Source organism: Oceanimonas marisflavi, assembly GCF_003049725.1.
In the GTDB taxonomy this organism is placed as follows: domain Bacteria; phylum Pseudomonadota; class Gammaproteobacteria; order Enterobacterales; family Aeromonadaceae; genus Oceanimonas; species Oceanimonas marisflavi.
This window is the reverse complement of the sequence record NZ_QAGM01000019.1, coordinates 1-56713: the sequence shown is the minus strand read 5'-3', so window position 1 is coordinate 56713 and position 56713 is coordinate 1. Positions and strand designations below refer to the sequence as shown.

Below are 56713 nucleotides of genomic sequence, written 5' to 3'. Positions count from 1 at the left end.
TGTTTATGTCGCTGCCCTTGCTGCTGGGGCAGGGAGTCAGCTTCTATTCGGCGCTGCTGATTTCCATTGCACTCACGGCAGGCAGCTACTGGCTGATGGTGCTGGTGTTGCGCCATTTCGGCGTTGCACTGTGAGCGCCGGAGCCCCATTCTGCAACAGTCCCGCACACACGTTTTATCCTTTCAGGCACTATACTCATTCGATCACCCGGTACGAATTTCAGGTTACTCAATGGGAGGCGTGAAATGGTGAAGCATCTCCTGGTGTGCTCGTCCGTGCTCTGGCTGTTGGCCGGCACGGCTGCGATGGCAGAGAAGGTGACGGACGAGCCTGCACTTGCCTATACCTTCAAGGATCCGCGTCTTGAATGGGGACCATGTCCGTCGTTTTTGCCGGCAGGCTGTGAAGTTGCCGTTCTTCATGGCGACCCTGCAAAACCGAACGTGGATATCTTTTTCAAGGTGCCGGGAGGTTCCTATATTCCGAGCCATACCCATACATCAGCGGAGCGTATGGTGCTTGTGTCCGGGTCACTGGAGGTGACCTATGAGGGGCAGTCACCCGTCAGGCTGGAGCCCGGCAGCTATGCCTACGGGCCCGCCAGCAGGCCACATCAGGCGGTTTGTGCTGATGGCGATCCCTGTGTGCTTTTTATCGCCTTTGAAGCGCCAGTCGACGCCATTCCTCTGGAAGCCGCCGCAGAGTAGAGACTTAATCCGGCGCTGAACCGGACGGCCTGAGCGGGGCGCCGAATCCGAATGGCATGGACAGAAGTGCATGATGGCAGACGCAATGCACAATCTCACCGACTTTCAGATTAAAACGATCAGCGCCGGCGGTGAAAAGCGGGTGTTAAATGCCCGCAAGGATCCGCCGGATATCCGAGACCGCATCTACGAACCGGCCCTGCTGTCATTAAAGCCCGGGATCGACATGCGTGGCCGCGTGCCGAAGATCCTGGATCAGGGAACGGAGGGGGCCTGTACCGGTTTTGCTCTTGCCGCCGTCATCAATCTGCTGAATGTGGAAAAAGACAATGCGGCCTTTCGGGCCAGCGCCCGCATGCTGTATGAAATGGCCAGAATGCATGATGAGTGGCCCGGGGAAGATTATGATGGCTCGAGCTGTCGCGGGGCCATTCGTGGCTGGAAAAACATAGGGGTGTGCAGCGAGACCCTCTGGCCCTTTGAGACCGATAACCCCGGTGAGATAACCATAGCGCGGGCCACCGATGCCCGCTCCAATGCGCTGGGGGCCTATTACCGCTTGCGGGCGGAGCTGAACGATTATCATCAATTTTGCGCGGGAAACCCCGTCCTTTCAGGGCGGGGAGGGATAGTGCGGCGGCATCAGCCGCCCCTGTTCCCGTATCTCCTTTTAAACTGGCTATCTATACAGTGGTTTACTAAACTAAGCACATGACAAAACGTGCTTATAAATATCGGTTTTACCCGACACCTGAACAGACTGAGCTGTTGGCCCAGACCTTCGGCTGTGTACGTTTTGTTTATAACGCGATACTGCGCTGGCGTACTGATGCCTTTGAGCTGCGCCAGGAAAAAATCGGCTACGTTGGCGCTAACGCCCGGCTGACCGATCTCAAAAAAGATCCTGAGCTGGCGTTTCTGTCTGAGGTGTCGTGTGTGCCCTTGCAGCAATGCCTGCGCCACCAGCAAACCGCCTTCAAAAACTTTTTTGAAGGCCGTGCCAAGTATCCGGCATTCAAAAGCAAGCGGCACCGCCAGTCGGCTGAGTTCACCCGCTCGGCCTTCAAATACCGGAACGGCAAGCTGTATCTGGCTAAGAGTAAAGCCCCGCTGGGCATTCGCTGGAGCCGTGAACTGCCCGGCGAGCCCAGTACCATAACCGTTTCCAAAGACTCTGCAGGCCGTTACTTTGTGAGCTGCCTGTGTGAGTTCGCTCCCAGCAAACTGCCGGTTACCCCCAACATGACCGGCATTGACCTGGGCCTGACAGATCTGTTTATCACCGACAAGGGTGAACGGGTCGGTAATCCCCGCCATACCGCAAAATACGCCGCCAGACTGGCCAAGGCACAGCGCCGGCTGAGTAAGAAAAAGCTCGGCTCGGCCAATCGTACCAAGGCCCGACAGAAGGTGGCGAAACTTCACGCCAAAATCTCCGATTGCCGACAGGACAACTTGCACAAGCTGTCCCGCAGACTGATTAACGAGAACCAAGTAGTCTGCGTTGAATCCCTGAAAGTGAAAAACATGATCCGCAACCAGAAACTGAGCAAAGCCATTGCCGACGCCGGCTGGGGCGAGTTCGTGCGCCAGTTGGCGTACAAGGCAGAATGGGCCGGGCGCTCACTGGTCGCCATTGACCGGTGGTTCCCCAGCTCCAAACACTGTTCGGGTTGCGGGCACACCTTATCGTCGCTGCCGTTGTCGGTCAGAAAATGGGACTGCCCCGAATGTGGTGCACACCATGACCGCGACCACAACGCCGCGACCAACATTAAAGCCGCCGGACTGGCGGTGTTAGCCCTTGGAGAGAATGTCAGTGGCATGGGGTCAGTCTCCGTGTCCTGTTCTCGGTGAATTGGGAATCCCTTTCCTTCAGGGAGGGGAGCAGTCAAGTACGACACCGGGCTGGTGGAAGAGCTTAAAGATACGGTGGTGCGCGCCTTTTTCGGCAAGAAAACGGAAGGGTTTCTGGGCGAGCTGAAAGACAAGCTGGTCGAACTCAGTGACAGCCTGATCGAGGACGCAGTGCGTAAACCGGTCACACCCATCTGGGAAGAGATGAAGCGGGATGCCCGCTTGCCGTTTGCCCTGACCGATGACAAGGAGCCGGACGGCCTGGCGGTGATCCGCACCTTTGCCGAGGCGCTGCAGGGTACCGGCATACAAATACACCTGGCGGGGCACAGCACCGGCGCCGTGTTGCTGGGGCATTTGCTCGACGCGCTGGATGAACTGAACAATCCGGATTTGATCCACAGCTGCAGCCTGCTGGCGCCGGCCTGCACCCTGGACTTTTTTCAACGGCACTATGCAGACCGGCTGGGCAAGTTGCAGGCAGGCACGGGCAGGGTGACGCTGCCGGCACTGGATATCTACAACTTGTCGGAAAAACTGGAGCAGGACGACAACGTGGCCGGGGTTTACCGCAAATCCCTTCTTTATCTGGTGTCCCGCGCACTGGAGCGCCGCATCGACAAACCGATACTGGGCATGAAAACCTGGTCCAAAACCTTGCCTGCCATGTCCGGTTTGCACCTTCATTATTCCGAGGGCAACAAGGGGCAGATCACCCGCAGCACCAGCCACGGGGGCTTTGACAACGATTACCGGACCATGAACGCCATTCTGAAACGCATTCTCGGCAAGGAGCCGCCACATCCCTTTGTTGAAAAGGAAATGAAGGGGTACTGATGCCTTCGCATAAATCCACTCGAAAAATCAGGGAATTATCGTTAACATAGTCACAAAATCACTTTGAAGAAGAAGCAAATCATGTCTTTACCTCCATGTCCCAAGTGCAACTCCGAATATGTTTACCAGGATCAGGAGCAGCTGATCTGCCCCGAGTGTGGCCATGAGTGGAACCCGGCGGAAGTGGCCGCCGACGATGCACCCATCACCGCCAAGGATGCCAATGGCACCCTGTTGCAGGAAGGCGACCGCATTACCGTGGCCAAGGATCTCAAGGTAAAGGGCAGCTCCATGGTCATTAAAATCGGCACCAAGGCGCTGATCCGCCGCATTGTGGATGCCAAGGATCACGAGCTGGACTGCAAGGTAGACGGCGCCGGTGAAATGATGGTGACCGCCGCCTTTGTGAAAAAAGCCTGAAACCTGGCAGCCTGCTGCGACGAAGAGAACGAGGTATGAAACAGCATGCCTGATGGGTGAGATGAAGGAGGCCGTGAGGCCTCCTTCTGTTTGTATCAGGCCACTTTCTTCTCAAAATATTGGTCGGCACCCAGTTTTTTCATGGTTAAGAAAAGCATGAAAGTAAAGGGGAACCCAATCAGCCAGGAATAATCAAGGAACAAGAAGGAAACGATGGCACCACAGATTAGCGAGCCCATACCAACAGGGCTGAAGCCACTCTTGTAGTTGTAGTGATTTTCATCATAGAGTTTCTCAATGTTCAGCTTCCTTTTTCTTATGATGAAGTAGTCCGCTATCATGATAGCAGCGGCAGGCCCCAGGAAGCTTGAGTAGAAATTTTGAAACTTAAAGAAATAATCACTGCTGAACAGGAGCCAGGGTGCTGTGACGACGGAGAGTATCGAAACGTAAATGATTCCACCTCGCCAGGATGTTTTGAAAATATCCTGAAAAGCAAGAGCCGGCGGCAGTATGTTAAGAGTAAGGTTGGAGGTTATTTGTGCCAGAATGATAAACACAAGCAGTACTATCCCGAAAACAGGGTTAGGTGAAAGTTGAACCAGGCCGGCAATGGGATCGGTGCTGCCAGTGGCCAGGCCAATGAACATGCCTGACACTATCATGAATAACCAGGGGGGAAGGACCCCGGCAAAGTTGGCAATGGCACTTGTTTTTAAGATAGATTTTCCTTTTGGGTTGATTTGCCTTGTGAGGTCAGAACTGTTTAATATCACTGTAGTCCAGTTGGCAAAGGCAGCCATCATCCCTGCAATCCAGGCAAGTCCCCAGGAGCCGGGAATTTCAGATGCAGTGGAAAAATCAATATTGCCTTCAGAGAAAACTACATAGAAAAAATAAATGAGCATCGAGAAAATAATAAACGACATGGCGCCATTAAATTTCGATATGGTTTCTATGCCACGGTACGCGAGTATACTTTGCAGAGATAAAATCAGGAAAAAGTATACCCAGACATTAGAAAAGCCAAAAAGCGTATTAGTGACCTGCTCCAGCGCCAGTGCCCCAATCCAGGTGCCAATGCCATTCCATGCAATGGCAGGGATGCACCTTAAAATGGCAACAAACTTGGTGCCTTTGGTTCCAAAGCTGGTTCTTCCTTGAACAATGAAAGGAATGCCGTATTTCATGCCGGCATGTCCCTGGAATGTCATCAGCAAGGCTACGCCTATACTGGCAACAATACCCGCTGCCAATACCTGAATAAAGTTAAGGCTTCCGGTTGGGTAGAGAAGATATTGCCCAATAACCATAATTTGCACAATAATGCCCGAAGACCAAAATACCAGTGCATAGCTGCTTTGTGTCATTGGTCTTTTATCTTGTGCAACAGGCAGGATGCCATCAGGCGAATCCTGTCGCTTTGAAGTATCTCGATTCATTGAAAATTCCCTTTAATGTTTCTGAGTCGACTGTTTAGTTGGGTATATTTGCTAGATGGTTTTCAATGTAGGTTTACCTCCCATTTGTGATTTATAATTACAAATTATGAATCACAAATGTAAATGAGGTGTTAATTTTTGTCAACCGGACTGGCTGCAAAGTTAGCGGTAGTATTGGTGCTTGAGTTTGTTCGTAGTGCGGGCATCATCCTGATGCCGGTAGTATGTCCGCAAACACAAAGCCGTCCCGCTCCACTACCTCGCCGGGTGCAATGGTTACCGGCTGCCTGAACATGGGGCCGTCAAACACAAAGGTATGAAACTCGCCGTTTTCGCCGCAGGGATCGGTGCCCTCGGGCAGCTCGGCCAGCAATTCGGCGGTCAGCTCGCGGCCGGCGAATGCCTTTGGCACCTTTTTCGGATCCAGGCAGGTGATCACGGCACGCAGGCCGTTTTCAATCATCTTGTGGGGCAGGCTGTCAGTGGGGGTGTGCCAGATGGGAAATACCGCTTCAATACCGGTGCCAGCCAGCTGGTTTTCGCGGTACTGCTTTACGTCTTCCAGCAGCAGATCGCCAAAGCCAAAGGCGTCTATGCCGCGCTTTTTCGCTCCCTTGATAAATGCGCCCATGCGGGCCTGGTAGTCTTCGTTGGTGCAGGGCCAGGGCAGGGCGATGACCTCCAGGGGCAGACCAAGGGCGTCTGCCTGCTGGCGCAGCAGTTCGGTACGCACGCCGTGCATGGCCACCCGTTCAAAGGCTTCGTTGACCGTGGTAAACAGGCCCACCACCTTGTATTCCGGGTGTTGCTGCAGAGTGTGCAGGGCCCAGGCGCTGTCCTTGCCGCTGCTCCAGGACATTAACAGTTTGCGTTTGTGAGTCATGATGCCGCCCCTGAAAAAGCGGCCATGGTAACACGGTGAAATATTATGCCGGTCATCATTATGCCGGTGCGTTTGTGGCAGCGGGTGTATCTTTCAGGGTGGGGTGGTTTTACTGACCAAAGTGAAAGGAGCAAGCTATGTTCAGAGTAACGGTGACCGGTGAAAACCAGCTGGAGCTGGATCTCAGCGGCCGGCTCGACAGCGAGGCCATGAAAGCGGCACTGGATGAGCTGATTGAAAAAAGCCGGGGTATGGAGCACGGGCGCGTGTTGTATCGCATTGGCGATTTCGAGTGGCCCACGCTGGGTGCCATGGGGGTAGAGCTGGCGCGGTTGCCGGCGTTGTTCGGCATGGTGCGCCGGTTTGAAAAAATTGCGGTGGTGGCCGCCAGGGGCTGGATCCGCTCGGCCAGCAAGCTGGAAGGTGCGCTGATCCCGGGGCTGGAGATCCGTGCCTTTACGCCTGAGGAGGAAGACAGTGCCCGGCGCTGGCTATCACAGTAACGATCAACACTCGTGGTCAAGACAGGAGGAATATTCCCATGAATGAGAGAGAGCTGTATCAACAAAAGGCCAAGGCCAGGCTGGATGAGTGGAAAGCCGAGCTCGACAAGCTCAAGGCGCAGGCCGAGCAGGCGGATGCCGACACCCGCATTGAGCTTAACCGCCAGATCAAGACCATGAAGGCTCAGATTGAGCAGGGTGAAAACAAGCTTGATGAGTTATCCGAGGCCGGAGAGCAAAGCTGGGAGGAACTGAAGCAAGGGTTTGAGAATGCCTGGAACAGCCTGAGCGATGCCTTTGGCAAGGCGGCCGACAAGTTTAAGCAACAGCGTTAATCGCTGGCCGGTCTGCGAGACAGGCCCATTTCGTAAAGCCCGGCAAGCCGGGCTTTGTTTTTTGGCAAGCGACCTTGGCCTATAATGCCCGCATATTTTAACCCGCTGTATTCACAGCATATCTGGTGAAAAAGAATGAAATCATTGAAATACGGCGCGTGCCTGGCTCTGGCCCTGCTGCTCTCGGCCTGCGATCACGGCTTTGAAGGGGTGTACGAGACCCGGGCGGACTCCTCCAATCAGATGGTGTCTCAGCTGATGAGCGACTTTTCCGGTCTGATGGGCAGCGAGCAGATTGTGATTGGCCGCGATTATATGGAGCACAATGGTGAGCGAACCCGTTTTGACGACATTTTTGTTCGCGAGTCGGCAGGCAAGCGTTATCTGGTGTTTGTGCAGGGGGAACAGGAAGAAGTCTGGACCATTGTGGATGAGCACACCCTGATGAGAGGCAATGGCCTGGTTAATGTGCGGCTGGAGCGGGTGCGTGATGAATGAGCCTGTGGTCAGCCCCTGTATCGGTCTGTGCCGGCTGAATGAACAACGGCTGTGCATGGGCTGTTATCGCACCATTGACGAGATCACCGGCTGGCGCGAGCGCAGCGAGCAGGACAAGGCTGTTATTGTCCGGCGTGCAAAAGAGCGTCAGCAACAGGGCAAGAGCTAAAAAAACAGCCCCTTTTGGGGCTGTTTTTACAATGTGGCATGACAGCCGGATCAGAAGTTAAGACCCATACCAAAGGTGTAGGCCCAGGCGCCGTCATCGAAGTTGTCTTCGGCGCTGTCGCCGCTGTCAAACAGGAACTGATATTCGGCCCTGGCCTGAATAAAGGTGGTGGGCAGCAGGTAATATTTAAGGCCCGCTTCCAGGCCGGCAATGCCGGTGTCTTTGACTCCGTCACCATAAATGGCACCGAGTGAGGCGCCCACAAAGGGACGAGCCGCATTCTGGCCAAAGTGATAGTCAATGAAGCCCCGGGTACTGCCGTTCCAGAAATCATCGGTCAGATCCTCGCCTTCAATGTCGGCGAAGTTGATGCTCTGGCGAATACCGGCCAAGGTACGGTTGGAAAAATACCAGCCGTAGTCGCCGGAAATACCAAAGCTGCTGTTATCGAAATCCTTGCTGCTGCTACCGGTACCGGACAGTGAGAACTCCCGATCACCCTCGTTCGGACCCATTGTGCTGTGCCCCCCCATGTGCGCGTGTGCCATGGCATAGGCGGGGAGTAAGGTGGCGCCGAGAAGAATGGCTATCGGCGCTTTTTTTAGCATTTTCATGATAACACCTCGGATTAATCATTGAATTCAATCAAGCACTTGCAACTCTTCGAATAAAACTGCGCACCGGGTCTGTAATGGGCCCGGTGAACGAAGCGTGCCACTGTTTTGCTGTCAATCCATGTTTTGTTTTTAATCCTTACCAATTGCTGCAGTCAGCAGGCCTGCTGCAATCGAAGTATAGAAGCCGTCAGAAAAAACACCGGTTTTTCGGTAACCTACTGGTCAAAAATTGTCTCATGAATTTCATTTGGGTCCTTGTTCGGCTGGGCCGGAACAGGTCCTGCGCTGCTATAGTTTCAGCATTCGGCCGGCTGTTCGGCCAGCTTTCAGGAAAGGTGCCCAGATGAACGACGCCGACATCGCCCTGTTGTGGCAACAGTTTCAAAAAAGTCTGCAGGAAACCGGCAGTGCCCTGGGATTAAGTGGTTTTAACTGGCAGGAGTTGCTGGTGTATAGCCTGGGCCAGCTGCTGGTGACCCTGATGATAGTGTTGCTGTTCGGCCTGGTGTATTGGGTGGGATGCGCCCTGATACGACAGGTGCTGAACCGGCTGGGATACGGGCAGGGGCCTTACCGCACCGGGCGGGTCGTGCTGCGCTACCTGCTGGGACTGGCCACTCTGGTGGCGGTGCTGGCCCAGTACGGCGCCGAAGAAGGGGTGATCAAGGGCATGGCCCGGGCCGGGCTGATGGCGCTGGCGTTTTACCTGGTGTGGCAGTTGTTGTCCCGTGGCCTTATTCACCGGCTGTCACGCCATCATCTGGACTCTTCCCTGGTGCAGCTGTGCAAGAATACCCTGTCGGTGTCGCTGATGGCGCTGGGCGCCATTACCGTCATGGCCCAGTTCGGTTTTGATGTGCTCTCCATTATTGCCGGTCTGGGCATAGTGGGCATTGCCGTGGGCTTTGCCGCCCAGTCTACCCTGTCCAACTTTATTGCCGGCATTACCCTGCTGATTGAACGGCCCTTCCGCATTGGTGACTGGGTGTGCATTCACGGGGAAGAAGGCAGGGTGGTGCGTATTGCCTTTCGCACCACCTGGCTGCGCACCCGCGACAACGTGTTCACCATGATCCCCAACGACAGCGTGGCCACCTCCGACATTATCAATTACAGCGCCGAAGGACCTACCCGTATTCGTATTCCCGTGCATATTGCCTACAAGGACTCGGTAGAGCAGGCCAGGGCGGTGATCATGCCCATATTGAGTGCTCATCCCATGTCGATCAACAATGACAGGCTGCAACCCAGAGTGCAGCTGCGGGAAATGGCCGATTCCTCGGTGATCCTCAGCGCCCAGGTGTGGGTGAGTGCTCAGGATGTGGAGGTAAAGGGTCGTATTTCCTGCGAGTTGCTGGAAACCATCAAGCAGGGGCTGGATGAGGCTGGCATTGAAATTCCCTTTCCACACCTGCAACTGCACCTGGACGAAGCCAGAGGGCTGGAGCCGGTATTTGGCCGGGTGTCAGAGCAGGGGGCTGCGATCTCACAAGGAGATAATGAATGAAACATGCGTTGTTTGCCTGTTTTTTGTTGCTGGCCGGCTGTGCCGGCAAGCCGGAGGGGATCACCCCGGTATCGGGTTTTGAGCTCGACCGGTATCTGGGCACCTGGTATGAAATTGCCCGGCTCGACCACTCCTTTGAACGGGGACTGACGCGGGTAACCGCCGATTACAGCCTGCGTGATGATGGTGGTGTAAGGGTGATCAACCGGGGGTTCAATACCGCAAATGGTGAATGGAAAGAAGCCGAGGGCAAGGCCTATTTTGTGGAAAGCCCCGATCTGGCCCATCTGAAGGTGTCGTTTTTCGGGCCCTTTTACGGTGCCTATGTGGTGTTTGAACTGGATGAACACTACCAGTATGCCCTGGTATCGGGACCCAGCCGCCATTACCTCTGGCTGCTGGCGCGAAAACCGGTGCTCGATCCGGCGTTACAAAAACGGCTGATAGCCAAGGCCCGGGAGGCGGGCTTTGCTACTGATGAGCTGATTTTCGTCAAGCAGCAGTGATTGACCTTGATGGATTATGCCAACATACATATGTGACATATACCAAATCAGGGCCTGATACTGGCCAGTACCTCGACCCGCTCTTCCAGTGGCAGCGCCAGGATCAGCGCCTCGCCTGAAGCGGGAAAACGGCTGGTAAGGGCGGTAATGTTAACCTGGTGGCTGACCAGTATCACCGGCAAACCCGGCTCAAGACCGGCGATAAACCGGCGCAGCGCCCGTATTTGCTCGGCGCGCCGGCTTCGCCGGGAAAAAAACGAGTTCAGCTCGGGAGCGGAGTTCACCTCACCCACATTCAGCAGACGGGCGGTATCCAGGCTGCGGCAGAACTGGCTGCTGTATACCCGGGCGTCGGTAATGCCATGGCTGCGCAGGCGATCGCCCCAGGCCTCGGCCTGGGCCCGGCCAAGGGCGTCCAGGTTGCGCTGGGTATCACAGCGCTCCAGTATAAAGCCCGGCGGATCGCCAATGCCGGGGGCGTTGGTATGGCGCATCAGCAACATGGCGCGCCCTTCCTTCAGGGCCTGCCAGGCCTCGGCATCGGTAGCGGCATGAACCGCCGGTGACAACAGCAGAAAAAACAGCATCCATTGAATGATCAGCGTGGGCATGGGGTGTCCTATTGTTTTATGCCAACATACATTAATGCCTTCATAAAAAATTGCCGGCCACTTCAGTATATTCGGTGAATAAAGCTTCGTTTGTATCTGAAGTAAATTATTCAGCTGCACAAGGCCGGTTGCACAGGCCCTGCCGACTAAAGTGGCAGCTACAACAGGGCCGAAAACAGATCATTTGCTTGATGTAATACTGGCAGCCAGCTCGGCAGCCAGTGTGTCTGCCACCTGCTCCCAGCCACTGGCCAGAGCGCGCACCAGGGCAGGGTAGCCGTCTTCCTGAAGCGGCGCCGCTACCTCAAATCCCTGTTGCCTAAGCAACCGGCCCTGTTTATTCAGCAACTGCCAGCGACCGCGGATCAGGGCCATGCCATCGTATCGCCCCTGAAAACGATCCAGCTGCAGGCGGATCTCCCTGGCCGGCAGGTTTGCCAGGCCGGGCTGGCCACGGAAGATGACCTGACTGTTGGGCAGGGTATCGCTCAGCCTGTCCATCAGCAGCTCACGCAGTTGCCCGGACAGGGGCTCGGCCCAGAGATGGTTGCGGGCCTGGTGCACTTCAAGCTCGTTCAGCTGCATGACAATGCCATCACCTTCCAGAAAGGCAGCCATGCTGACGGGGGCAACCATCACCAGCAGCCGGGCGTCGTGCTGTTGTACCGCCGTGGTTTCCGGCAATAAATAGGATGCGCTGGTGCTGTCACCGGAGCCGGCACAGCCGGCCAGGGCAAGGCCCAGCATCAGGGGAATGACGCGCAGGGTATGGGTAAACATTATTTTGCGGCCCTTGGTTGTGGATCCTGAGTGGGTTTACGGTCAAATATCAGTGCGTTTGGCTGATCGTTCAGGGTGCGGATCACCGGCTGCATGTCTGCCATCAGCTGCTCCAGCCGCGACAGGGTCTGCGTCAGCTCGTTGTATCCGTCGGAGTCGGGGGCAAATCCCTGCAGGGTATCGTTGAGCTGGCGCAGGGTCTGGTTCACACTGGCGGGCAGCTCACCCGTGGCCGGATCGGCCAGCAGGGCATCTACCGAGGCGGCGATATTGTTTATTTTACTCATGGTCTGCTGGGTCGCCACCAGAGTGCTGTTCAGGTTGTCGACCACCGGCTCAATCTCGAGATTGTTGAACTTGTCGAGCAGGTTGGAGACTTTCTGCTCAATTTGCGCAAAGCCGCCGGTGGTGGTGGGGAATACCCGTCGCTCCACAAAGGTCATGGACTCGAAAGGATCGGCCTCTTTCTGAAAATTGAGATCCACAAACAGGGCGCCGGTGAGCAGGTTGCCGGCCTTGAGCGACGCACGCAGGCCATGGCCGAACATGCGATCCAGGCGGGCATACCAGGCCTGGGTATCGATAATTTCGGTGGTGTTGTCAAAGCGCTGCGGCTCAATGCGGATCAATACCGGAATGGCGAACCGGCTGAGAGAGTCCGGCTGTGGAGCGGTAAAGTGAAAGGGCACACTCACCACGGAGCCGATGCGCACGCCCCGGTATTCCACCGGCGCGCCCGGCTCCAGTCCGCGTACCGTGTCGTCCACCAGCAGCACGTATTCCAGATACTGATCATAGCTGCCTTCATTGGCGCTTTCCTCGTCGGCAAAGAGCACATAGGTGGCATTGGGCCTGGCCTGGTGACCCATGGCGGTGTTCTCGGGCACACCAAAGGTGACGCCACCGCCTACCAGGGATTCCAGCGAGCCGATGTTAACGCGAAAGCCCTGGGAGTCCAGACGCATGTCAACGCCCGAACTGGTCCAGAACCGGGTCGTTGTGGTCACCAGCACATCGTAGGGCGACTGAATGTACAGCCGGTGGCGCATTTCCCGCTTTTCGGGATCGAACTGACTGTCTTCTACCCGGCCCACGGTATACCCCTGATAGTTGACCGGATCACCGGTGGAGATGGCATTGCCCACCTGACTGATCAGGTTGATGCGCAGGCCGGCAGCATCGGGGGGCGCCACCGGCGGCTGCTCAAGCACCTGAAAGCGCCGCTTTGATTTTTCGCTGGCACCGGGCAGCAGCTGAATGTAGGCGCCGGACAACACGGTATTGAGACCGCTGATGCCTTCCCGGCCGATGCGCGGCTTGACCACCCAGAAACGGGTATCGGCGTTGAGCATGTCTTCTGCCTGAGGACTCATACGGGCAGTAATCAAGGCGTGTTGCAAGTCCTCCGACAGCCTGACTTTTTCCACCTTGCCCACTTCCACGTTGCGGGTCTTGATCAGGGTCTTGCCGGCCTCAATACCTTCTGCATTGTCCATGACCAGGGTGATCGATGGCCCCAGCTTGCTCAGGTTGTCGTAGATCATCCAGGCCCCAATCAGCACGGCGACCAGCGGAACTATCCAGATGGGCGACAGCGATCGTTGGGGGCGGCGCTCGGCACGGGAAGACTCAGACATATTCGGATTCCTTGGGATTATCATTGTTATTCTGCGCTGACAGGGTTTCGGCGCCGGCCCAGATACTGCGCTGATCAAACAGCATGGCCGCCAGCATGGTCAGCACCACCACGGTGGCAAAGGCCAGCGCCGCCGGGCCGGGCTCAATGGACATCAGGTTGCCGTTGCGGATCAGCGCTACCAGAATCGCCACCACAAACACATCCACCATGGACCAGCGACCGACAAATTCGGTCATGCGGTACAGGCGAATGCGGTTCATGCGGCTGAGCCCGGATTGTCCGTATTTCACGATGTAGCACAGCCACAGCAGCGCCAGTATCTTGCTGACCGGCACCACCACGCTGGCGGTGAAAATAATAAAGGCGATGGGCCAGTCACCGTGCTGCACAAACAGCAGCACGCCGCCAAGAATGGTGGAGGGGGAGCTGCTGCCCAGTGAGGTGGTGATCATGATGGGGTAGAGGTTGGCGGGCAGATACATGATCACCGCCGCGGCCAGCAAGGCCAGGGTGGCCTGATTGTTAACCCCGTGCCAGGGGTGCAGGGGTTCGTCACAGCGGGCACAGCGCGCCTTGCCGCTGTCGGGCAGGCGGTTGATCATGCCGCAGGTGGTGCAGCCGCACAGGCCCTGAGCGCTGGCGGTACGGCCGGTTTCAGCCTCGGGCGGGGCCATGCGCTTGTGATCCAGAAAAAACCACAGCCAGTCCCTGTCCACCGACTGGGTGGTCAGCAGCAACAACAGGGCAAAGGCGCAGAAGGTCCAGAATGACAGGCCCAGCTCGATGTCGGCCATGCCTACCACCTTGATCAGGCTGACCAGAGTGCCGATCACAAAGACGTCGGCCATCATCCAGGGCGTCACATGACGCAGGGTACGGGCAATCTGCCGGCTGCGGGGCAGGGGGCGGCGCAGCAATGCCCCCAGGCACAGCCAGCCGAGACTGCACAGGTAGATAAATGGCAGAATAATCACCGTCAGCAATACGCACAGCGCCATCAGAGGCTGATGCAGGCCGATCAGAATGGCAGCGCTGTCGGTCAGCTCAATGCGGTTGCCGATGCCGCTCAGCTCAAAGCCGATAAAGGGAAACGCCACCGACAGCACCAGGGCGATCAGGGTGGCCACTACCAGGGCCAGGGTGCGTTCGGCCGGATTGGCATGACGACGTACCAGGGTATGGCCACAACGCGGGCAGTCTGCCTTCTGGCCCGGCGACAGTGCTGGCAGAGACACCAGCAGGTCGCATTCATGGCACACCCGCAAGCGGCGGCGCGAGACCGGCCGTTGCCGGCGAGGCGGGGCTGAAGCTGGCGTATGCGTCTTGCTCAAATGAACATCCAAAACAATGAAAGATCAGTTACTTGATACTACGACAGGTCTTTACCCGGAATAAAGCCGAATACGCATAACAAAAAGCCCCGCTTGTGCGGGGCTTGTGCATTCAGCAAAGAATGTGTCTTACAGCACGGCGGCAATACCGTCACACAGGGCGTCGATATTGGCCTTGGTGATGCCGGCCACGCTGATGCGGCCCGAGCCCACGATATAGATGCCGAACTCGTCCTTCAGGCGTTCCACCTGCTCCTTGGTGAGACCGGAGAAGGAGAACATGCCGTTCTGACGGGCGATAAAGCTGAAATCGCGGTCAACACCACGGGCGGCCAGCTTTTCCACGAACAGGGTGCGCATTTCCTGAATGCGGTCACGCATTTCCGCCAGCTCGGCCTGCCAGTCGGCGTAAAGCTCGGGATCGTTGGCGATGATGGCCACCACGTTGGCGCCGTGAGACGGCGGGTTGGAGTAGTTGGCGCGAATAATGCCCTTCACCTGGCTGAAGCTGGTGTTGGCGGTCTCGGCATCCTTGGCGACCAGGGTAAAGGCACCCACGCGCTCGTTGTAAAGGCCGAAGTTCTTGGAGAAGGAGCTGGCGATCAGCAGCTCGGGGTTGTGCTTGGCAAACAGGCGCAGGCCATAGGCGTCTTCTTCGGTGCCCTGGGCAAAGCCCTGGTAGGCGAAGTCGAACATCGGCAGCCAGCCTTTTTCGGCGGACAGGGTGGCGAGTTGTTGCCACTGCTCTGCGGTGGGATCGATGCCGGTAGGGTTGTGGCAGCAACCGTGGAACAGCACCACATCGCCGGCCTTGGCGTCTTGCAGGCTGGCCAGCATGGCGTCAAAGTCCAGATCCTTGGTGTCGGCGTTGTAGTAGCCGTATTCCTTCACTTCCAGGCCGGCGGCGGTAAATACGGCGCGGTGGTTGGCCCAGGTGGGGTTGGAGATCCAGATGGTGTTGGTGTCGAGCTGGCGGGCGATAAATTCGCCGGCGATGCGCAGGGCACCGGTGCCGCCCGGCGCCTGAGCGGTGCGGGCACGCTGCTCGGCAATGATGGACGCGTCGGCGCCGAACAGCAGCTTCTGCACTACCTGACCATAGGCTTCAATGCCTTCTATGCTGAGATAGTTTTTGGTGGTTTGCTCCTGCACCAGGCGGGCCTCGGCCTTCTTCACGCAGCGCAGTACCGGGGTCTGGCCGGCTTCGTCTTTGTAGATACCAACGCCCAGGTTGATTTTGTCGGTACGGGTATCTTTACGGAACGCATCGGTCAGACCCAGAATGGGGTCGGCCGGTGCAGCAGTGACCTTCTCGAACATAGTCTTGTCAATTCCTTCTTGTAAAAGCGAGTGTGGTCGCGATGCGACGGCTGTTAGTTATATCACTTGCGCTCTGCCGCTGCCAGCGCAGGCCGCACCAGCAACCAGTAACTGGCCAGGGCCAGCCAGGCGCACAGGCTCATCACCAGGGTCATGGGCAGCGCCGACAGCGCCTGGCTGGCGTTGACGGCAAAGGTGGCCACGGCGCCCAGACCAAAACGGGTGGTGCCGGCCAGGGCCGAGGCGGTGCCCGCAGACTCGGGAAAGTGGCTGAGCAGGCCGGCCATGGCATTGGCGCCCACCAGGCTTATCTGGGCGATCAGCACCATCACCGCCGGCACCAGCGCCCACAGGCCGCCAACACCGGTAAGGCCGCAAAACAGCAGCACCACGGCGGCCAGCGCCGCCGTGATCAGCCCCGCCTTGAGCAGGCGATCGCTGCCAAGCACGGGCACCAGCCGGCTGTTGCCAAAAGTCAGCACCATCATCAGCACGATATTCAGGGCAAACAGCAGGCCGTAATGTTCAGCGGGCACTCCGTACAGTTCGATATACACCAGCGGCGAGCCGGAAATAAAGGCGAACATGGCGGCCGTGGTCATGGCGCCGCAGCCGATATAGCCCAGCGCCGCCCGGTGGCGCAGCACCCGGCCGTAATTTTGCAGCACCGGCCACAGCCGGAAGGGCTGGCGATGTTCGGGTTTCAGGGTTTCGGGAATACGCAGGGCCAGCGCCACCGACACCAGGGCGCCGATAATGGCCAGCAACACAAAAATGCTGTGCCAGTGACCCACCAGCAGCAGATAACCGCCGACGATGGGGGCCACCAGCGGCGCCAGGGTCATCACCAGGATCACCATGGACATGATGCGGGCGAACATGTCCCGCTCAAACATGTCCCGCAGCAGGGCGTTGAGCACTACGGAGCCGGCGGCGCCGCCAATGGCCTGCAGCAGCCGGAACGCCATCAGGGTTTCAATGCTGTTGGCCACCGCACAGCCAATACTGGCCAGAGTAAAGAGGCCCAGCCCTCCCAGCATCACCGGTTTACGGCCGACCGAGTCGGCCAGCGGTCCGTACAGCAGCTGGCCCAGAGCAAAGCCCGCCAGAAACACGCTGATGGTCAGCTGGGCCTGGGATACCGGCACGCCCAGATCCCGCGCTATGGTGGGCAGGCTGGGCAGATACATGTCGATGGCCAGGGGAGTGAGCCCGGCCAGGCTTGCCAGCAGCAGCAACAGGGAAACAGGCAGTGCCATAACGCCGTCCAAAAGTTACAAAAGAAACATCAGGCCATGATAGCACCGCTGGCAAGGGCGATGTCAGGGCTCGTAGGGATAAATGTGCAGCCGGGGAATGAGTGGTTCGCCTCCGATGCGTGCGGCCCGGCGCTTGCGGGTTTTGGCGGGGGGATAGTCGGTAAGGTGTGAAATGGCGGGCAATTCATCCTGACACAGCAGCAGCGGCAAGTGACCTTTGAACTGCTGCTGACGGGGCGACAGTGCATCGCTCCAGCGCACATTGACCATGGGGTGGGTTTTTACCGGACGACGCAGGCGCAGCTCTATATGGGCCGGCAGGCGTTTAACGTCGTAAATTTCCCGGTCAACGCAGGTTTGCCAGGTGTCGGCATCCACCAGCGGGGGAGGATTTTGCCGGCTTTGCATCAGTTGCGCCACCAGTCTGGTTTTATCGACCTTCTGAATGATCTGCTTGTTGGCCCAGGTAAAACCGAGCCGGGATGCGGCATGGGGCAACAGGGTAAGCTGACGGTAGACCTGCAGGGTAATCAGACCGGGAAAGGTATCGTGCACCAGGTGAAATTTTTTGTCCTTGTCGTCCAGCCGCTGCACCAGAGCGCGAAATTCCAGTTTGAGCCGGTTGATGTCCTCCACCAGGGGCGCTGTCTGCGGGCGGCTGGCGGCTGGCAGCACCACAAACCCGGGCAGTCGAAAACTGGCCTTGGCGGAGCAGTCGGGTTGAATGTGCCAGCGGGTGAAGGCGGCGAGACTGGCTTCCAGCGCGTCCTTGCCGGTTAACTGCTCCTGAATGGTGATCTGCTCGACGGGATCATGCTCCTTGCCCTGAATCACTTCCGGCAATCGGTAACAGGTGGCCCGTATGGCGGGGTGAGCGCGGAGTGCCCGGGTCAGCTCGGCCATGCCGGCCTCAAGCAAAGACAGGGTATGACGAAGTTCGGCTGCCAGTGTAAACATGAATTTATTATGCCAACATACAAATGGTGTTATCATAATAGCCAAGCCAAACAATAAAGCCAATATTCAAAAACGAAAGGTCACCAACTGGAACATTCCGACCCGAATTGCAACCACGCTTATGTCTTATGTAACATAATCTGTGCCGGTGCGAACAAGGGGATCAAAAAAAGCCAGGTACGAAATCCGTGTACCTGGCTCAGGGGAATGGCTCATTTGCTGAGCCGTGCGCTAGTAGAGACCGCCCGACGCCGGGCGCCCTCTGTGTAAATTTTAGTCTTTAATCCGTGCCTCGCCAGCCAGTAAGCCGAAAAACACGTTTTAATGAGTGGCTTGCAATTGGGAAGGGAGCTGATTACTGTATATATATACAGATAAGGAGTCCACCATGGCCGTAGAAGTTCAATATCGCGTAGTGCGAAACGGAATTGAAAAAATGACCTTTACCAATAAAAAAGAGGCGGATGCCTACGACCGTCTGCTGGATCTGGCAGAGCATATCGAAACCGTGCTGGAAGCCGCCCCGGTCGAACTGAACGAACAGGATCGTGAAGCGCTGGCGCTGTTCCTGGCCCAGCATCAGGCTGAGTTGTCCGGTCCAAAGAAAAAGCCTGCCAAAAAGACGGAAAAAACAGATAAATCCGCCGGCGACGACGTCAAGGCCGTCGCCTGATTAAATCTCATACCTAGCTATACAGGGTCCGGTACAGCCCCGGCTGCTCCAGCAGCTCGTGATGGGTGCCGGACTGACTGATTTTACCGTCTTCAAACACGATCACCCGGTCGGCCTGGCGCACCGAGCTCAGCCGGTGCGCCACTATCAGGGTGGTACGTCCCCTGAGAAAACCCGACAGCGCCTGATGCAGCCGTTGCTCGGTATCGGTATCCAGCGCCGAGGTGGCCTCGTCGAGAATGACGATGGCCGGGTCCTTCAGGATCATTCTCGCCACCGCCAGCCGCTGTTGCTGACCGCCCGACAGCCGTACCCCACGGCGGCCAATCTCGGTATCCAGCCCATGGTCCATGGCGGCGATCACCTCATCCAGCTGGGCCACTTTCAGCGCCTGCCAGATGGTCTCGTCGTCATGTTCGTCACCCAGGTTAAGGTTGGCGCGTACCGTGTCGTTGAACAACACCGGCTGTTGCAGCACGGTAGCCACATGCTCACGAATGGTAGCAAAGCCGATATCGGCACTGCTGGCGCCGCCAAAACGTATATCGCCGCTGTCGGCAGGGTAGAGTCCCAGCAGCAGCTGAATAAAGGTGGACTTGCCGCCACCGCTGGCGCCGACCAAGGCCACCTTTTCACCGGCGGCAATGCTGAGACTGACATCATCCAGCACTTTGCGCTCACCATTGTAGGAGAAGCTCAGATCCTTCACCTCTATCGGCAGGGTGGTCACGCCGGCAAACGGGTTGATGCGACCATTGGAAGAGACTTCGCCCCCCAGGGCCAGCATGGTGTTGATACGCTTGCGGGCGGCATCGGCAGCATAAAAAGAGTACTGGATGTTAAGCAGCTCCTGTACCGGACCCATCATGAACCAGAGGTAGCTGAACACCGCAAAAATCTGTCCCACGGTCAGATCCGTATACAGCACCATGATCATGCCCACGGCGCGAAACAGCTCGACGCCCGACAAAAACAGCAGAAAGCTGGCCTTGCCGGCCGCCTCACTTTTCCAGTGATATTCAATGGCGGTGTCCCGCACGCCCCGTGCCCGGTCGATCACCCGCAACAGAAAGTGGCGCTCCCGGTTGGCGGCGCGAATTTCCTGAATGCCGTCCAGAGTCTCTACCAGCGCCTGCTGAAACAGCTCAAAGGCCTTGTTTTCGTTGCGTTTGAGGTGTTTGACCTTGGAGCCCAGCCGGCTGGAAAAGAACACCACCACTGGGTTCAGCAGCAGAATAAACAGGCCCAGCTGCCAGTTCAGCAGCAACAGCACCACGGCGGTGCCCAGTACGCTCAGCAGGCTTATCAGCAACCGGCTCAGGGTTTCACCCAGAAATTTGTCGAGGGTTTCCACATCGGTGATGTAATGAGAGCTGACGCTGCCGGCGCCCACCGATTCAAAGGCGCGCATGGGAGTGCGCATCAGCTGGTGAGTCAGCCGTCGCCGGATCTGAAAGGTGATGTGCTTGGCCACATGGGCGAACTGGCGACCCTGCAGAATATTGAATACCAGTGCAAAAAAGCGCAGCAACAGGGTGATCAGCAAAACCGCCAGAATATAGCCCACGCCGGTCTGCCAGGACTCGGGCAACAGCGGGTTTATCCAGGCGATCAGGGTGCCCGGCTGCTCCAGCAGTACTTCATCCACCAGCAGCGGCATCAGCAAGGGCACCGGCACCGCCAGCAGGGTACCGGCAATGGCCAGCAGATGAGCGTTGATCAGCAGCCGCTTGTGACGGCGCATCATGCCGGTGATCACCGGCCAATGCAGAATATGGCCGTTCGACTCTTTTTTATTCATTCATCACCATCTGTGGTTTTCATTTTTACAAAGGGCAGGTAAGTTAGGCCCAAAATCGGCAACCCTGTGATCCTATGAGCGAAAAAAACGCATTTTATCAAAGCCTGACCGCCCAGGCACTGGCGCTGTGTGAAGGTGAACCCAGCCGCATTGCCAAGCTGGCGAATCTGTCCGCACTGCTGAACCTGTCTCTGGAAGATATTAACTGGGTCGGCTTCTACCTGCGCGAGCAGGAGCAGCTGGTACTGGGCCCGTTTCAGGGCAAGCCCGCCTGTGTGCGTATTCCCGTGGGAAAAGGCGTATGTGGCACCGCCGCCGCTACCGGCGAGGTGCAGCGGGTGGCGGACGTACACGCCTTTGCCGGCCACATCGCCTGCGATGCGGCCAGCAATTCGGAAATCGTGCTGCCGCTGAGCGATGAAACAGGTATCTGGGGGGTTCTCGATATCGACAGTCCCAGCCTTGAGCGCTTTGACGCCGATGATGAAGCCGGACTGTCTGCCCTGGTGCAGGCTATCAGTCCGCTGCTGTAATATGCCGGGGTCGCTTTTGTCGGTGTGCCCCTTATAATATGAAGGTTTCAACGGGCGGTGCGCCCACAGCTTTATACACCCAAGGTATTTCATGGAAAACTCCGAAAAACTGAAAAACAGCAAAGAAGTCATCGCCTATCTGGCCGAGCGCTTTCCCCAGTGCTTTATTGCAGAAGGCGAAGCCAAGCCGCTCAAGATTGGTATCTTTCAGGATCTGGCCGAGCGCATGGAAGATGATCCCCGGGTCTCCCGGACCCTGCTGCGCACCGCTCTGCGCCAGTACACCTCCAGCTGGCGTTATCTGCACGGCCTGAAGGCCGGCATGAGCCGGGTTGATCTGGACGGCAACCCTTGTGGTGAACTGACCCAGGAGCACATTGATCACGCCAAACAGGCGCTGAAAGAGAGCAAGGAAAAGGTCTTTGGTCCGCGCAAGGACAAGCCCGCCGGCAAAAAGCCCCGTCCGCGTGCCCGCAAGGTCGATCCCGCAAAACTCACCGTAGAGCAGAATGTCAAAGTATTGCTGGGCAAGTCTCCGGTTCCCGCTACCATTAAGGAAGTGACCCGGGACGATGTTCAGGTTGAACTCAAAACCGGCATGTCGGTTCGGGTCAAGTTCGATCACATAGTTCTCTGAGGAGTAGGGTTTGATCAGTCACGGAATTCGTTTTTCCCTGGCGGCCGCAGCCGTGCTGGCAGCCGGGTTGGCACAGGCGGTGCCGCCGGCCATTTCGGCCGACGCTATTCCCGCCCTGGCCCCGGAAAGTCAGCATGCGGCCGCGGCCAAGCGGATTACCGCGCTGTTCACCCGTTCTCATTACAAGCAGTTCAGGCTGGATGATGCCTTTTCGCAGTCGATTTTTGACCGCTACATCGAAAGTCTGGACTTCAGCCGTAATGTCTTTACGCAGAAAGATCTGGCGCGTTTTGAGCGTTACCGCAACAGCTTTGACGACCTGTTGCGGGCCGGACGGCTCGAGGCCGCCTTTGACATGTATAACGAGAGCCTGAAGCTTCGTTATCAACGTCTGTCTTATGCGCTTTCGTTGCTTGATACGCCCATGAGCTTTGACGGCAATGAAAGCTACCAGTTTGATCGTGCCGAGGCCGACTGGCCAGCGGATCAGCGCGAGCTGGACGAATTGTGGCGCAAGCGGGTCAAGTTCGACGCCCTGAGCCTGGCCCTGGCCGACAAAGACTGGGATGAAATCAAAACCACCCTTGCCAAGCGTTATAACAACGCCATCAAGCGGTTGTCACAAAGCGAAAGCGAAGATGCCTTTCAGAGCTTTGCCAACGCCTTTGCCCGGGCCATTGAGCCACATACCAGTTACCTGAGTCCGCGCAACGCCGAGCGCTTTGAAACCGAAATGAACCTGTCTCTTGAAGGCATCGGTGCTGTGCTTCAGGCCGAGGATGACTACACCGTTATCCGCTCTCTGGTGCCTGGCGGCCCGGCCGCCAGGTCCAGTGAGCTGCAGCCCGATGATCGTATCATCGGGGTGGGGCAGTCCGCCGACAAGATCACCGATGTGATTGGCTGGCGGCTGGATGAAGTGGTGGATCTTATCAAGGGGCCCAAAGGCACCAGGGTGTGGCTGCAAATTCAGCGGGGCCAGGCCGTGGCCACTACGCCGCGCATTGTGGAGCTGACCCGCGACACCGTGCGTCTGGAAGACAGAGCCGCCAGCGGCAAGGTGCTTGAGGTGAACGATCACCGCATTGGTGTGATTGAAATTCCCAGCTTTTACGTCAACCTGAGCACGGATGTCGCCCGGGAAATCGACAAGCTCAAACAAGAGAATATTCAGGGGCTGGTGATCGATCTGCGCGCCAATGGCGGCGGCGCCCTGACCGAAGCCTCATCGCTGACCGGCCTGTTTATCGACAGTGGTCCCGTGGTGCAGATCCGTGATGGCCTGGGCCGTATTTCCGTTAATGGTGACGATGATGATCGCATCAGTTACGACGGTCCCATGGCGGTGCTGGTGGATCGTTATTCCGCTTCGGCCTCTGAAATCTTTGCCGCTGCCATGAAAGACTATGGCCGGGCCGTGATCCTGGGCGAAAACACCTTTGGCAAGGGCACGGTACAGCAGCACCGCAGCCTGTCGCGTATTTACGATCTGTATGAAAACCCCATGGGCTTTGTGCAGTTCACCATTGCCAAGTTCTACCGTATCAACGGTGGCAGTACGCAAAACCGTGGCGTCAGTCCCGACATTCCGTTTCCGACCGCCATCAAGGCCGAAGAAACCGGTGAAAGTCTGGAGAAAAATGCCTTGCCCTGGGATCAGATAGAAAGCCTGGAGTTTACCCATGTGCGGGATCTGTCTCCCTATTTGCCGAAATTGCGCCAGCGCCATCAGGCCCGCATTGAGCAGGATCCGGAGTTTGCCTACGTCTTTGAGGATATTCGCGAGTATCAGAAGCTGAAAGACCAGAATTCCGTGTCGCTCAATCTCGCCGAACGCAAGGCCGAGCTCAATGAGCAGGATGCCAAGTCCCTGGCCCGGCTCAACGACCGCCTGCGCCGGGCCAACCAGCCACCGGTCGCCAGCCTGGACGATGCGCCCAAGGATTTTGAACCCGAAGACAGCTATCTGGAAGAAGCGGCCCGCATTACCGCCGATCTGGCAGACATGCTGGGCTGAAACCCGTCATTCCGGGGCCGTTAACACGGCCCCGTTTTTACGTCTGTATATCATTCCCTTCATCACTTAACGAGATTCACTATGAGCCAAACCCAACCTCAGGTGCAATATCGCGACGATTATCAGCCGCCCCATTACTGGATTGATACCCTGGATCTGGACATTCAGCTGCACGACACTGCCACCGAAGTGGTGGCCATCAGCCGGGTGCGCCGAAACGGTGAGCATAATGAGCCGCTGGTGCTGGATGGCGAGCAGCTGGAGCTGCTGTCGGTCTCGATCAACGGTGTTGAAACCACGCAGTTCGAGCAGGAAGAAGGCTGCCTGATCCTGCCTCAGGTACCCCAGGAATTCGTGCTGACCATCCAGAACCGCATCAATCCTGCCGCCAACACTGCTCTGGAAGGGCTGTACAAGTCCGGCGCGGCCTACTGCACCCAGTGTGAAGCGCAGGGGTTCCGTCGCATTACCTATTATCTGGACCGGCCCGATGTGCTGGCCCGCTTCAGTACCCGCATTACCGCCGACGCCTCGGCCTGTCCCTATCTGCTGTCCAACGGCAACCGGACGGGGCAGGGCATGCTCGACGATGGCCGTCACTGGGTGCAGTGGCAGGATCCGTTTCCCAAGCCGGCCTATCTGTTTGCGCTGGTGGCCGGCGACTTTGACGTACTGCGCGACAGCTATACCACCCAGAGTGGTCGCGAGGTAGCGCTGGAAATCTTTGTCGACAAGGGCAATCTGCACCGGGCCGGCCACGCCATGGACAGCCTCAAGGCCTCCATGCGCTGGGATGAGCAGCGCTGCAACCTGGAATACGATCTCGACATCTACATGATAGTGGCGGTGGACTTCTTCAACATGGGGGCCATGGAAAACAAGGGCCTGAACGTGTTCAACGCCAAGTTTGTGCTGGCTGACGCCCAGACCGCCACCGACGACGATTATCTGGACGTAGAGCGGGTGATCGGTCATGAATATTTTCATAACTGGACCGGCAACCGGGTTACCTGCCGGGACTGGTTTCAGCTTTCCCTGAAGGAAGGGCTGACGGTATTCCGGGATCAGGAGTTTTCTTCCGATCTGGGCTCCCGCACCGTCAACCGCATCGGCAACGTACGCATTATGCGCGGCCCCCAGTTTGCCGAAGACGCCGGCCCCATGGCGCACCCCATTCGTCCCGATGCGGTGATCGAGATGAACAACTTCTACACCCTCACCGTGTACGAAAAGGGCTCGGAAGTCATTCGCATGCTGCATACCCTGCTGGGTGAGCAGGCATTTCAGGCCGGCCTGGCGCTCTATCTGCAACGCCATGACGGCCAGGCCGCCACCTGCGACGACTTTGTCGCCGCCATGAGCGAGGCCAGCGGCCGGGATCTGACCCGTTTCAAACGCTGGTACGGCCAGTCGGGCACCCCGGTGCTGACGGTGCGAGACCACTACGACGCCGATACACAGGGTTATACCCTGACCGTCTGTCAGCACACGCCACCTACCCGGGATCAGCCGGAAAAACTGACCCTGCACATTCCCCTGAGCCTGGCCCTGTATACCGAACAGGGCGAGCCGGTGGCCCTGCAAATGAATGGCCAGCCTGCCGGAACCGTGCTGGATGTGCTCGACGCCGAGCAGCAGTTCGTGTTCGAGGGCGTGCCCTCCCGCCCGGTGCCGGCCCTGCTGCAGGGCTTTTCGGCCCCGGTCAAACTGGATTATCCCTACACCGACGAGCAACTGTCGTTGCTGGCCCGGGCCAGCCGGGATGAATTTGTGCGCTGGGATGCGGTACAAATGCTCATCAACAACACGGTGCGCGAGAATGTGACCCTGTTGCAGCGCCGCCAGACACCGGTGCTGCCCCGCAGCCTGCTGGATGTGTTCCGCTGTACTCTGGAAGACGAGCACATGGATCGGGCACTCAAGGCCGAAATGCTGACCCTGCCCGATGTGGGCAGTCTGCTGGAGCTGTTTGACCAGGTCGATATCGAGCAGCTTTCCGCAGTGCGCCAGCATCTGGCCCGGGAGCTCGCCGAGGCGCTCGCCCCGGCCTGGCAGCAGGCTCATGATGACAACCTGACCCCGGAATACCGCATCGAGCATCAGGACATGGCCCGCCGGGCGCTGAAAAACACCGCTCTGGGTTATCTGGCCCTGACCGGTGCGGAGCAAAAAGTGGAAAGTCAGTATAAGCATGCCGACAATATGACCGACACTCTGGGCGCCATGCGTGCGGCGGTGCGCGGCGAGCTGGACTGTCGCCATGCCATGCTGGCGGACTTTGAGCAAAAATGGCGCGAAGACGGCCTGGTGCTCGACAACTGGTTCCGCCTGCAGGCCACGGCACCGGGCGCCGATACTCTGGACCGCGTACGCGAGCTGATGAGCCACCCCACTTTCAGTCTGGCCAACCCCAACCGGGTGCGGGCGCTGATCGGTGCCTTCTGCCAGGGTAATCCGGCACAGTTTCACCGTCTCGACGGCACCGGTTACGATCTGCTGGTGGAAGTACTGGAACAGCTCAACCGCAGCAACCCTCAGGTGGCCTCGCGGCTGCTGACGCCGCTGATTCAGTTCAGCCGGCTCGATGATGCCCGCCAGGCTCTGATTCAGGAGCGCCTGAAATACCTGATGGCGCTGCCGGCGCTGTCCCGGGATCTGTATGAGAAAATCAGCAAGGCCCTGGACTGATGCGGCGGCATTACTGAACAAGCAGCCACGTCATTAAATGAAAAAGGCAGAGGGATACTCTGCCTTTTTACTTTTTGTAAGCATTAACATATTTGGTAAGCAAATATGCCATCTTTCAGAATATAAATTCATTTATACCTGATTGCGCATTGTATATATTCCGCCCAGCAGTGATCTGGTCGATACTTTCACATTCTTTCTCTTTCCTTTACTCGCTTTCCCCGAGTGCCAGGCATACACTGAGGCCATTCCAAGGGGCCAAATGACTGCTCCATTGGCTACTCTTTTCTCCATGGTCAACGCCCGCGCTCGAGGAATCCGATACCATGACTCTTAATGCCACTACTTCCATTCTGCTGGAAAACGTCGAACAACTGGTCAGCGAAAAATTTTCCGAACAAACCGCGCCCCTGGTGCAGGCCTTTGTCGGTAAACTGTACAGCGGCATGACCCACGATGATCTGCATCACCGTAACGACAGCGATCTTTACGGTGCCGCCATCACCTTGTGGAATGCCTTTGAAACCCGGCCCGATAACAGCCCTCATGTTCAGGTTTACAACCCGGAGCTGTCCCGCCATGGCTGGCAGTCGCCTCATACCATTGTCGAGCTGGTGCTGCGCGATGCCCCTTTCCAGGTGGACTCCATTCGTATGGCCCTGAGCCGCATGGGCATTACCGCCCACCTGATGCTGCATCAGCCCATGCATCTGGTGCGTGACCAGCAGGGACGGCTGGAACGCATTCTTTCCAGCAAGGACAAGGCCCGGCAAAACCGGGTGGAAACCGCCTTTCTGATTGAAATTGATCGCCAGCCCGAAGCAAAGCGGCGCGAGCAATTGCGCGACGAGTTGCTGTCGGTAGTGGAAGAAGTGGCCCTGGTGGTAGATGACTGGCAGCCGATGGTGAAAACTCTCAACGAGGTGATTGAGACGCTGCCGGCCCAGCTGGGCAAACACGACAAGCAGGATGTGAAAGAAAATCTGTCATTCCTGCACTGGGTGGCGGATCACAACTTCACCCTGATGGGCTACCGCCGTTATCACATATCTGCGATTGAAGGGGATTACGAGCTGGTGCCGGATCACGACACCAGTCTGGGGCTGATGCGCAATATTCAGCACAGCGACGGTCTGCGTTTAAGCACACTGACGCCGACTGCACAAAAGGAAGCACTCAGTCAGAATATTCTGGTGCTGACCAAGACCAACCACAAGTCCCGGGTGCACAGGCCCGCCTATATCGACTATATCGGCATCAAGCGCTTTGACAAAAAAGGCAATGTGATTGGCGAAGACCGCTTTATCGGTCTGTATGCTTCCAGCATCTATAACACCAGCGCCATGCAGATCCCGCTTATCGGCGAAAAACTGACGCGCATCATTAATGCCTCCGGGCTGGAAGCCGGCTCTCATGCCTACAAGGCGCTGCTCAATATTCTGGAAACCTACCCCCGCGATGAGCTGATCCAGGCCCGGGAAGACGAGCTGCTGGAGATCGGCATGGGCGTGCTGGGCATGCAGGAGCGGGACATGACCCGGCTGTTTGTGCGCCGGGATCTGTTTGGCCGCTTCTTTTCCTGCATGGTCTATGTCACCAAAGACAGGTACAACACCGCCCTGCGGGAAAAGACCCAGCGTATTTTTCAGCGCTATTTCGGCTCGGACGAAGAAGTGGAATTCACCACTTATTTCTCGGAAGGGGTGCTGGCCCGCACTCACTACCTGATCCGCGTGCAGAACAACACCATGGACATCAATGTGAACGAGATCCAGTCAAACCTGATCGAAGCCGCCCGCAGCTGGGACGACAAGCTGGAGCAGGCACTGTCGGCCAGCTTTGGCGAGGCTGAAGGCAACCGGCTGAAAACCAAGTATCACCAGGCCTTTCCCCGGGCCTACACCGAAGATGTGATCCCGGGTTCGGCAGTGGCCGATATTCAGCAGCTGGAAGCGCTGAGCGATGATAATCGTCTGGGCATGCTGTTTTACCGGGCCCAGGAGCAGGGCAAGGACTCAAACCGGGTGCGGCTCAAGCTCTACCACAGGGCCGAGCCCATTCACCTGTCCGATGTGCTGCCCATGCTGGAAAACCTGGGGCTGCGTGTTATTGGTGAAACCCCCTATGAAATTGACTGCGGCGAGGAAACCTTCTGGATCCTCGACTTCTCCATGCTGTATCCGCGCGGTCCGCTCGATCTGGATGTCAGCCAGCAACGCTTTCAGCAGGCCTTTGCCCAGATCTGGCGCAACGAACTTGAAAATGACGGCTTTAACCGTCTGGTGCTGGCCACCCGCCTGACCGGCCGGGAAGTGAGCGTGCTGCGTGCCTATGCCCGCTATATGCGTCAGACCGGCGTCAGCTTCAGCCAGGCCTATATCGAGGAAACCCTGTCGCGCTATCCGCACCTGGCCTGCCTGCTGTTTACGCTGTTTGAACAGCGGCTTTGCCCGTCCCATAAGCAAAGCGACAAAAAACTGCAGGCGCTGCACGGAGAACTGCTGGAGGAGCTGGACAAGGTGGCCAACCTGGACGACGACCGCATCATCCGTCGTTACATGGAAATGATTGAAGCCACCCTGCGCACCAACTTCTATCAGCCGGCGGCCGACGGTGCCGACAAGTCCTACATTTCCTTCAAAATGGCCCCCGAGTCCATCAGCGAGATGCCGCTGCCGCTGCCAAAATACGAGATTTTCGTATATTCACCGCGGGTGGAAGGGGTGCATCTGCGCTGGGGCAAGGTAGCCCGGGGTGGCCTGCGCTGGTCAGACCGGCGCGAGGACTTCCGCACCGAAGTGCTGGGCCTGGTGAAAGCGCAGCAGGTGAAAAACACCGTGATCGTGCCGGTGGGCGCCAAGGGCGGTTTTGTATGTAAACAACTGCCGGAAGGCGACCGGGCCGCTTTCCTGAAGGAAGGCCAGGACTGCTACCGTCTGTTTATTCGCGCTCTGCTCGACGTAACCGACAACATCATCAATGGTGAAGTGATCCCGCCGAACAACGTGGTGCGTCACGACGAGGACGATTACTACCTGGTGGTGGCCGCCGACAAGGGCACCGCGACCTTTTCCGACATTGCCAACGGCATCAGCGCCGAATATGGTCACTGGCTGGGCGACGCCTTTGCCTCCGGCGGCTCCGTGGGCTATGACCACAAGAAAATGGGCATTACCGCCCGGGGCGCCTGGGAGTCGGTCAAGCGTCACTTCCGTGAGCTGGACATCGACTGTCAGACCACCGACTTTACCTGTGTGGGCATCGGTGACATGGCCGGTGACGTGTTCGGTAACGGCATGTTGCTGTCGAAACACATTCGGCTGGTCGGCGCCTTTAACCACCTGCATATCTTTATCGATCCGGAGCCGGACGCCGCCAGCAGTTATGAAGAGCGTCAGCGTCTGTTCACCACGCCGGGCACCACCTGGGATGACTATAACCGGGAGCTGATTTCCGAGGGCGGCGGTGTGTTTGCCCGCTCGGCCAAGTCCATCAAGCTGTCACCCCAGATGAAAAAACTGCTGGGTACCCAGAAGGCCGCACTGACCCCCAATGAGGTCGTTCGGCACCTGCTGATGGCCCAGGTGGATCTGCTGTGGAACGGTGGCATCGGCACCTATGTGAAATCCCGCCGGGAAACCGACGCCGATGTGGGTGATCGGGCCAACGATGCGGTACGGATAAACGGTGAAGAGCTGCGCGCCCGGATTGTGGGCGAGGGCGGTAACCTGGGTTGTACCCAGCTGGGTCGTATCGAATACGCCAGCAAGGGCGGCCGCATCAACACCGACTTTACCGACAACGTGGGCGGTGTGGACTGCTCCGACAACGAAGTCAATATCAAGATCCTGCTCAACAAACTGGTGGCCGAGGGTGAGCTGACCAAAAAACACCGGGATCAGCTGCTGTTTGATATGACCGACACGGTGGCGGATATCGTACTGACCAATGCCTATCGTCAGTCCCAGACCATTTCCATTACCCAGCACAGGGGCGCTCAGGCGCTGAAGGAGCACCAGCGCTTTATGCACTGGCTGGAGCGGGAAGGTAGCCTGGATCGGGGGCTGGAATACCTGCCCAATGAAGAAGAGCTGGCCGAGCGCATGGCGGCAAACCGGGGTCTTACCCGGCCCGAGCTGGCCATTCTGGTGGCCTACGGCAAGATGGTGCTGAAGGACATGCTCAATATTCCCGAGATCACCAGTAACGACTATATCGCCCGCCTGCTGCCGGACAGCATGCCGGAGAAACTGGTGGCCAAGTTTGGTGATGCGCTGATGGAGCATCCCCTGCGCAGCGAGATCATTGCCACCCGTCTGGCCAATATCATGGTTAACGACATGGGCTGCAACTTCGCCAACCGCATGCTCGACGAGACCGGTGCCAGCATCGGCGACATTGCCGTCAGCTTTATGATTGCCCGGGAAGTGTTCGGCCTGGACCGGCTGCTGCGCGATATCGAGGCCCTGGACAACAAGGTGCCGGCCAAGCTGCAGTTGCAGATGTTTTACCAGTGCCGCCGCATGGTGCGCCGCGCCACCCGCTGGTTCCTGCGTAACCGTAATCGCAACCAGGGGCTGGAAGAAACCATTGCCCAGTTCAAGCCTGCTTACGACACCCTTGCCAACCATTTGTATGACGTCATGGTGGAGAGAGAAGTAACCGAGCATAAAAATGACGTGGCCAGGCTGGTAGAGCAGGGGGTTCCCGAGTCTCTCGCCGCCCGGGTCATGCACATGAGCACCCTGTTTTCGGCACTGGATCTCGCCCAGATCAGCCATGAGCATCAGCAGGGCATTCAGGGAGCCGCTCGGGTGTATTTCCACCTGGGAGCCGAACTCGAGCTGCACTGGTTCCTGGAGCAGATCAACCAGCAGGCGGTGGGCAACCACTGGCAGGCGCTGGCCCGGGCGTCGTTCCGGGAAGATCTGGACTTCCAGCAGCGCAGCCTGACTTCCGTGGTGCTGAAAAACTGTAAAGAAAAAGGAGCATGCGATATCATGCTGACCCAGTGGCTTGATGAGCATGCGCAGCTGCTCAACCGCTGGCGACACCTGTTGGCAGACTTTAAAACCTCCGGCAGCCATGAATTTGCTCAGTTCTCCGTCGCCCTGCGCGAACTGAACCTGCTGCATCTCAATTGTGTGAACGCCGTCTGATCAGGCGGCCACAACAAAAGCCCCGGCCATGACCGGGGCTTTTTTATAAGGAAACAAATCGTGTACTCCCTGGTAAAACCTCTGCTGTTTCAGTGTGATCCCGAACACGCCCACGAACTGACCATCAAGGCACTGGCGAAAACCCAGCGCACCCCGCTGGAAGCCCTGTACCGCCGCCGGCCGGTCAACAACCCGGTTGAGCTGATGGGGCTGACCTTCAGCAATCCGGTCGGCCTGGCCGCCGGCCTCGACAAGAACGGTGAATGTATCGACGCCTTTGCCGCCATGGGCTTTGGCTTTGTGGAAGTAGGCACGGTGACGCCCCGGCCCCAGGACGGCAACCCCAAACCCCGGCTGTTTCGGGTGAAGCCCGCCGAAGGCATTATCAACCGCATGGGCTTTAACAACCGGGGCATTGATTACCTGATCGAAAACGTTAAACAGTCCCGCTATAACGGCATTCTCGGCATTAATATCGGCAAGAACAAGGACACCCCCATTGAGCATGGCAAGGACGATTACCTGATCTGCATGGAAAAGTCCTATGAGCATGCCAGCTACATTACCGTGAACATTTCTTCGCCCAATACGCCGGATCTGCGCTCACTGCAATATGGCGATGCCCTGGATGATCTGCTGGGCTCATTAAAGGAAAAGCAGGCGCAACTGGCCGAAAAACATCACAAGCAGGTGCCGCTGGTGGTGAAAATTGCTCCGGATCTGAATGAAGAGGAAATCGAGCAGATCGCCGACAGTCTGGTGCGTTTTAATATCGACGGTGTTATCGCCACCAATACCACCCTGGATCGGGAGCTGGTGTTTGAGCTGCCCCACGCCGGGGAAGCCGGCGGACTCAGCGGCCGGCCGGTGCAGAACAAAAGCACTCAGGTGATCGCCGAGCTGTCGCGCCGGCTCGATGGCAAGCTGCCCATTATCGGGGTAGGGGGCATTGATTCACTCACCGCCGCCCGGGAAAAAATGGCCGCCGGCGCCAGCCTGGTGCAGGTGTATTCCGGCTTTATTTATCACGGCCCCTCCCTGGTTCAGAACCTGGCCCGTCATTTGTAATCCGTAAAACAGAAGCAACATTTGCCCTCGGTGCAAAAATTCAATATATAGTGAAGTATCGGGGGTAAATTTTCTGCTTTCACAAGGTGAGTGAATGTTATTACAACCAAATGATCACTGGTGCTGGTTTATCGGAGAAGATCGCCACCTGATGCTGGACCTGGGAGAGGACATCTTGTTCGCCACTCCCTACCCGCAAAAAAAACTGATCTGTGCCGACCAGTTACGCCAGAATTTCTCGGTGGAAGACACCGGTCTTTATTACACCTTTCTCGACAAACTCAGCTGTGTGGCAACAGAGTCGCGGCGGATACAGGCCGCGCTGAATGCAGTGGCCGTGGCCCGCTTCTACAAGCCGCTGATGCCCCAGAGCTGGTTTTTTGAGCCGCAGGCCGATTATCACCGGCCACAGCTGGGCGAACTGATCGGTCTGGACTGCGGTGAGCGCCAGCTGACCATGATGGTGGTGGAAACGTCGCCATCGGCGTCCCTGTGCATTTCCCTGTCGGCCGATGTGGTACTGAACGGCGCAAAGAAATTGCCGGTATTTGGTGCCATCAAGGTGATGAACGACAGGTTGTTCAGTCTGGAAACGAATGAAGGAATTCAGGATATACGTCGGGTCGGCTGAGGCCGGCCGGTATTGCTGTATAAGGAAGGTAAAGCGTCTTGCCGCAAGGGCAGGGGAATAAAAGTATCACCGGATTGGTTGCGGGAGCCGGATTTGAACCGACGACCTTCGGGTTATGAGCCCGACGAGCTACCAGGCTGCTCCATCCCGCGGCCGGTGTAATACTTAAAACTTCATTGCGCATATCAGTTGGTTGCGGGAGCCGGATTTGAACCGACGACCTTCGGGTTATGAGCCCGACGAGCTACCAGGCTGCTCCATCCCGCGCCAGTAACTGAACATGCTGTTGTGTCGTTGGTGTTAACCAATTGGTTGCGGGAGCCGGATTTGAACCGACGACCTTCGGGTTATGAGCCCGACGAGCTACCAGGCTGCTCCATCCCGCGGCCGGTAACACTTCAACGTACACTGTCTGAGAACTGGTTGCGGGAGCCGGATTTGAACCGACGACCTTCGGGTTATGAGCCCGACGAGCTACCAGGCTGCTCCATCCCGCGTCCTCAGGTGGTGCATATTAGTGATCCGGCTCACCAAAGGCAAGCCCTTGTTTGAAACTTTATTTTGTTTGCTCGTTAAACCAGCGGTATGTTTGTCTGTTGCGCACATTGCGTTTATTTTGTCCGCTTATGGCCTTTCTGGCTCCCATTAATCCGCAGAAATCACGTCTGCACTCATGTATAATGTGCCCTCTCTTTTGTCTGACCATGCGTGATTATGCTGCCGTTTTTTGCTACCTGCCCGAAGGGCCTGGAATCCTTACTCTCCGACGAACTGCAAGCCTTTGGCGCCAGCCAGCTGCAGGAAACCGTGGCCGGTGTTGCCTTTCAGGGTGAACTGGAGGTGGCCTACCGGGCCTGCCTGTGGTCGCGCCTGGCCTCGCGCATTATGCTGCAGCTGGCCGACTTCCCCATGCGCGACGACATGGATCTCTATCTCGGCGCCAGCAACGTGGAGTGGGAAAAGCACATTCAGGAGGGGCAGACCTTTGCGGTGGACTTTTCCGGCAGCAACCGGGCCATTACCAACACTCAATATGGTGCCCTCAAGATAAAGGACGCCATCGTGGATCGCCTGAGCAAGCGCCGGGGCGAGCGCCCCAACGTGGACAAGCGCTTTCCCGATATTCGCATTCTGGCTCACCTGAAGCGGGAACGCCTGAGCATTACCCTTGACCTGTCCGGCCCGGCGCTGCACCAGCGTGGCTATCGTCAGCAGGCGGGGGAAGCGCCGCTCAAGGAAAACCTGGCCGCCGCCATTCTGCTGCGCAGTGGCTGGGACAAAACCCGCCCGCTGGTGGATCCCATGTGTGGTTCCGGCACCCTTCTTATAGAAGCAGCCTTGATGGCGGCCGATCAGGCACCGGGCCTGCTGCGCCCGCGTTTTGGCTTTATGGCCTGGTCCGGCCACGATCGCGAGCTGTGGCAAAGTCTGCATGCCGAGGCCACGGTGCGCGCCAGCCGCGGCCTGAACAAGGCCGAGGCGGTGATCCATGGCTTTGATCAGGACAAGCGGGTGCTGGGCTTTGCCCGGGAAAACGCCGAGGCGGCCGGGGTGGAGCGGTTGATCCACTTTACTCAAGGGGCCGTGGGTGAGCTGCAAAACCCGAGCGAGCTACCGGGCTGGCTGATTTCCAACCCGCCCTATGGTGAGCGCTTGAGCGAATTTCCGTCGCTGCTGGGCCTGCACCAGGGCCTGGGCGACACCCTGAGGGAGCAGTTCAAGGGCTGGCACGTGAGCCTGATTTCCAGCTCCCCCGAGCTGCTCAGCTGCCTGCGCCTGCGCCCGGAAAAAACCTACAAGCTGTTTAACGGCGCCCTGGCCTGTGAGCTGCGTAACTACCTGATTGCCGAAGACGCCCGGCCGGCACGGCCGCTGGCGGAAGACTTTGCCAACCGGCTGACCAAGAACATCAAGGCCCTGGACAAGTGGGCAAGGGGCGAGGGCATTGACTGCTATCGCCTCTACGATGCCGATCTGCCGGAATACAACGCCGCCATCGACCGTTATCAGGATCACCTGGTGATTCAGGAATACGCCGCGCCCAAGAGCGTGCCCGAGCACAAGGCCCGGGCCCGCTTCTTTGATCTGGTGCAGGCCACCATGACGGTGACCGGCGTGCCCGGCAGCAAGGTGGTGCTCAAGGTGCGCGCCCGCCAGAAGGGCAATGAGCAATATGAAAAGCTCGACAAGCGCGAGCAGTGGATGGAAGTGCAGGAGCACAATGCCCGGCTGCTGGTGAACCTGCACGATTATCTGGACACCGGCCTGTTTCTGGATCACAGACCCATTCGCAAACGTCTGGGCGAGCTTGCCAGGGGCAAGGACGTGCTCAACGTGTTCGCCTACACCGGCACCGCCACCGTGCATGCGGCCTTGGGCGGTGCCCGCTCCACCACCACGGTGGACATGTCCAGAACCTACCTCGGCTGGGCCGAACGCAATATGCAGCTGAACGGCATGAACGACCGCCGGCATCAGTATGTACAGGCCGACTGCCTGAGCTGGCTGGCAAATACCGGCGGCGATTATGATCTGATCTTCGCCGATCCGCCGACCTTCTCCAACTCCAAACGCATGGAAGACAGTTTTGACGTACAGCGGGATCACCTGGAGTTGCTGCAGCTGCTGAGCAAGCACCTGCGCAAGGGCGGCCTGCTGATTTTCTCCAACAACAAGCGCAACTTTAAAATGGATCAGGACGGCCTGGCGGCCCTGGGGCTGGAAGCCAAAGACATCACCCGCTCCAGCCTGCCCAAGGACTTTGCCCGCAACCCGCATATTCACAACTGCTGGGAAATTCGCTGGAGTGAGCAATGAGCCTGACGCTGTTTTCCACCGACGGCTGCCATTTGTGCGAGCAGGCCTGGAGCCTGCTTGAGCAGACCGGGCTGGCCGCCGGCACCGAGATAAAAGACATCATCGACAACGACCAGTGGCTGGACGCCTACCGCATTCGCATTCCGGTGGTCCGCCGGGCCGACGGCGCCGAGCTGGACTGGCCCTTTACCGCCGATGACCTTATTGCATTTAATCAGGAACAATCATGAGTCTGCTTACCCTGCAAAACGCCCTGCTGGCCTACGGTGACGCGCCGCTGCTGGACGGGGTGGAGCTTAACATTCAGGCCGGCGAGCGGCTGTGTATCGTCGGCCGCAACGGTGCCGGCAAATCCACCTTGATGAAGGTGATTGCCGGCGACATTCAGCTCGACGACGGTCGCCGCCAGGTACAGCAGGACGTGGTCATCGCCCGGCTGGAGCAGGACCCGCCCCAGGTGGACGACGATCAGACGGTATTTGACTATGTCTCCGCCGGCCTGGCCGAACTGGGCGAGCTGCTGGCCTGCTATCATCACCAGCTGGAAAAGGTCAGCCACGACAGCTCGGAAAAAGCCATGAACGAACTGATGCGGCTGCAGGAGCAGGTGGAGCACGCCAACGGCTGGCAGTTCGATACCCGCATCAACCAGAGCCTGACCCTGCTGGGCCTGAACGGCGACACCCGGCTCAAGGACTTGTCCGGTGGCTGGCTGCGCAAGGTGGCCCTGGCCCGGGCGCTGGCCAACGATCCCGACATTCTGCTGCTGGACGAGCCCACCAACCACCTGGACATCGACGCCATCGCCTGGCTGGAAAACTTTCTGGTGGAGTTTCGCGGCGCCATTGTGTTTATCAGCCACGACCGCGCCTTTATTCGCAAGATGGCCACCCGCATTCTCGATCTCGACCGGGGCAAACTGTCCAGCTGGCCCGGCAACTACGACGACTATCTGGTCAACAAGGAAGAAGCCCTGCGGGTGGAAGCGGAGCAGAACGCCCTGTTCGACAAGCGTCTGGCCCAGGAAGAAGCCTGGATCCGCCAGGGCATCAAGGCCCGCCGCACCCGTAACGAAGGCCGGGTGAGGGCACTGAAGGCGCTGCGCAATGAGCGCAGTCAGCGCCGGGAAAGCCTGGGCAAGGTCTCCGTTACCCTGGATGACGTACGCCGCTCGGGCAAAATCGTGTTTGAAGCCGAACACCTTGGCTTTGACTATGAAGGCAAGAAGCTTATCAGTGACTTTTCCGCCCTGGTGCAGCGGGGCGACAAAATCGCCCTGGTCGGCCCCAACGGCTGCGGCAAAAGTACCCTGATCAAACTGCTGCTGGGCAGGCTGCAGCCCAAGCAAGGCACACTCAAGTGCGGCACCAAGCTGGACGTGGCCTACTTTGATCAGTACCGGGAGCAACTCGATCCCGAGCGCACCGTGATGGACAACCTGGCCGATGGCAAGCAGGAAGTGGAAGTGGGCGGCCGCTCCCGCCATGTGCTGGGCTACCTGCAGGATTTTCTGTTTGAGCCCAAGCGCGCCCGCACCCCGGTAAAGGCGCTGTCCGGCGGCGAGAAAAACCGCCTGCTGCTGGCCCGGCTGTTTCTGAAACCCAGCAACCTGCTGGTGCTCGACGAGCCCACCAACGATCTGGACGTGGAAACCCTAGAGCTGCTGGAAGAGCTGCTGGCCGACTATCAGGGTACCCTGCTGCTGGTAAGCCACGACCGGGACTTTATCGACAACACCGCCACGCACTGCTGGACCTTTGACGGCAAGGGCGGGGTGGAAGAATTCGTGGGCGGTTACCAGGACATGCTGGCCCAGCGCGGACGTCAGGCCGAAGCCGTGCCGGCACCGCTCAAGGCGGAAAAAGCCGCCCCGGCCAAATCCCAGAAGCCCAAGCCCGCTTCCGGCAAAAAGCTGTCCTACAAACAGCAGCAGGAGCTGAACGGCCTGCCGGCCCGTCTTGAGCAGCTGGAGCAGCAGATTGAAGCCCTGCAGCAGGAAATCAACGGTCCGGACTTTTTCACTCAGGCCGAAGACGTGACCCAGGAAAAACTGCAGCAGCTGGCCGCGGTGGAAAACGAGCTGGAAGAGGCCTTTGCCCGCTGGGAAGAGCTGGAGGAGCTGGCCGCGGGATAACCCTGTTTTTTCTGCCACAGCCACTCAGTCATGCCGGCCCTCGAAAGCCGGCATTTTTGTAGCCGTCGAGTGATCAAGATCACACTTCACGGCTTTCTGATTTCATCAAAACTTCATAAATATCAGTCGCTAAATACACAGGCTGACCTATGCTCAAAAATTCCCCCTTGAGATCTCTGCGTAACTCATCTATCAATTAAGTGCGGCAGGACGAAATAGGCCGTGCACTTTTTGTTGATTAAACGAGGGTAATACCTATGAAGAGACAAAAACGTGACCGTTTGGAAAGAGCGCGTACCCGCGGTTACCAAGCTGGAGTCAGTGGACGTTCCAAAGAGCAGTGCCCCTACACCGATTTCGATGCCAAAGGCCATTGGTTAGGCGGCTGGCGAGATGCCATGGAAGACAAAGGTTCCGGCCTCTTCATCAAGTAACAAGCATTCATCATCAACAAAAAGGCCCCGCAACTGCGGGGCCTTAACGTTTTATTCATCACCGATTAAATCAGAAGGTGGAGGTGTCGGTAAACAGACCCACTTTCAGATCCTTGGCTTCATAGATGGGACGACCATCCACTTCCACCACGCCATCGGCGATGCCCATGATCAGCTTGCGCCAGATCACCCGCTTCAGGGTAATTTTGTAGGTGACCTTCTTGGCGGTCGGCAGGATCTGACCGGTGAACTTCACTTCACCCACACCCAGGGCACGGCCCTTGCCGGGGCCGCCTTTCCAGCCCAGGAAAAAACCCACCAGCTGCCACATGGCATCCAGCCCCAGACAACCGGGCATCACCGGGTCGCCGGGAAAGTGGCAGTCAAAAAACCACAGGTCGGGAGTGATATCCAGCTCGGCCAGGATTTCGCCCTTGCCATGCTCGCCGCCTTCGTCGCTGATGTGCAGGATACGATCCATCATCAGCATGTTGGGGGCGGGAAGCTGACTGTTGCCGGGACCAAACAGTTCGCCCTGGCTGCAGGCCAGCAGTTCTTCTCTGGTAAAGCTGTGTTTACCCAGTTCTTTTTGTGAAGGCATTTCACTCTTCCGTTTTTCATCGGGCACAAAAGGCCCGGGTGTAAAATTGGCGTCACTTTAGCGAACAGCTGTGCGCCCGACAAGTCCGATCTGTCATCGGCGCAGCAATCGGCGCCAAAAACCGGTTTCCATGGTATGACCGTTGAGATCATCCAGGCGTTCACGAATGCGTCCGAACAGGGTATGGGGATCGTCTACCTTGCCCGCTTCGCAGCCCATCAGCAGGGCGATGGCCTCTTCCACCCGGGCCACCGGGTAAATATGAAAACGGCCCTCGGCCACGGCTGCGTTCACTTCATCGGAAAGGTTGAGTTGCAGCCGGTTGCTGGCGGGGATCAGCACGCCCTGCTCACCGGTCAGCCCCTGCAGCCGGCACAGCCGGTAAAACCCTTCAATTTTTTCATTTACGCCGCCCACCGGCTGCACGTTGCCGAACTGATCCACCGCACCGGTAATGGCAAAGTGCTGGTAGATGGGCTCCTGACCCAGTGCCGACATCAGGGCGCACAACCCGGCCAGGGCGGCACTGTCACCGTCGATTTCATGATAGGACTGCTCAAACACCAGGTTGGCCGACAGCGGCGAGGGGTGCTCGGCGCCAAACAGGTTAGCCAGATAGCCGTGAATAATCATCATGGCCTTGGCGTGAATATGGCCGGCCAGATCCGCCTTGCGCTCGATATCGGCCACATCACCGTCGCCCAGGTGCACGGTGGCGGTAAGTCGCACCGGCTCACCAAAGTCGTAGGGATGGCCGGCGATCTGGATCACCGACAGGCCGTTGATCTGACCCACTTCCCGGCCCTGAGTCTGCAGCAGAAACTGGCCGTCGCGCACCCCCAGATCCGACTGCTCCACCAGGAAGTTGAGCCGCTGATCCTGCTCTTCCTGCGCCAGCCGCAGATGTTGCTCGGTAATCAGCGTGCTGTTTTCCCGGGCGGCAATCACATCCGCCAGCTGCATCATGGCCACCAGCTGGGCTTCCACCAGCGACAGCCGGTGCTGGTGCTCGGTGATCCGGCTGCCATAGCGGCACAACCGGGCCACGGCGCCGGTATCCATGTTGCGCAGACCGTGTTTTTGGCGCAGGTGAGCGAGATAGCCCAGGTAGGACGTCAGGTTCTGCTCGGCGTCCCATTCGGGAATAATGTCGGCGCGCAGAAACGCCAGGGTATCCAGCTCCCGATCCAGCATGTGCAGCTCGGCCACCGCCAGCCGGTCGCCCACCAGAATAAGATGTACATCCAAGGGCGGTGGCTCGGGCTGAAAGTAAAACGCCGCCATCTCACTGGGACGGCTCCACTCCACCCGCCGTGTGGCCAGGGCGTTTTTCAGCCGGAACCAGAGGTTGGGCTGATCCAGCAGCTCTTCGATGGGCACGATCAGGTAGCCGCCGTTGGCCTGGTGAATAAGCCCGGGTTCCAGCAGATGATGGTGGCTGAATACCGAGCCCTGCTCGGTCTGAAAGTGAATGGCGCCAAACAGCTGCTCCGGGGTGAACTGGCGGGCATGGACAATGGGAATGGTGCTGTCATGACGGTGCACCATCAGGTTGATCAGCACAGGATGGCTGAAGCCACCGCCGGCGGCCACATGCTGAGCCAGATCCGACAGATAGTCGGCCACCTTTTCATCCTGGCCCTGCTTTTTAAGAATGCGCTCAACAATGTGCTCTGCTTCAAGATGTCGGGAGCTGAGCTCCAGCAGCTGACCCACCAGCTCACAGAACTCAATGCCGGTGCCGGCTCTGAGCCGGAGCCAGATTGGCTTTTGCGGATGATGCAGGTTTTCAGCGTAACAAAGGTCGAACAGATCGGCGTGATTGGCATGCCGTTTCACCAGATCCTGTACCAGCTCTTCCACATCCAGGCCGGCAAAGCCATTCAGCAGCAGAATGGGGTTGACGCTGTTCAGCCCCGAGAGCGTGGCAAAGGCCGAGTCGGCCCGCTGCTGCAGGGCACTGAAGGGCAGGGGAGCCACATCGTCAAGGGTGGTGATGTCAGGTAAGGAGAATGCGGGGGCCAGCTCGGCCGGGCTCAGTGGTTGCACTGGTTCACTCGTTCCGGGAATTAATGGCGGCCAGTATACTGCAGCCCGCCATCAGGTTGATAGGTGCGTTTTAAGATTGCTCCCAATCCGTGATTTGCCGATAATGACAACCTTTCTGTTGAGTCTTGTATCACCCCCTTCATCATACCGATGGCCAACCAGGATATGCCATGAACGTGAACAGTCCGCTGGCTGCCCTGCTTCGGCAAGCCACCCGCGAGGCACACCGCCAACTGGATCAACACCGTTTGCTGCGCCCGCTGCTTGACGCCCGGCTGACTCACGCCGATTACCTTGCTGCCCTGAGCGCACTCTATCCCGGCCAGCGCTGGCTGGAGCAAGGGGTGCAGGCCGGCCTTCAGACCCTTGGCCTGCATTACCCGCTGCAGTTGCGGGCGAGTATGCTGGCAGCCGATCTGGCACAATTGCACCAACCGGTATCGCCGGGTGACGAGGTATATTTGGCGATAGCTAATCCGGCGCAACTGATTGGCTGTTTGTATGTGCTGGAAGGAGCGCGCATGGGCAGCCGGGTGATCGCCCGGCAGGTGCGGCGGACCCTGGGGCAGAGCGTGCCCATGAGGTTTTTCTCGGCGGCCGAAGACACGGATGCCGACTGGCCGCGGCTCTGGCAGTTTGCTGAGCACCATTGTTCACCGGCGCTTTACCAGAACGCGGCTGATGCCGCACGGACCGCCTTTGAAGGGGTGTTGCTCCGGCTTGAGCAACGACCGGTGAAGGCGGACTCTTGCTGTTTTCGGGAGTTGCAACATGAACCGTGATCATTCAGATGATCTGGCCGCCCTGACCGCCCAGTGTGAGCGTGAGCCCCTTCATATTCCCGGCGCCATTCAGCCCGCAGGCTGCCTGCTGAGTGTCGATGACACGCTTTCCCGTATCTGGCAGGTCAGCGCCAATATCGATCGCTGGCTGGGCATCAATGCCCAACAGGCGCTCGGGGCCACGCTGAGCGATGTGCTGGGTGCCGATCCCGTTGCGCAGCTGCACCGGCTGCTGAGTACAGACGCGGATACTCCTGTGGGGCTGACATACAGCAGACAGGTGACCAGCACCGGGGAGACGAAGCGCTTTCGGCTGACCGCATACCGGCAACAACAGCGGATTGTGATTGAACTGGAGCCTCTGTTCGGTGTGGAAGAGACAAGCCTGCTGCCGGCATTGAATGCATGGCTGGGGCGGGTGGCAGGAATGGAACAGGTGGATGCGCTGCTGACCCTGTTGACACAGGCGGTACGGGATCTGACCGGGCACGACAGGGTTATGGTGTACCGCTTTGATGGTGACTGGAACGGCACCGTGGTGGCGGAAAGTCGCAGCGAGCAGGCTTCCCCCTACCTGGGTCACTCCTTTCCTTCCTCCGACATTCCCACTCAGGTGCGCCGGCTGTATCTGTGCAATCCGGTTCGCAGCATTCCCGATGCCACCGCCGCCGCCGTGCCCCTGATACCCGCCATGGATCCACAGCTGAATGTGCCCCTGGATCTCTCCGATGGCGTGTTGCGTGCAGTATCACCCTGGCACCTGCGCTATATGCGCAACATGGGCGTGGGTGCTTCCCTGTCGGTCGCCATTCACGATGAGGACCGCTTGTGGGGGCTGGTGGCCTGTCATGGCCTCAGCCCCGGCCGGCAGTCTCCGCTGGTACGCGATGCGGCGCAGGCTCTGGTGCAGGTAGCCGGGCAGCGGCTGTTCCTGCTGCAGGCCCGGCGGGAAACCGCCTTTTTGCAACGGGTACATAACTGCCGGGAGCTGATCACGGGAGAGCGTGATGCCATGCTGCAGGAGCCGCTCAGCCTGCTGGAGCGTCAGGGGCCCCGTTGGCTGGCATTGTTCCGGGCCTGTGGCGTGGCCATTGTGCATCACGACAAGGTCGCCGGCATTGGCGCTCTGCCGGCGCAAAAGGCACTGCTGGCCACGGCAGACTGGCTGGAAACCCACCACAGAAGCAGCCAGGCATGGTGCAGCCAGCACCTGGCCGGCACACCGCTGGCGGCGCAACTCGGGCCGGGCCGCTGCTGTGGCTTGCTGGCGGTCCCCCTGCCGGTCGATGCCGAGCGGCCGGGCTGGCTGCTGTTGTTTCGTGAAGAACAAATCCGCCATTACCGGTGGGCGGGCCGGCTGGAAGCCATACGTCAGACACAGGGCGAGAGTGTGGCGCTGACGCCGCACCGGTCGTTTGAACTCTGGAGCGAGAAGATCCGGGAGCACAGTGAACCCTGGCTTGCACTGGAAAAGCAGGCGGCGCTGGATATTGGTGAAGATGTGGCGGTGACCATTCTGGTGCAGGCCATTCATGCGCTTAACGGCCGCCTGCTGCGGGCCAACCGGCAACTGGAAGATCTGGCCTCTACCGACTCCCTTACCCGGGCCTGGAACCGTTACCGAATTGAACAGGCACTCAATGTCCGCTTGCAGGCGGCGGAGCAGGGGGGCCAGCCCTTTGCACTGCTGTTGCTGGATGTGGATTTTTTCAAGCGCATCAACGACACCCATGGTCATCAGGCAGGAGACAGGGTGCTGACCACCCTGGCCGAAACGATTGGCGGCAGTTTGAGAAGCACCGACCTGCTGGGTCGCTGGGGCGGGGAAGAGTTTATGGTACTGGGTACCGACTGCTGCACCGCCGATGACGGCCTTTGCCTGGCAGAGCGCATTCGCCAGCGGGTGGAAAACACCGATTTTGGCGAGATGGGCCCGGTGACCGTCAGTATTGGTGTCAGCCTCTGGCGCCCGGGAGATAACGGCAAACAACTGCTGGAGCGGGCCGATCGGGCACTGTACGCTGCCAAAAACGCCGGCCGCAACCGGGTCGTGCTCGAATAATCCTTGCCGTCGCGGGGGGTAGCCTAAACCGTTGCGCAGCTGCCAGTGGCCGGCAGCTGCGGTGGCCGTGCAGCCGGCATGGGCTGGTAGAGCCGGTGATCGGCATGCATGACTGCGCTTATGCTGATTAAAGCGCCGGCCTCACTGATGGCAACCTTCAGCGCCCGGCGCATATCGGTAATGGCAACCGGGCTGTGCCGGTGCATCACAAAGGGTGGGGCGGGGGCTTCCCGGCTTCTGCCAATAATGGCCATGCCACTCTGATTCAGCAGCGGCCAGCTGTGGGCGTCGATGGCGGCCACATCCGCCGCACCACTTCGCAACAGCTGCAGGCTTTGAGCATGGGCGCCGCTGATGGTGACGGGGCCAGGCTCAATCTCATTCCGGCGCAACCATTCATAGAGGGCCGCACAGCCGGAGCGGGAGCTGGGTGAATTGACCACCAGCCGGGGCCGGGCCGGCAAGGGCCTGCTGGTCGTGACAATATGGCTGTAGTAATGGCCCGGGGCACACTCGAGATCCGCAAACACCGGCCGGGCCACCGGCACCAGGTAACGGGCCGCCGGAGTAAACAGATCCGGTCCGCAGCACTGACTGAGCAGCAGTCCGGCATGAGACCATTGATCGATCAGCGGCATCTCGCGCTCAAGGGCATCGGGCAAGGGCAGGGCGCTGAGGTGTTCCAGTTCACTGCGCAGCACGCACCAGAAGGCATCCAGCCCGGCTTGCGCCGGGGGCAAATCATACCAGGGCAGGCTGGCGATCAGGCGCACAACATCTCCTTGCGGGTAAATAAGGACGAGAAAAATCAGGCGCAAAGTGTAAACAGCGCCCGTCCGCAAGTAAACAACAGAACAAATCACTAAAGTCTCAAATGTAGCCCCGGGGATTTTTGAGACCGTGCAGGATAAAATGCTGCCATAGTGCAACGCCGGAGGTTAAAGAGCACTGCTTCGCCGGCACGCCGTGAACACATCCCTGTGGGCTCCGCTGCGCCATCCATGGCGCAGAGGGCACGGCGAAGCAGACGCCCTTTAACCTCCTTGTTAACCGCAGAGTCACCTGATTCTACAAACAGCGGAAACAGTGTTAACCATTCAACTTTTGCTGCACGCTGGTGACCTTGTCGGCCATGGTCTGATCCCGGTCATTGCGGGTGCCCAGCTTGATATGGCTGGTAATGCGCACAGCGCCGGCGTCGTGCAGCACTTCATGGCAACGCTTGACCGCCGCCATCACATCGTCCCATTCACCTTCCACATTGGTGCCGTAACCGTGCATGGTGTGCACCAGGCCGGCATCTTCAAAAATCTGCTGACACATAGCCACATAAGGCGACACCGACACACCAACGCCACCGGGCGATACCATGATATCCATCAGTACATACATAACCTTGCTCCTGATTGGTTGAGTTGAAATACCCGGCCATTCGAGCCAAAGTGCGGGCAGGTCACAAGAGCCAGATCGGGAGTTTGGGTTGGCCAGTACCGGTATGGATGCCTGTTATGTTAAATAACTTGTATGAAGACCAAAACAATGCATGCTGACGATCCGCGCCAGCACGGCAAGCGCCGCAGCCGCCGGTTACGCAAGAAGCTCAGGGTTGATGAATTTCAGGAGCTGGGGTTTTCCCTGACGTGGGGCGGCCTATCTCTTTGCCCTGCATTCGGATGAACTGCCGCCGCTGGTGAGTAGTGTCACCGCCAGCCCGAGCCCGGTGGCGCTCAATACCGCCTTTACCCTCAGCGCCTGGGTCGACGATACCACTACAGGGGAGTCGACGGTGGTCAGTGCCGATTACCGCATCAACGATGCAAGCTGGCTGGCCATGACCGCCAGTGATGGCGCCTTCAACAGTGCCATTGAGGCGGTGACGGCCACCCTGGCTGGCGGCTTGCCGACCGGGGTGCATCAGCTCTGCGTGCGCGGGATCGATGCGGCGGGTAACGAAAGTACCCCGGCCTGTACCTTGCTGGCGGTGTATGACCCTTCCGCCGGTTTCGTCACCGGTGGCGGCTGGATTGACTCGCCGGCGGGGGCCTATGTCCCGGACACCACCTTGACCGGCCGCGCCAACTTCGGCTTTGTGGCCAAATACAAGAAAGGTGCGAATGTCCCCACCGGGCAGACCAACTTCCAGTTCCAGACCGCCGAATTGCATTTTCATTCCGACACGCTTGACTGGTTGGTGGTGTCCGGCGCCAAGGCGCAGTTCAAGGGCACCGGTACCATCAACGGGCAGGGCAACTATGGTTTCAAGCTGACCGCTATAGACGCCGCCTTGACCAACAGCAGCGATACCGACCTTTTCCGTATCAAGATTTGGAACCGTAACAACGGTGATGCTGTTGTCTACGACAATGAGCTGGCCGTCGATGACGGTGCAGACCCGACCACGGCCATCGGCGGTGGCTCGATTGTGATTCACAAACCCAAGGGAAAATAATGAGCCACCAACCTGGTGGGCAGTAAGACCCAGGCCATCATCTCTGCATGATGGCCTGTTTAACAGTATTCACCCGGCAACGGGGTGCGCCTCAACCCAATCCACCACAGCAGGGCGGGCAATGGACTCATCATTAATGGAAGTTGTTCGCTGCGGTGCGGGGACATCATGATGTTTGGGTACAGTCAGCACGTCTGGATTGATATCGCCTGTGATGGATAAACCACGGGGGTGGTCAACAGGGCAGGGCACTGGACTGTTTTTTCCCGGCAACCATGATCCGTTAATGGTGCTGTGCGGGCATTCCCATGACCATGAGTCAGCCTGACAATGCGGACATCTCTGCATTATGGTAAATAGAGGGCGCAACTTGTCCCTCCGGGGCTCACGGGGTCTAGGCCGGGTTGCTGATTGCTAATGACAGAGAAACCAGGGTCAGCCCATCACGGCCAGAATGACGTTCAACCATCTGACGCAAAATTCCGGTTAATCTCACGAGTCTTGGTGAATGGCGACATACCGACTGTTCAGGCCAAATGATATTGCCAGCCGAATGATGAAGAAAAACCTGGCTTTGAGGGCTCATCGATAGCGGATGATGTCAGAGCCAGGTCCAGGGATCGGATCCAAGCGATGCGCGGCAGTATCACGACGGCATGTCCGAATGAGCTCAGTCACACAGTACTGTGACAGCTTTAATATCGGAGATAGGCTGTCACCACGTGACTGACAGCGAGTTTGCCGTGGTAGCGACATACTGGCAGCAGCAGTGCAGCGCGACTTTCGGGACGGTCCAAAAAACCGAAATGCCTGGAGGAAATTGTTAAAAACCGCTGTAGAATTATTAGTTTTTTCATATAACCATCTGAAAATTAAGAGTTTCACTTAAGTGGAAAAATCCCATTTTAAACTGGAACTCACACTAGCGAGTTTCGGGCCTTTAAGTCAGTCGATCCCTAACTTCGCATAATGCAACCATGTGTTAAATTGGGAATATTGACTTAAACGCCTGAAATCATTACAAAACGAGGCTTTTAAGTCGTAATATGCAAAAAACAACAAAAAACTACATATTTCGCTGGTTTCAGTGCGGCTTAACAGTAGAAGAAACGGCCAAACTTTGTTTTAAATCTGTGAGCACTGTCAAAAAATGGGACGCAGGCCGGCCCATACCACCCGAATGCCGGCTACTGATGCAGCTCGCCACCGGCAGACGAACCAACCCCATCACACCCGACTGGGAAGGCTGGCAATTCAGCGGGCCATACCTGATCAGCCCGGAAGGGCTGCGCTTCACACCCCAAAGACTAAAGGCGTTGCAATACGCTGTTAACACCGATACCCAGGGCAACCCCGAGCGGGCCCGCCTGATCCGCGAGCGGTTAAACCGAGTAGGCCGATAGGCCGGAGTGGAATTCCCCCCGTATTACTATACGGGGGGTGGGGGGTAAGTACGTGCCCGCCGTTCGGCAACAGTCCCGCGCCGCCTGAATGGCCGTCAGGGTTTAGCAGGGCGCGGGGTGGCACCAGAGCAGGCAACAAACCCCAGAAACGCGAAAAGCCCCGTCAGGGGCTTTGGATGACGCTGGTTTATCATGGGCTTTGCCCATACCCACCCCGCAAGCGGGGCCCCAATCCAAGATGATGCAGGGGAGGCGGCCAGCCGCGCGGCCGCCCGTGCGCAAGCGCCCGCATCCCCCGCGCGGCTATGCCGGCTCGACTCGCAGCATTACAGAGATTTCACGCCGATCAGCGTTGTCCAGGCTACCGCGAAACACAGCGCCAACGATGGGCAGCGAACGCAACACCGGAATGCCCTGATCCGATTGTTCCGTGTAGTAGTCAATCAAGCCGCCCAGCACCACCGTTTGACCTTCCTTCACCGTCAGCGTGGTATCAATGGCCCGGCTGGATATGATCGCGCCAAACTGATTTGACACCTCATCAACCCGACTGACGTCGGTTTTAACCGTCAGGTGAACCCGACCGCCGGACAACTGCACCGGCAGCACATCAAGGATCACGCCCACATCACGCCGTTCAATACTGGCCCCTTGTTCTTCAGTGGCCGCCCTGACCACAATCGGCACGTTGTTGCCAACGTGTATCCGGGCAGGCAACCCGGCATCCACCGCCAGCATGGGCTGGCTCACCATCGACACGCCGGATTCCCGAGCCAAGTAGCGGCCAAACAACGTGAAGTCATCAAAATTGGCCTGAACGCCGGCATTGCCCAAGTCTATTTTGATGTCCGGCTGCGGGTTCCAGATCACGCCAGAGCGCGCCCCCTGATAACCAAACCGATGACCCAGCTCGGACGCCGTAATATTGGTGGTTTCCACCACGTAGGCCCGCACCACATATTGTGGCGGCGTGGCATCAAACATGCCGCCAACCGCCTTGACCGCCTCTTTAATAAATAACGGGCAATTGGCATGCACGGCCAACGGCGACGCCTGTACAAATGAGCAGGGCGCATCATGGACGCTTTCAAGCCATGTAAACATTTCCTTTAGATCATCGGCCAGAGTAGGGCGCGGATAACTCAGCCGAACCGGGAATATGCCGTAATCCGGTTTTGTCTTTTCATCTATCTGGTAAAGATAAATCACATCACCCACGGTCTGCACCTGCAAACCATTGGACTTGATCACCGCTTCAAACACATCAAAGGTATTGTCAGACACATCGGCACCATACACCCGAGCATTCACATCCAGCGCCGACGACAACACCACGTTCCGACCCATCGCCATGCCCATCAAATCACTGAACTGATCCAAGGTCATTGGCTGGCCGTCGGTCTCGATTGCATTAGCGACAGATGCGACGTTCACCAACAAACAGGCAACGAGCAGTTGTTTCCACTTTTTCAAAATCACCGTTTTCACCTGGATAACCCTTAATGTCCAAATCCTGATTAACCGTCTGATCAGCCTCACCGGCCACCACCTCAGAAAGCCCCAGTTGCATCAATACATAACCCGCGCCGCCAATACCAACGAGCACCGCCAGCAATGCCGGAATGATTTTTTTGTAAAAGTCAGGCGTGATCTTCTTGTGCGTATGAATCTCGGCAGAATAATACGAGCCATAAAACTTGGCATCACGCTTTTTATAACTCAGATTCAAACAATCCTTCAGGCTGCTTTCATTTTCCACGTCCATCAATTTGCTTGACTGATACCGCACCACCTTTTCACCGTTATCAGGGTTGTGAAAATGAATGTGCCGCCCCGTCACCGAACGGATTTGTGTATCAACCAACCGTGGCTGTTGTGTAACCAGATGAAGATCAAACCCCGAATGCCGGTGCACGTTCATCTTTGCAATGTATTCGGGCACCTTGGCCCCCACAGAGCGGGGCGGAAAAAACTCCTGTGCCTCATCAATGATCATGACCGAACCATAGGGCAGCTTATACCAGTCATGGGGATGGCTCATTTTCTTCCAGTGCAGATTAAACCGCTCAAGCCGCTTCTTTGTCGGTTTAAAGTCGAAATGTTCACAGGCATCAAGAAACCGCCGCAGCTCAGCGGTTTTCTTTTCCGGGTACAGTTTCAGCACCCAATCAATCCACGTCTGATAAATGGGAGCCTGCCGCCAGTAGCACACCAGAAACGGCAAATCATCCTCAGTTACCACCCCGGCCTTTTTGTGAACGGCCCGCACAATCGGCAACACTCGTTCCAGATCGTCACCCGACGCACCAGGCAACCATGTGCCATAAAACCAGCCGGCAAACGAACAGGCAAAATCCAGATCCAGAATCAGCGCCTTGATGTTGTAGTAATAAACAGGACGCCCGGCATAATCCAGATCCTCAACCACTTCCTTCACCGTGTTCAGCGACTTGGACGCCCCCGGAAAACCGGTAATCAATCGAATCATTGCGCACTCCTGAACGACATCACCCGACGATTCACAAACGACATGGTGATATGAAACACCACACCCGAAAGACCAATGGATATGGCCTCATTCACACCGGCCAGCGCCATAATTTGCAGAATGTGAGAGGGCAACCCGTTCCATAGCTCCTGCGTTTTTGCAATAAGCTGATCCATCATCAAATCAGCCCCCTGATACACCACAAAGCCAGCCCCAAGGGACAACAGCCAGCGGGTTAACGCCTCACCCAGAAACGCCAGCAACCCCATCAATAAAGCAGAGACAAAATGCATTGTTAGGCCCTCAGATTACGCAGCGACAGAATAAACGCGACCCATGCCAGCAAAATGATAAATGGCCGCATCATGGTAGCGAAATCACAGAACGGTTGATAAGTAATGGTGTAATTCGTACCCATCACCTCAATCACCAAATCAGGAGGACAAGACCCTGCACCGCCGCTCAAATAATCAGTTTTAATCAGCTGATCCATATTTGACATATCAACCACTGTTTCCGGCAAAACAGTGGATTCGCCTGGAATCTGGGGAACCTCGGCATTCGCCAATAAATCATAAGTTGACCCCGCGCCGGACACAGAGCCATCACCGGAACCGGAACCATCACCGGAACCGCTTGACTCATGCATAGCAACCAACTGTTTCAAAAGTGCATTGGTTTCAGCGGTATTATCACGAACCCCCTGACTTGAAGCCCTGACCGCCAACAACGCGTTATAGGCGTGTGACTGGTTATTGACAGCCGACAACGCCGTTTGATTCAGCGCATGTTGGTTGGCAATCAACCTGTTCAATGCCGCCGTGTAATCCCGTGTCGTACCGGATGAATCAGCAGGTGAATCCACAGCATCACCAGTAGTAACACCACCACCCGTGGAAACAGAACCACCACCGGAGCCGGTAGAAGTATCAACAGGTGCCGACGTTCCGCCTGTACCAGAAGTGTTATTGGTATTTACCGGGTTAGTAGGATTGGGATTATAGGGCGATGAATAACAAGTTGATTGACCCGTAACAGGATCAATTTCACATACATCAGTTGAATCCGAATAAGGCTCACAAGCACGGCCAGTCAACGTATGATCATGAATACCGTCCCCAGTATTAACACAAATTCCAGACTTACAAGACGACTGACAAGAGGCACCGGAAGGCATAGTTATACACGCAGTAGCAACGCCACCGGTGACAGAATAAGAGCTGTTTAAATCCTCGCAACCCTCATCTGGCGGGCCACAAGACGACTGATCTTCAGAAATAATACAATCAGGAATCTTGGTAATTCTAATAAAAATCGGATTACTCTTGCCGTTAGAAACCCAATTACCGCAAGCCCTATAATCATCGGTCCTGCAACTGACACCGCTTCCCCACTTGCCAGGCCCCAAGGAATTGGCAGCATTAGCCAATAAAGTCCAAGAACTTTTAAACACAGATGAATAATAAACAGTAGATTTACTATTTATCTCAATTGTATTTTTATAAACAACCGCTAACGCCACATTAGAAAAACACAGCCCAAGAAACACAAGTAAGAAACGAACAGCCATAAACCCACCCCGTCAACGACCAGCATATAACCCCCAATAAAAAGGGGGCCGAAGCCCCCAATAACACAGCAGCGGAGCCAAATTAACGGCTGGCAACGCCCTGGATCTTACGCCACACAAACACCAGACCATTAACGCCCAGTTTGGCGGCACCGATTGCAGCAACAGCAGCAACCAGCAGAGTTACCGCATTAGTGGCGGCTGATACATCAATTGCTTCCATAATAATCACCTCTCAGTAAAACGTGAAATTAAGGCGTAACCACCGGCAACGCATATCATTGTTGCCAGCGCCGTTACGACAGGGACAGAATCGGCCATCAGGCCGGACAAAAAATACACCTCTAACGCTTGCGGATTCTGGCAGACGCCATCAACCACGGCGTCACAGGCGTATATCACCATTACGCAGCTTCCCAACCAACAACAACGTTACGGCTTGGGTTTTCTGGATCGGCTTCAAGCACCAGTTTCACCGGCTGCATAAACGGAATGCTTTTCAGAGTTTCAATCGTCTCGGGCGTATTCATCACACCCAGGTCACGAGTGTCGTAACCGTAATTGGTAATATTGGTTTCCTCTTTTGAAATCGACTTTGCCGGCACCAAGTAGGTTAACTGGGCAAAATCATACGGCTTGGGAATCCCGGTTTTACGAGAAATGCCGGAACCCTTGGTAACGGAAATCACTGCAAGCACTTGCATCATAGACATATCAAAACCCTCTTATTTAAAACGCCGGCTCCATTGTGCCGCTTGTTGACAAAATATCGTAACTGACCGGGCGATTGAGTCGCGCCGGTATATCATCCTCACGCAGATGGGAGGTCAGCCGGTGACAAATCTCACCCGGCGAAATGCCTTCAAACCGCGCCAGATAGTTAATCAGACGCCCGGCTTGAGTGGCCGCAGACTCAATAGCCCGTTGCCGATCAACAGCAAACAAATTTTTAAACGTGCGAATACGCTCAGGTTCGACCTGTTCAAGCAGGCCGGCTAGGGCAGGGTAGGCACCCGCAAAAAATTCATCAGGCCGCAACAGCACATCCAGCGGGATCACCCGATCTTTTGACCGGATTTCAACCTCAGCCCGTTGCCAGTTAGGACGCTTTTCATCCTGCATCTGCTTGCCTTTTTCATAGGCCCGGAACACTTTGCCGGACTCCCGCGCACCAATATAAAAAGACGTACCAGCATTAGGCACCATGCCATATCGCTTTTTGGCTTCTTTGGACTGCCCTTTATCAATCAGCTCAATATGACCCGATTCAATATAGGTATAGCGGGGAGGGCGGCCGCGCCCGGAAAACAGACCTTCGAGCGCCATTTCCCGAAAGGTGGCCGCCGTGAATGCCTTACCTTCGTAATCGTCCAGGGCAAGATCCACCCGCGTGATTTTGATGCCCGGCAACCGGTTCAAAATCTGGTACATGATGGTGAAATCAACACCGGCACAGCCCGCACCGGTAATGGATACCATGCAACCGCCGTTTTCTGCGCCCCATGCCACAATGCCGGCATTGGCACCGTCCATCATGAGCGTGGCCGAATAGGCATAGCCATACATGCCACCGCGACGGGGCTCGTAGCTGAACCGCTTGGTAATGCCGTGGCCGTTGGCCGGCACCATGTGCAAATTGAACTCCTGTACCAGTGCGGCAACCTCGCCATGGCACAGGCAATCCAGCAGTTGAACACCGTAATGCTGAACTATGTCGCTGTATGCGTCGTTGTAATCCATGTCAGCGGCCACGAACTCGGCGCCGCCCATGGCTTCATCCAGTTGTTCCGCCATTTCCCGACGAAACGCGTCACTCACATCCCGCCAGAACGCCCAGTCATGCTGACCATCAAACCGCTTCTGAAAAGGGGTCTTCACGATGGCACCGGTACGCGCAAGGCTTTTCATGCGCACGATCTGTTCGGGCGACCATGTGAACGACAGGTAATCGTGAATGACCTTAGCCATGGCGAAACGCTCCCGCATCATACAGCTCCTGCCAGTTGTCCGGCGTGACCTCGAACAGCTCGTAATCGTCACACTCAAACATCAGATGTTGGCGAAGGCGGCTCATGCTGGGAAAGAACTCGACATCACCACGGATACAGGCAGACACCCAGCCGGGGCCAAATTCGGGTTGTTCTTGCCAGTAAACAGTCAGTGATGAAGCCATAAGAATCAACCAGTTAGTTAGTTGGCTTGATGTTAACTAACCTTATGATTAGCCGCAAACAAACAAAAACGTTAGCCAAGCAGCTAGAATCAGCCTGAAAGCCAAACGGAAAAGGCAAAATTATGTACTCGAAAACCCTGATTGAGGCCTACATGAAGGCCAAGAAATACACCCAATACAAGCAAATGGCCGCAGACCTTGGATTTACCACGGCTTACGTGGCATCAGTCAACCGCGGCCACAAGGAATTCACAGAAGAAACAGCAACTTACATTGCACAGCAGGCAGGACTGGACACCAGCGAAGTATTGCTTGAGCTGGCCAAGTCCCGCGCCAAATCTGACACAACGCGCGCCATCTGGGAGCAGTTGCTCAGAGAGTACAGAAAAGCCCTGAGGCTTTGTCACTAGCGGGTTTCGGGCCTTTAAGTCAGTCGATCCCTAACTTCGCATAATGTATATTATGTTAAATAAAGTATTGCAAAGCTCTGGTAAGAGAGCGCATTACTGTGGGTTTCAGTGAAAAGTGAGATTTTTACAGTACAGTGATATTTTCCAGTTACTCCCTCACCTCCGGCTGAAGAAAACCAAAACCCAGAGTAACCAGCAGACTTATACCTGATTGAGTCTGGCTGGCAGCGCAGTGTTGGACCGCCTGAGTGGCACCACCTAACACAGAACAGCAAAGCACCGATCCTCGATTTGCGCTGAAACTGCAAAGCTCCAAAACATATCAAGAGTCGCAAGCCAGGATGCCCGGAACCAACAGCCGGTCACGCCGAAGCCTGGAAGAAAATGAGGCTGATACCAATCACTTAGGCGGATCAGAGAAAATACTCGCCCCTTGCAGTCGAAGCGCACTCAAACAAGCCTTAAGCCTGTTGCCAACAAGGTCGGTGCATCTATAGTCGGATAGTTGTAGTTTATTATCCGCGCCAGCCCGGTGCTTCAGGCACGCATATAAACCAATCCAGGTCACAATTTTTGGGAATATCCTGCCCTGATGGTAAAGAATTGTCTGTTTAACCACCGTTCATCGTCAGAAATGTAACCAACGTCAGCTCGTATTCGTGCCAAGGTCGGTGACTTCACGACAAAATGGCTCAAAAAATTGCCCTATGTACCGAAGACCTGCTTGATGCTCAGCCTAAGCCTTGGGCATCCATGCCATATCGATCGAAAAGAGCACTGAGGCCCTGGAAAGGCTTGTTAACTCAAATGCCGATAAACTGCATTATCGGCAATAAAACATAGAAACTCACTCAGTAAACTTACCTGAAATCCCTCCTAATTAGCGATGTCTCAGTAAATACGCCAGTCATCATTATATTTGGTCGGCTGCCGGGTTGGCTGCTCTGTCCTTTTCGACTCTATTCAGGCGTGCTCTCCTGCCCTCTTGTTTATCCCGGTACATGGCAGCGTCGGCATATTGCAGCAGGTTACCGGCATCGGTGCCATCTTGAGGATACAGGCTGACTCCCAGACTGGCGCTGATATGTGCCGGTTGACCGGCGATGGCAAAGGGCTGCTGCAGGGCATGCAGCACACGCCCGGCCACCATGTCGGCCTCCCCTGCCCGTTCAAGGTGTTCCAGCACAATCACGAACTCATCGCCGCCCAGGCGCGCCACCGTGTCTTCCGTGCGTACGCAGTTCAGCAACCGTTGGGCCACCGCCTGCAACAAGACATCACCGGCGGCATGCCCCAGGGTGTCATTCACCGGCTTGAAACCATCCAGATCAAGATACAGCACGGCCACCGGTGCCCGGACACGGCCGGCATGATCCAGGGCATGTTCCAGCCGGTCCATTAACAGAGTGCGGCTGGGCAATCCGGTCAAGGGATCATGATGGGCCTGCTCGAGCAGCTTGCGAGTGTGTATTGTCTTCCATCGCCATAGAGCTCCCCCCAGTATCAGCAGCAAAAGTAGAATGGCGGCAGAAATACCGAGCCACAAACGCTGTTGCCGCTCGGCTTGCAGCCCGCCTTCCAGCCACTTTTTGTGTAATTGCTGAAAGTCGCCGTTCTGCATCAGTGTGGTCAGTCCCCGGTTGATTTGCTCCAGTAGCTCATGGTTGCCCTTGGCTACCGCAAAGCGGTAACTGTAGGGCGAGTCAATATGCCCTGCCAGTGTTAGGCCGGATAATCCTCTTTGCTTAAGCTGATACAGGGCAATGCTTTGCGCGACCAGCATGGCATCATAATGGCCTGCCGCCAGCATGTTTAATCCGGTCTCGACACAGGGCGAGATCGTGAACGTTTATTGAACAAATATAGGTGGTTGACGCAGTCATCCGGCTGTGATCTTATGCTTACTTTTTAGGTCTGAATCCATGTCTCTCGACGCCTTTAAAGAGCATTTCAAGC

The 56713-nt window shown here is 57.1% G+C and carries 54 protein-coding genes and 4 tRNA genes (1 of these 58 cut by a window edge); 30 read left to right on the top strand and 28 right to left on the bottom strand.

All coding sequences use genetic code 11. The features are described 5' to 3' along the window. The 6 genes from DA373_RS12230 to DA373_RS12205 form a co-directional block, all read left to right on the top strand. Positions 1-134 carry the 3' portion of a DUF3147 family protein gene (locus tag DA373_RS12230; RefSeq protein WP_198650311.1) on the top strand. It extends 214 nt beyond the left edge of the window, so 134 of the gene's 348 nt are visible here — the last part of the coding sequence; its start codon lies beyond the left edge, outside the window; its stop codon occupies positions 132-134. A 111-nt stretch (positions 135-245) separates the two neighbouring features. Next, positions 246-707 (top strand): cupin domain-containing protein, encoded by a 462-nt coding sequence (locus DA373_RS12225; protein ID WP_107852595.1) that lies wholly within the window; start codon positions 246-248, stop codon positions 705-707. Positions 708-777: 70 nt separating this feature from the next. Next, the gene (locus DA373_RS12220) at positions 778-1422 is read left to right on the top strand and encodes a C1 family peptidase (protein ID WP_107852594.1); all 645 of its coding nucleotides are present in this window, start codon (positions 778-780) and stop codon (positions 1420-1422) included. Next, entirely contained in the window at positions 1419-2564 is a 1146-nt protein-coding gene (locus DA373_RS12215; RefSeq protein ID WP_107852593.1) for an RNA-guided endonuclease InsQ/TnpB family protein, read from the top strand. Before DA373_RS12220 ends, DA373_RS12215 begins: the two co-directional genes overlap by 4 nt. Positions 2565-2618: 54 nt before the next feature. Further along, positions 2619-3401, top strand: coding sequence for a hypothetical protein (locus DA373_RS12210; RefSeq protein WP_107852592.1), 783 nt, complete (start codon positions 2619-2621; stop codon positions 3399-3401). An 81-nt stretch (positions 3402-3482) separates the two neighbouring features. Continuing rightward, entirely contained in the window at positions 3483-3821 is a 339-nt protein-coding gene (locus tag DA373_RS12205) for a zinc ribbon domain-containing protein YjdM (protein WP_107852591.1), read from the top strand. A 95-nt stretch (positions 3822-3916) separates the two neighbouring features. Here DA373_RS12205 and DA373_RS12200 read toward each other — a convergent pair whose 3' ends face one another. Together DA373_RS12200 and DA373_RS12195 are read right to left on the bottom strand one after the other, a co-directional pair. After that, the gene (locus DA373_RS12200) at positions 3917-5263 is read right to left on the bottom strand and encodes a cytosine permease (RefSeq protein ID WP_107852590.1); all 1347 of its coding nucleotides are present in this window, start codon (positions 5261-5263) and stop codon (positions 3917-3919) included. A gap of 205 nt (positions 5264-5468) precedes the next feature. After that, positions 5469-6146: a Dph6-related ATP pyrophosphatase gene (locus tag DA373_RS12195; protein WP_107852589.1), complete on the bottom strand. Its 678-nt coding sequence runs from the start codon at positions 6144-6146 to the stop codon at positions 5469-5471. A gap of 137 nt (positions 6147-6283) precedes the next feature. On the opposite strand from DA373_RS12195, the gene DA373_RS12190 reads away from it, so the two are divergent. The 4 genes from DA373_RS12190 (at position 6284) to DA373_RS12175 (ending at position 7651) form a co-directional block, all read left to right on the top strand. Next, positions 6284-6649, top strand: coding sequence for a SpoIIAA family protein (locus tag DA373_RS12190; RefSeq protein WP_107852588.1), 366 nt, complete (start codon positions 6284-6286; stop codon positions 6647-6649). Between the two features lie 38 nt (positions 6650-6687). Further along, entirely contained in the window at positions 6688-6984 is a 297-nt protein-coding gene (locus DA373_RS12185) for a sll1863 family stress response protein (protein ID WP_107852587.1), read from the top strand. 135 nt (positions 6985-7119) lie between these two features. Beyond that, positions 7120-7482, top strand: a complete 363-nt coding sequence (locus DA373_RS12180) for a hypothetical protein (protein WP_107852586.1) — start codon at positions 7120-7122, stop codon at positions 7480-7482. Then, a complete protein-coding gene (locus DA373_RS12175) occupies positions 7475-7651 on the top strand; it encodes a DUF1289 domain-containing protein (RefSeq protein ID WP_107852585.1) in 177 nt (58 codons plus the stop codon). Before DA373_RS12180 ends, DA373_RS12175 begins: the two co-directional genes overlap by 8 nt. 50 nt (positions 7652-7701) lie before the next feature. Here the strand turns inward: DA373_RS12175 and DA373_RS12170 are convergent, their stop codons facing one another. Continuing rightward, a complete protein-coding gene (locus DA373_RS12170) occupies positions 7702-8166 on the bottom strand; it encodes a porin family protein (protein WP_232821269.1) in 465 nt (154 codons plus the stop codon). A 445-nt stretch (positions 8167-8611) separates the two neighbouring features. Here DA373_RS12170 and DA373_RS12165 point away from each other — a divergent pair, with 445 nt between their 5' ends. Further along, positions 8612-9775 (top strand): mechanosensitive ion channel family protein, encoded by a 1164-nt coding sequence (locus tag DA373_RS12165; RefSeq protein WP_107852583.1) that lies wholly within the window; start codon positions 8612-8614, stop codon positions 9773-9775. Next, positions 9772-10281 (top strand): lipocalin family protein, encoded by a 510-nt coding sequence (locus DA373_RS12160; protein ID WP_107852582.1) that lies wholly within the window; start codon positions 9772-9774, stop codon positions 10279-10281. The genes DA373_RS12165 and DA373_RS12160 overlap by 4 nt, the downstream gene beginning before the upstream one ends. A gap of 47 nt (positions 10282-10328) precedes the next feature. Here the strand turns inward: DA373_RS12160 and DA373_RS12155 are convergent, their stop codons facing one another. From DA373_RS12155 to DA373_RS12125, 7 genes are all read right to left on the bottom strand, one after another. Then, positions 10329-10892: a histidine phosphatase family protein gene (locus tag DA373_RS12155; RefSeq protein WP_107852581.1), complete on the bottom strand. Its 564-nt coding sequence runs from the start codon at positions 10890-10892 to the stop codon at positions 10329-10331. Positions 10893-11072: 180 nt separating this feature from the next. Beyond that, the gene (locus DA373_RS12150) at positions 11073-11672 is read right to left on the bottom strand and encodes a PqiC family protein (RefSeq protein WP_107852580.1); all 600 of its coding nucleotides are present in this window, start codon (positions 11670-11672) and stop codon (positions 11073-11075) included. Next, positions 11672-13309, bottom strand: coding sequence for an intermembrane transport protein PqiB (gene pqiB, locus DA373_RS12145; RefSeq protein ID WP_107852579.1), 1638 nt, complete (start codon positions 13307-13309; stop codon positions 11672-11674). The genes DA373_RS12150 and pqiB overlap by 1 nt, the downstream gene beginning before the upstream one ends. Next, entirely contained in the window at positions 13302-14642 is a 1341-nt protein-coding gene (locus DA373_RS12140) for a paraquat-inducible protein A (protein WP_107852578.1), read from the bottom strand. Before DA373_RS12140 ends, pqiB begins: the two co-directional genes overlap by 8 nt. A 129-nt stretch (positions 14643-14771) precedes the next feature. Beyond that, complete coding sequence (locus DA373_RS12135; RefSeq protein ID WP_107852577.1) at positions 14772-15962, bottom strand: amino acid aminotransferase; 1191 nt, start codon at positions 15960-15962, stop codon at positions 14772-14774. A gap of 62 nt (positions 15963-16024) precedes the next feature. After that, the gene (locus DA373_RS12130) at positions 16025-17221 is read right to left on the bottom strand and encodes a Bcr/CflA family multidrug efflux MFS transporter (RefSeq protein ID WP_107852576.1); all 1197 of its coding nucleotides are present in this window, start codon (positions 17219-17221) and stop codon (positions 16025-16027) included. Between the two features lie 63 nt (positions 17222-17284). Further along, the gene (locus tag DA373_RS12125; RefSeq protein ID WP_107852575.1) at positions 17285-18178 is read right to left on the bottom strand and encodes a DNA replication terminus site-binding protein; all 894 of its coding nucleotides are present in this window, start codon (positions 18176-18178) and stop codon (positions 17285-17287) included. 388 nt (positions 18179-18566) lie between these two features. Here DA373_RS12125 and DA373_RS12120 point away from each other — a divergent pair, with 388 nt between their 5' ends. Further along, positions 18567-18851: a YebG family protein gene (locus DA373_RS12120; RefSeq protein WP_107852574.1), complete on the top strand. Its 285-nt coding sequence runs from the start codon at positions 18567-18569 to the stop codon at positions 18849-18851. A 13-nt stretch (positions 18852-18864) separates the two neighbouring features. On the opposite strand, the gene DA373_RS12115 is transcribed toward DA373_RS12120, so the two are convergent. Continuing rightward, the gene (locus tag DA373_RS12115; protein WP_107852573.1) at positions 18865-20652 is read right to left on the bottom strand and encodes an ABC transporter ATP-binding protein; all 1788 of its coding nucleotides are present in this window, start codon (positions 20650-20652) and stop codon (positions 18865-18867) included. A gap of 74 nt (positions 20653-20726) precedes the next feature. Between DA373_RS12115 and DA373_RS12110 the strand changes: the two genes are divergently transcribed. The 7 genes from DA373_RS12110 to DA373_RS12080 all read left to right on the top strand — a co-directional run bounded on the left by DA373_RS12110 (position 20727) and on the right by DA373_RS12080 (position 33385). Then, the gene (locus tag DA373_RS12110) at positions 20727-21185 is read left to right on the top strand and encodes a GAF domain-containing protein (protein WP_107852572.1); all 459 of its coding nucleotides are present in this window, start codon (positions 20727-20729) and stop codon (positions 21183-21185) included. A gap of 91 nt (positions 21186-21276) precedes the next feature. Beyond that, positions 21277-21822, top strand: a complete 546-nt coding sequence (gene proQ / locus DA373_RS12105; protein WP_107852571.1) for an RNA chaperone ProQ — start codon at positions 21277-21279, stop codon at positions 21820-21822. Positions 21823-21832: 10 nt separating this feature from the next. Continuing rightward, positions 21833-23839, top strand: a complete 2007-nt coding sequence (gene prc, locus DA373_RS12100) for a carboxy terminal-processing peptidase (protein ID WP_107852570.1) — start codon at positions 21833-21835, stop codon at positions 23837-23839. Between the two features lie 81 nt (positions 23840-23920). Beyond that, positions 23921-26527, top strand: coding sequence for an aminopeptidase N (gene pepN / locus DA373_RS12095; protein ID WP_107852569.1), 2607 nt, complete (start codon positions 23921-23923; stop codon positions 26525-26527). 326 nt (positions 26528-26853) lie between these two features. Continuing rightward, a complete protein-coding gene (locus DA373_RS12090) occupies positions 26854-31686 on the top strand; it encodes an NAD-glutamate dehydrogenase (protein WP_107852568.1) in 4833 nt (1610 codons plus the stop codon). 57 nt (positions 31687-31743) lie between these two features. After that, positions 31744-32754: a quinone-dependent dihydroorotate dehydrogenase gene (pyrD, locus tag DA373_RS12085; protein ID WP_107852567.1), complete on the top strand. Its 1011-nt coding sequence runs from the start codon at positions 31744-31746 to the stop codon at positions 32752-32754. A 94-nt stretch (positions 32755-32848) separates the two neighbouring features. Then, positions 32849-33385, top strand: a complete 537-nt coding sequence (locus DA373_RS12080) for a cell division protein ZapC (RefSeq protein WP_107852566.1) — start codon at positions 32849-32851, stop codon at positions 33383-33385. A gap of 75 nt (positions 33386-33460) precedes the next feature. Here DA373_RS12080 and DA373_RS12075 read toward each other — a convergent pair. The 4 genes from DA373_RS12075 to DA373_RS12060 form a co-directional block, all read right to left on the bottom strand. Then, positions 33461-33537, bottom strand: a tRNA-Met gene (locus DA373_RS12075). Positions 33538-33575: 38 nt separating this feature from the next. Then, a tRNA-Met gene (locus tag DA373_RS12070) sits at positions 33576-33652 on the bottom strand. Between the two features lie 42 nt (positions 33653-33694). Further along, positions 33695-33771, bottom strand: a tRNA-Met gene (locus DA373_RS12065). 34 nt (positions 33772-33805) lie between these two features. Next, positions 33806-33882, bottom strand: a tRNA-Met gene (locus DA373_RS12060). Between the two features lie 217 nt (positions 33883-34099). Between DA373_RS12060 and rlmKL the strand changes: the two genes are divergently transcribed. The 4 genes from rlmKL to rmf all read left to right on the top strand — a co-directional run bounded on the left by rlmKL (position 34100) and on the right by rmf (position 38770). Continuing rightward, a complete protein-coding gene (gene rlmKL, locus DA373_RS12055; RefSeq protein WP_107852565.1) occupies positions 34100-36202 on the top strand; it encodes a bifunctional 23S rRNA (guanine(2069)-N(7))-methyltransferase RlmK/23S rRNA (guanine(2445)-N(2))-methyltransferase RlmL in 2103 nt (700 codons plus the stop codon). Further along, a complete protein-coding gene (locus DA373_RS12050; RefSeq protein ID WP_107852564.1) occupies positions 36199-36432 on the top strand; it encodes a glutaredoxin family protein in 234 nt (77 codons plus the stop codon). Before rlmKL ends, DA373_RS12050 begins: the two co-directional genes overlap by 4 nt. Further along, entirely contained in the window at positions 36429-38336 is a 1908-nt protein-coding gene (uup, locus tag DA373_RS12045; protein ID WP_107852563.1) for an ATP-binding cassette ATPase Uup, read from the top strand. The genes DA373_RS12050 and uup overlap by 4 nt, the downstream gene beginning before the upstream one ends. Before the next feature lie 257 nt (positions 38337-38593). Then, positions 38594-38770: a ribosome modulation factor gene (gene rmf / locus DA373_RS12040; protein WP_107852562.1), complete on the top strand. Its 177-nt coding sequence runs from the start codon at positions 38594-38596 to the stop codon at positions 38768-38770. 70 nt (positions 38771-38840) lie between these two features. Here the strand turns inward: rmf and fabA are convergent, their stop codons facing one another. Further along, the gene (gene fabA / locus DA373_RS12035) at positions 38841-39371 is read right to left on the bottom strand and encodes a 3-hydroxyacyl-[acyl-carrier-protein] dehydratase FabA (RefSeq protein WP_107852561.1); all 531 of its coding nucleotides are present in this window, start codon (positions 39369-39371) and stop codon (positions 38841-38843) included. 93 nt (positions 39372-39464) lie between these two features. Continuing rightward, the gene (locus DA373_RS12030) at positions 39465-41420 is read right to left on the bottom strand and encodes a Lon protease family protein (protein ID WP_107852560.1); all 1956 of its coding nucleotides are present in this window, start codon (positions 41418-41420) and stop codon (positions 39465-39467) included. Positions 41421-41590: 170 nt separating this feature from the next. On the opposite strand from DA373_RS12030, the gene DA373_RS12025 reads away from it, so the two are divergent. Both DA373_RS12025 and DA373_RS12020 read left to right on the top strand, forming a co-directional pair. Further along, complete coding sequence (locus DA373_RS12025; protein ID WP_107852559.1) at positions 41591-42202, top strand: biliverdin-producing heme oxygenase; 612 nt, start codon at positions 41591-41593, stop codon at positions 42200-42202. Next, on the top strand, positions 42192-44264 hold the full coding sequence (locus tag DA373_RS12020) for a sensor domain-containing diguanylate cyclase (RefSeq protein ID WP_107852558.1): 2073 nt from the start codon (positions 42192-42194) through the stop codon (positions 44262-44264). Before DA373_RS12025 ends, DA373_RS12020 begins: the two co-directional genes overlap by 11 nt. Positions 44265-44287: 23 nt before the next feature. Here the strand turns inward: DA373_RS12020 and DA373_RS12015 are convergent, their stop codons facing one another. Both DA373_RS12015 and DA373_RS12010 read right to left on the bottom strand, forming a co-directional pair. After that, the gene (locus tag DA373_RS12015) at positions 44288-45037 is read right to left on the bottom strand and encodes a PhnD/SsuA/transferrin family substrate-binding protein (protein ID WP_107852557.1); all 750 of its coding nucleotides are present in this window, start codon (positions 45035-45037) and stop codon (positions 44288-44290) included. A 316-nt stretch (positions 45038-45353) separates the two neighbouring features. After that, a complete protein-coding gene (locus tag DA373_RS12010; protein ID WP_107852556.1) occupies positions 45354-45656 on the bottom strand; it encodes an MTH1187 family thiamine-binding protein in 303 nt (100 codons plus the stop codon). 132 nt (positions 45657-45788) lie between these two features. Here DA373_RS12010 and DA373_RS16630 point away from each other — a divergent pair, with 132 nt between their 5' ends. From DA373_RS16630 to DA373_RS16625, 3 genes are all read left to right on the top strand, one after another. After that, positions 45789-45941, top strand: a complete 153-nt coding sequence (locus DA373_RS16630) for a 50S ribosome-binding protein YggL (RefSeq protein WP_408635779.1) — start codon at positions 45789-45791, stop codon at positions 45939-45941. 43 nt (positions 45942-45984) lie between these two features. Next, complete coding sequence (locus DA373_RS12000) at positions 45985-46713, top strand: hypothetical protein (RefSeq protein ID WP_157953715.1); 729 nt, start codon at positions 45985-45987, stop codon at positions 46711-46713. A gap of 1046 nt (positions 46714-47759) precedes the next feature. Continuing rightward, the gene (locus DA373_RS16625) at positions 47760-48116 is read left to right on the top strand and encodes a DUF3653 domain-containing protein (RefSeq protein WP_157953714.1); all 357 of its coding nucleotides are present in this window, start codon (positions 47760-47762) and stop codon (positions 48114-48116) included. Positions 48117-48419: 303 nt separating this feature from the next. Here DA373_RS16625 and DA373_RS11990 read toward each other — a convergent pair whose 3' ends face one another. From DA373_RS11990 to DA373_RS11960, 8 genes are all read right to left on the bottom strand, one after another. Next, positions 48420-49604: a type II secretion system protein GspD gene (locus tag DA373_RS11990; RefSeq protein ID WP_157953713.1), complete on the bottom strand. Its 1185-nt coding sequence runs from the start codon at positions 49602-49604 to the stop codon at positions 48420-48422. Beyond that, on the bottom strand, positions 49528-50604 hold the full coding sequence (locus tag DA373_RS11985; RefSeq protein WP_107852552.1) for a zonular occludens toxin domain-containing protein: 1077 nt from the start codon (positions 50602-50604) through the stop codon (positions 49528-49530). The genes DA373_RS11990 and DA373_RS11985 overlap by 77 nt, the downstream gene beginning before the upstream one ends. Continuing rightward, positions 50601-50897, bottom strand: coding sequence for a DUF2523 domain-containing protein (locus DA373_RS11980; protein ID WP_107852551.1), 297 nt, complete (start codon positions 50895-50897; stop codon positions 50601-50603). The genes DA373_RS11985 and DA373_RS11980 overlap by 4 nt, the downstream gene beginning before the upstream one ends. Before the next feature lie 2 nt (positions 50898-50899). Beyond that, positions 50900-52174 (bottom strand): virulence factor TspB C-terminal domain-related protein, encoded by a 1275-nt coding sequence (locus tag DA373_RS16325; RefSeq protein WP_157953712.1) that lies wholly within the window; start codon positions 52172-52174, stop codon positions 50900-50902. Between the two features lie 82 nt (positions 52175-52256). Continuing rightward, entirely contained in the window at positions 52257-52397 is a 141-nt protein-coding gene (locus DA373_RS16320) for a major capsid protein (protein WP_157953711.1), read from the bottom strand. A 181-nt stretch (positions 52398-52578) separates the two neighbouring features. After that, positions 52579-52887 carry a hypothetical protein gene (locus tag DA373_RS11970; protein ID WP_107852549.1) on the bottom strand — a complete coding sequence of 103 codons (309 nt, stop codon included), beginning with the start codon at positions 52885-52887 and terminating at the stop codon, positions 52579-52581. Positions 52888-52903: 16 nt separating this feature from the next. Continuing rightward, positions 52904-54142 (bottom strand): replication initiation factor domain-containing protein, encoded by a 1239-nt coding sequence (locus DA373_RS11965; RefSeq protein WP_157953710.1) that lies wholly within the window; start codon positions 54140-54142, stop codon positions 52904-52906. After that, positions 54135-54347, bottom strand: coding sequence for a hypothetical protein (locus tag DA373_RS11960; protein WP_107852547.1), 213 nt, complete (start codon positions 54345-54347; stop codon positions 54135-54137). The genes DA373_RS11965 and DA373_RS11960 overlap by 8 nt, the downstream gene beginning before the upstream one ends. Positions 54348-54469: 122 nt before the next feature. Between DA373_RS11960 and DA373_RS11955 the strand changes: the two genes are divergently transcribed. Further along, a complete protein-coding gene (locus DA373_RS11955) occupies positions 54470-54757 on the top strand; it encodes a hypothetical protein (protein WP_107852546.1) in 288 nt (95 codons plus the stop codon). Between the two features lie 913 nt (positions 54758-55670). On the opposite strand, the gene DA373_RS11950 is transcribed toward DA373_RS11955, so the two are convergent. Beyond that, positions 55671-56567, bottom strand: coding sequence for a diguanylate cyclase domain-containing protein (locus tag DA373_RS11950; RefSeq protein WP_107852545.1), 897 nt, complete (start codon positions 56565-56567; stop codon positions 55671-55673). Positions 56568-56713 lie beyond the last annotated feature (146 nt).

Excerpts from the sequence above, each read along its gene's own strand:
- DA373_RS12225 (WP_107852595.1), top strand. The coding sequence starts at position 246 with ATGGTGAAGCATCTCCTGGTGTGCTCGTCCGTGCTCTGGCTGTTGGCC.
- DA373_RS12220 (WP_107852594.1), top strand. The coding sequence starts at position 778 with ATGATGGCAGACGCAATGCACAATCTCACCGACTTTCAGATTAAAACG.
- DA373_RS12215 (WP_107852593.1), top strand. The coding sequence starts at position 1,419 with ATGACAAAACGTGCTTATAAATATCGGTTTTACCCGACACCTGAACAG.
- DA373_RS12205 (WP_107852591.1), top strand. The coding sequence starts at position 3,483 with ATGTCTTTACCTCCATGTCCCAAGTGCAACTCCGAATATGTTTACCAG.
- DA373_RS12200 (WP_107852590.1), bottom strand. The coding sequence starts at position 5,263 with ATGAATCGAGATACTTCAAAGCGACAGGATTCGCCTGATGGCATCCTG.
- DA373_RS12195 (WP_107852589.1), bottom strand. The coding sequence starts at position 6,146 with ATGACTCACAAACGCAAACTGTTAATGTCCTGGAGCAGCGGCAAGGAC.
- DA373_RS12190 (WP_107852588.1), top strand. The coding sequence starts at position 6,284 with ATGTTCAGAGTAACGGTGACCGGTGAAAACCAGCTGGAGCTGGATCTC.
- DA373_RS12185 (WP_107852587.1), top strand. The coding sequence starts at position 6,688 with ATGAATGAGAGAGAGCTGTATCAACAAAAGGCCAAGGCCAGGCTGGAT.
- DA373_RS12180 (WP_107852586.1), top strand. The coding sequence starts at position 7,120 with ATGAAATCATTGAAATACGGCGCGTGCCTGGCTCTGGCCCTGCTGCTC.
- DA373_RS12175 (WP_107852585.1), top strand. The coding sequence starts at position 7,475 with ATGAATGAGCCTGTGGTCAGCCCCTGTATCGGTCTGTGCCGGCTGAAT.
- DA373_RS12170 (WP_232821269.1), bottom strand. The coding sequence starts at position 8,166 with ATGGGTCCGAACGAGGGTGATCGGGAGTTCTCACTGTCCGGTACCGGT.
- DA373_RS12165 (WP_107852583.1), top strand. The coding sequence starts at position 8,612 with ATGAACGACGCCGACATCGCCCTGTTGTGGCAACAGTTTCAAAAAAGT.
- DA373_RS12160 (WP_107852582.1), top strand. The coding sequence starts at position 9,772 with ATGAAACATGCGTTGTTTGCCTGTTTTTTGTTGCTGGCCGGCTGTGCC.
- DA373_RS12155 (WP_107852581.1), bottom strand. The coding sequence starts at position 10,892 with ATGCCCACGCTGATCATTCAATGGATGCTGTTTTTTCTGCTGTTGTCA.
- DA373_RS12150 (WP_107852580.1), bottom strand. The coding sequence starts at position 11,672 with ATGTTTACCCATACCCTGCGCGTCATTCCCCTGATGCTGGGCCTTGCC.
- pqiB (WP_107852579.1), bottom strand. The coding sequence starts at position 13,309 with ATGTCTGAGTCTTCCCGTGCCGAGCGCCGCCCCCAACGATCGCTGTCG.
- DA373_RS12135 (WP_107852577.1), bottom strand. The coding sequence starts at position 15,962 with ATGTTCGAGAAGGTCACTGCTGCACCGGCCGACCCCATTCTGGGTCTG.
- DA373_RS12130 (WP_107852576.1), bottom strand. The coding sequence starts at position 17,221 with ATGGCACTGCCTGTTTCCCTGTTGCTGCTGCTGGCAAGCCTGGCCGGG.
- DA373_RS12125 (WP_107852575.1), bottom strand. The coding sequence starts at position 18,178 with ATGTTTACACTGGCAGCCGAACTTCGTCATACCCTGTCTTTGCTTGAG.
- DA373_RS12120 (WP_107852574.1), top strand. The coding sequence starts at position 18,567 with ATGGCCGTAGAAGTTCAATATCGCGTAGTGCGAAACGGAATTGAAAAA.
- DA373_RS12115 (WP_107852573.1), bottom strand. The coding sequence starts at position 20,652 with ATGAATAAAAAAGAGTCGAACGGCCATATTCTGCATTGGCCGGTGATC.
- DA373_RS12110 (WP_107852572.1), top strand. The coding sequence starts at position 20,727 with ATGAGCGAAAAAAACGCATTTTATCAAAGCCTGACCGCCCAGGCACTG.
- proQ (WP_107852571.1), top strand. The coding sequence starts at position 21,277 with ATGGAAAACTCCGAAAAACTGAAAAACAGCAAAGAAGTCATCGCCTAT.
- pepN (WP_107852569.1), top strand. The coding sequence starts at position 23,921 with ATGAGCCAAACCCAACCTCAGGTGCAATATCGCGACGATTATCAGCCG.
- DA373_RS12090 (WP_107852568.1), top strand. The coding sequence starts at position 26,854 with ATGACTCTTAATGCCACTACTTCCATTCTGCTGGAAAACGTCGAACAA.
- DA373_RS12080 (WP_107852566.1), top strand. The coding sequence starts at position 32,849 with ATGTTATTACAACCAAATGATCACTGGTGCTGGTTTATCGGAGAAGAT.
- rlmKL (WP_107852565.1), top strand. The coding sequence starts at position 34,100 with ATGCTGCCGTTTTTTGCTACCTGCCCGAAGGGCCTGGAATCCTTACTC.
- DA373_RS12050 (WP_107852564.1), top strand. The coding sequence starts at position 36,199 with ATGAGCCTGACGCTGTTTTCCACCGACGGCTGCCATTTGTGCGAGCAG.
- uup (WP_107852563.1), top strand. The coding sequence starts at position 36,429 with ATGAGTCTGCTTACCCTGCAAAACGCCCTGCTGGCCTACGGTGACGCG.
- rmf (WP_107852562.1), top strand. The coding sequence starts at position 38,594 with ATGAAGAGACAAAAACGTGACCGTTTGGAAAGAGCGCGTACCCGCGGT.
- fabA (WP_107852561.1), bottom strand. The coding sequence starts at position 39,371 with ATGCCTTCACAAAAAGAACTGGGTAAACACAGCTTTACCAGAGAAGAA.
- DA373_RS12025 (WP_107852559.1), top strand. The coding sequence starts at position 41,591 with ATGAACGTGAACAGTCCGCTGGCTGCCCTGCTTCGGCAAGCCACCCGC.
- DA373_RS12020 (WP_107852558.1), top strand. The coding sequence starts at position 42,192 with ATGAACCGTGATCATTCAGATGATCTGGCCGCCCTGACCGCCCAGTGT.
- DA373_RS12010 (WP_107852556.1), bottom strand. The coding sequence starts at position 45,656 with ATGTATGTACTGATGGATATCATGGTATCGCCCGGTGGCGTTGGTGTG.
- DA373_RS16630 (WP_408635779.1), top strand. The coding sequence starts at position 45,789 with ATGAAGACCAAAACAATGCATGCTGACGATCCGCGCCAGCACGGCAAG.
- DA373_RS16625 (WP_157953714.1), top strand. The coding sequence starts at position 47,760 with ATGCAAAAAACAACAAAAAACTACATATTTCGCTGGTTTCAGTGCGGC.
- DA373_RS11985 (WP_107852552.1), bottom strand. The coding sequence starts at position 50,604 with ATGATTCGATTGATTACCGGTTTTCCGGGGGCGTCCAAGTCGCTGAAC.
- DA373_RS11980 (WP_107852551.1), bottom strand. The coding sequence starts at position 50,897 with ATGCATTTTGTCTCTGCTTTATTGATGGGGTTGCTGGCGTTTCTGGGT.
- DA373_RS16325 (WP_157953712.1), bottom strand. The coding sequence starts at position 52,174 with ATGGCTGTTCGTTTCTTACTTGTGTTTCTTGGGCTGTGTTTTTCTAAT.
- DA373_RS16320 (WP_157953711.1), bottom strand. The coding sequence starts at position 52,397 with ATGGAAGCAATTGATGTATCAGCCGCCACTAATGCGGTAACTCTGCTG.
- DA373_RS11970 (WP_107852549.1), bottom strand. The coding sequence starts at position 52,887 with ATGTCTATGATGCAAGTGCTTGCAGTGATTTCCGTTACCAAGGGTTCC.
- DA373_RS11965 (WP_157953710.1), bottom strand. The coding sequence starts at position 54,142 with ATGGCTAAGGTCATTCACGATTACCTGTCGTTCACATGGTCGCCCGAA.
- DA373_RS11960 (WP_107852547.1), bottom strand. The coding sequence starts at position 54,347 with ATGGCTTCATCACTGACTGTTTACTGGCAAGAACAACCCGAATTTGGC.
- DA373_RS11955 (WP_107852546.1), top strand. The coding sequence starts at position 54,470 with ATGTACTCGAAAACCCTGATTGAGGCCTACATGAAGGCCAAGAAATAC.
- DA373_RS11950 (WP_107852545.1), bottom strand. The coding sequence starts at position 56,567 with ATGCTGGCGGCAGGCCATTATGATGCCATGCTGGTCGCGCAAAGCATT.